We start from the raw sequence: 57,671 nt of genomic DNA on the forward strand, positions 1-57,671 counted from the left end.
CGCCAGGCGATGGCCGCGGCGCCGGTGGTGTTCGAGACCGCGCACACCGCCACCCTGCATGCCGAATGCAACGAACTGGCGTTCTACACCTGGGGCGACGCTGGCTGCTGCCTGCCGCGCGGCGCCACCGCCGCCACGCTGCGCGAGCACCCGCCGCTGGCGGTCGGCGACGTGCTGGTGTTCGTCGAAACCCGCAGCCCGACCACGCTGTCGGAGCACGATGCCGATCGCAGCCATCGCTGGGCGGTGCGGCTGACCGCGGTCGAACCCGCCAGCGATCCGTCCGGCGGCCTGTTCGAAGACCCGCCGGTCGACGAAGCGCGCGACGTCACCCGGATCGAATGGGCAGCCGCCGACGCATTGCCGTTCCCGCTGTGCCTCGGCGTCGAATCGCATCCGGACCTGGTGTTCGCGGTCGCGCGCGGCAACATCGTGCTCGCCGACCACGGCCACACCCTGCCCGACGAAGCGCTGCCCGAGGTGCCTGATGCGGTGCGTCGCTATGCACCCGGCGCATCGCACGCCGATCGCTGCGGCACGCGCGAACGGGTGCCGGTGCCGGTGCGCTACCGCCCCTGGCTGGCCTCGCAGCCGGTCACCCAGGGCTTCTCGCTGGCGGACCTACTGGCCGCGACCCAGGACGAGAGCCCCATGCCGCTGTGGCCCGCGAGCCAGCTGCTGCCGCTCGATCCGCGGCATGCGCTGCCGCGGATCGCGCTGCTGCAGGACGCGCCGCAATCGCCGCCGTGGAGCCCGCGCCACGACCTGCTCGGCAGCGATGCCGGCGCGCCCCACTTCGTGGTCGAGACCGAGCACGACGGCCGCACCCGCCTGCGCTTCGGCGACGACCGCAACGGCAAGCGCCCCAATCCCGGCACCCGCCTGCGCGCGCGCTACCGGGTGGGCAACGGCGTGGCCGGCAACATCGGCGCCGACGCGCTGGCGCACCTGGTGTTCGATCCGGCGCTGTACGCCGACGGTCCCGATCCGCCACCCGATCCGACCGCCATCGAGGCGATCGGCAACCCGATGCCCGCCGCCGGCGGCACCGCGCCCGAGGACGTGGAAGCCGCGCGCCGCGACGCGCCGCACGCATTCCGCACCCAGGAACGCGCGGTCACCGCCGACGACTATGCCGCCGTGAGCGAGCGCAGTGCCGAGGTCGGCCGCGCCGCCGCGACCTTCCGCTGGACCGGCAGCTGGTACAGCGTGTTCGTCAGCGCCGACCGGCCCGGCGGCGCACCGGTCGACGCCCCGTTCCGCACGGCCCTGCGCCGGCACCTGGAACGCTTCCGCATGGCCGGCTACGACGTCGCGGTCGACGCGCCGCGCATGGTGCCGCTGGATCTCGCCCTGCATGTCTGCGTGAAGCCCGGCTATTTCCGCAGCGACGTGCTGGCCGCGGTGGAAGGCGCGCTCAGTGCGCGCGTGCATCCCGACGGCAGCCTCGGCCTGTTCCATCCCGACCGTTTCAGCTTCGGCGATCCGGTGTACCTGAGCCGCGTGGTCGCCACCGCGCAGGCGGTCGCCGGCGTGGCCTCGGTGCGCGTCGACCGGTTCCGGCGCCTGCTCAATGGCGGCGCGTCTTCGCTGGAGGAAGGCGTGATCCGGCTCGACCGGCTCGAGATCGCCCAGCTCGCGAACAATCCCAATTTCCGTGAACGCGGAAAGCTGTCGCTGTCGGCGGGAGGCGGACAATGAGCGCACTGCGTCCCGACGCGAAGGCCGGCAGCATCGCGCCGCCGCCGGGCAGCGAAGCCTGCGGCTGCTGCGAGGGCATCGACGCCGCCACCCCGCAGGCGCACGCCAACCGCCATGGCCTCGATGCCGTGGCCTACCGGATCGGGCGCCACCCCGATTTCCGTTCGAGCCTGATCGACGGCCTGTCCGACTCGACCCTGCTGATCGATCCGGCCGAGCCGGTCGACCCGACGGAACCGGCCGAGCCGAAGCCCAGCCCGCTCGCGAATCTGCTCACCCGCGACACGGACGACTTCACCCTCGGCCTGATCGACGCCTTCGCCTGCAGCGCCGACGTGCTCGCCTTCTACCAGGAGCGCATCGCCAACGAATCCTGGCTGCGCACCGCCACCGAGCGCGTCTCGCTGCAGGAAATGGGCCGGCTGATCGGCTACCGCCTGCGCCCCGGCATTGCCGCCGAGACCTGGCTGGCCTTCACCCTGGAACCGCCACGCGCGCCGCCGCCGGGCGCGCCGAAGGAACCGGGGATGTTCGTCACCGGCATCCCCACCCAGGTGCGGCTCGACGCCGGGCTCAAGGTGCAGAGCGTGCCCGGGCCGAACGAGAAGCCGCAGACGTTCGAGACGGTGGAGGCGATCGAAGCGCGTCCGGAGTGGAGCGCGATGCGCCCCTGGCTGTCGCGCCCGCGGCTGCCGGCGATGGGGGATCGCACGCTCTGGCTGCAGGGCGTCGCCACCGGCCTCAAGCCCGGCGACGCGCTGCTGGTGGTCGGCGCCGAGTTCGATGCCAATCCCGCCAGCAACCGCTGGGATTTCCGCATCCTCAGCGAGGTGCTGGCCGAACCGGACTACGACCGCACCCGGGTCTCGTGGAAGCGCGCGCTCGGGTCGCTGTCGCCGGCGATGTCGCCTGCCGGCAACGACGTGCGCGTGTACGCGCTGCGCCAGCGCGCCTCGGTGTTCGGACACAACGCGCCGATGTGGCGGACGATGCCGCTGGAGTTCCGCAACGACTACAAGGGCGAACCGCCGGTCCTCTTCGGGTCCGTACGCCGCATCGTCACCGATGCGGAGTACGTCGAGGCGGGTGGCTTCGAGCACGCCGGCTTTTCCGCCACGCTCTCGATCGCGCACGAGGAGTGGCCCGACTTCGTGGTCTCACCTGCGGGCCCGACCGCGAACGGCGGCCATGTCGACCTCGACGCCGCCTATCCCGCTGTCGCCCCCGGCGGCTACGCCGTGCTCGCCTACGGCGCCTACGACGCCGCCAGCGATCCCGCGCCGGTCGACACCTATGTCGAGCTGTACCGCGTCGATGGCGCCTCGGAAGTCGCACGCGCGGAGTTCGCGCTGTCGGGTAAATCCACCCGCCTGCGACTTGCCGGCGACGAGTACGACCGCTTCGACAGCAAGGTGCGCACGCTGAAGGTGTTCGCGCAGTCGGAGGAACTCGTGTTGGCGGAGACGCCCGTCACCACGGCCGTCTCCGGCGACACGCTGCCCGTCGCCGTGGCCCCGGCCGGACTGGACACCGGCCGTCGCATCATCGTCCAGGGCACTGCAACCAGCGGCCAGTCCATCGTCCACCGCGCCACCCTCACCGCCGCGGCGCGCAGCGACGGCGGCGGCGCCCTGCTCGACATCGATCCACCCCTGCCCGCCGCGCTGCAGCGCGAATCGGTGACGGTGCTCGCCAACGTCGCCACCGCGCGCCATGGCGAAACCGTGGCCCAGGTGCTGGGCTCCGGCAGCGCCAGCCAGGCGCACCAGCGCTTCGAACTCAAGCAGGCGCCGCTCACCTGGCGCGCGGCCGCGAACGAACTCGGCGCCGCCGCCGAACTCACCGTGCGCGTGGGCGGCATCGAATGGAAACAGCGCGACAGCCTGTACGGCGCCGCGCCCGGCGACCACGCCTACACCCTGCGCACCGACGAGGCCGGCCGCGACTGGCTGCAGTTCGGCGACGGCGAACGCGGCGCGCGCCTGCCCAGCGGCAGCCAGAACCTGCGCGCCAGCTATCGCAAGGGCACCGGCGCCGAAGGCAACGTGCGCGCCGAGGCGCTCACCCAGCTGATGACGCGCCCGCTCGGGGTCAAGGGCGTCGCGAATCCGGGCGCCGCCGAAGGCGGCACCGATCCGGAACCGGCCGCGCATGCGCGCAGTTCGATCCCGCTCGGCACGCGCACCCTGGGCCGGGTGGTGTCGGTACTCGACTACGCCGACTTCGCACGCGCCTATGCCGGCATCGCCAAGGCGCAGGCGCAGGTGCTGCAACTCGCGCATGGCCCGGTGATCGCGATCACCGTCGCCGGCCAGGACGGCGCGCTGCTCGCAGAGACCAACCCGATCTGGGCCAATCTGCGCGACGCGCTCGCCGCGGGCGGCGACCCTCACGTGTCCGTGCGCCTGATGGGCTTCGTGGCCAGCACTTTCCGCATCGGCCTGAAGGTGAAGTGCGATCCGGCGCATGATCCCGCGACCGTGCTCGCCGCGGTCGAGGCCGCCCTGCGCGAGGCGTTCTCGTTCGACCGCCGCGAACTCGGGCAACCGGTGCAGCAGTCCGAAGTGGTGTCGGTGGCGCACGCGGTGCCGGGCGTGGTCGCGATCGACCTCGACCTGCTCTACGGCGGTACCTCGCCCTTCCTCCAGACCCTGCCCTCGCGCCAGGTGCGGCTGCTGGCCTCGCGGATGCGGGTGGCCGGCGGCCTGCCGCGGCCGGCCGAACTGCTGACCCTGCATCCGGGCCCGCTGGCAAGACTGGAGACCATGCCATGAGCCTCGATGCGCAGCGCCTGTACGAACTGCTGCCGGCCATCCACCGGATCCGCGACGATGCGCTGGGCGAGCCGCTGCGTGCGCTGATCGCGCTGTTCGCGCGCGAACTCGAGGCGCTGGAGGAAGACGTCGAGCAGCTCTACGACGACCAGTTCATCGAGACCTGCGCCGACTGGGTGGTGCCCTACATCGGCGACCTGATCGGCTACCGCCCGCTCGCCGGTATCGCCGCCGACGTGTCGTCGCCGCGCGCGGAAGTCGCCAACACGATTGCCTATCGCCGCCGCAAGGGCACCGCGCTGATGCTGGAGCAGCTGGCGCGCGACCTGCTCGGCCGGCCCGCGCATGTCGCCGAGTTCTTCGAGCAGCTCGCGACCACCCAGTACATGAAGCACCTGCGCCCGCATGCCGTGGCCAGCGCCGACCTGCGCTCGCAGCCGGCGATGCGCGCGCTCGGCGGCGCCTTCAACACCACCGCGCACACCCCCGACCTGCGCGCGCCCCAGGCCACGGCCGAACTCGGCGGCGGCCGCTACAACATCCCCAACATCGGCATCTTCGTGTGGCGGTTGCTGGCGTTGCCGCTCACCGGGATCCCGCTGGTGCCGCACCCGGGCGACGCCGGCGGCACCCGCTTCCGGCTCAATCCGCTGGGCGCCGACCTGGCGCTGTTCCGGCGCCCGCGCAGCGAGGACTCGATCGCCACCCTGAGCGCGCCGGTGCATGTCGCGGCGCCCCTGGACGTGCGCGGCATGGCCGCGGCGGTGCGCGTGGCGCAGGACGCCGCCGATCCCGCCACGGTCGCCCACGACTACGGCCTCGGCGACAGCCTGGTCCTGCTGCGCCCGGGCGCCGAGGCCGACAGCTGGGAACCGGTGCCGGTGGCGGAGATCGTGATCGCCGACCTGCGCGACCTGCCGGGCAACGACTGGAACCACCAGGACACGATCCCCGACGACCGCATCGCGATCGATCCCGAACGCGGCCGCGTGGTGCTGGGCGCGAACGTCGAAGCCCCGCTGCGCGCCAGCTTCCACCACGGTTTCGCGCGCATGCTCGGCGGCGGCGAATACGAACGTGTGCCCGAGGGCGAGACGCTCGCGCTACAGGTGGAGGCGACAGCCGGAGAAGCACTGCAACCGCACCTGGATGCGATCGCCCCCGGCGGCCGCCTGCGCATCGGCGACAGCCTCACCTACACCGCCCCCACGACGCTGCAGGTGGACGCGCCCGCCAATCCCGACGACGACGCCACCGTGGTCGTCGCCGCCCGCAACGGCGCGCGCCCGCTGCTCGCCGCCGCGGGCGACATCACCCTCGACATCGGCGCCGGCGCAAGTCTCGTGCTCGACGGCCTGGTGATCTCCGGCGGCGCGCTGGTGCTGCCCGACGCCGGCGACGATGCCACCCGCACCCTCGTGCTGCGCCACTGCACCCTGGTGCCGGGCCTGTCGCTGCTGCCCGACGGCAGCGCGGCCTCGCCCGGCGCGCCCAGCCTGGTGATCGAACACCCGTTCGCCAACGTGCGGCTCGAACACTGCATCACCGGCGGCCTGCGCGTGGCGGCCGGCGCCGAGGTCGAACTGGTCGACTGCATCGTCGACGCCGGCGCGCCCACCGCCGTGGCCTACGCCGCGCCGGACGACGCCTCCGCCGGCGGCGCCCTCACCGTGCGCGCCAGCACCCTGGTGGGCAAGCTGCACGCGCGCACGATCGAACTCGCCTCCGACACGATCTTCCATGCCGCGCTGGAAGATGGCGACGACTGGCTCGCGCCCGTGCGCGCGCAACGCACCCAGCACGGCTGCGTACGCTTCTGCTGGCTGCCGACGGATTCGATCGCGCCGCGCCGCTACCGCTGCCTGCCGGACGACACGCACCCGCGCGTGCGCCCGCACTTCAACGCGCTGCGTTACGGGCAGCCGGCCTACATGCAACTGCGCGCCAGCACGCCGGCGGCGATCCTGCGCGGCGCCAGCGACGAGGGCGAGATCGGCGTGATGCACGCCCTCGCCCAGCCGCAGCGCGAAGCCAACCTGCGCATCCGCCTCGACGAATACCTGCGCCACGGATTGCGCGCGGGCCTGTTCCACGCCACCTGATCCTGCCTTCCGATCTTCGATGGAGTCGTCCCATGGCCACTGACCTGTCCCGCATCCGCCACGATCCCCTGCTCGACTGGTCCGGCGTGCAACTCAAGCAGGGCGGCGTGCTGCTCGATGCCGATGCCAACGAGCTGGTCGCCGTGCTCGACCGGCGCCTGCGCGCGCTCGCCAGCGACGTGCTCGGCCGCTCTACCGTGTCGCAGACCACGCCCGACGCCTTCCGCATCACAGCAAGCGGCGGCGGCCTGCGGATCGGCCGCGGGCGCATGTACGTCGACGGCCTGCTCGCCGAGAACCACGGCGGCGGCGAGCCCGCGTTCGATCCGCTGCTGGCCGAACCCAACGCCGCCGGTCCGCTCGACTACACCGCGCAGCCCTACCTGCCGGACGCGCCCGACCTGCCCACCGCCGGCCGCCGCCTCGTCTACCTCGACGCGTGGAATCGCGAAGTCACCGCGCTCGAGGATCCGTCCCTGGTCGAAAGCGCGGTCGGGGTCGACGCCAGCTCGCGCCTGCAGACCGTGTGGCAGGTGCGGGTGCTGGATTCTCAACTCGACGCCGGCGCCAGCTGCGCCACGCCCGACGGCGAACTGCCCGGCTGGAGCGCCCTCACCGCGCCGAGCGAAGGCCGCCTGACCACCGGCACCTACGAGGTGCCGCCGCTCAGCGATCCCTGCGAACTCCCGCCCACCGGCGGCTACCGCGGGCTGGAGAACCAGCTCTACCGCGTCGAGATCCACGACCCCGGGCTGCCCGGCGGTGGCGCCACCTTCAAGTGGTCGCGCGAGAACGCCAGCGTCGGCGCGCGCGTGGCCGCGTACATCTCCGCGACCGAGCTGGAACTCGAGACCCTCGGCCGCGACGAAGTGCTGGGCCTGCGCGACGGCGACTGGGTGGAGATCCTCGACGACCCGCGCGAGTTCGCGCAGCTGCCCGGCGAGATCCGCCGCATCTCGATCGACGACCCCGGCAACCGCCGCATCAGCTTCGCCCCCGCGCTGCCCGCCGGCATGCTGCCGCCCGCCTTCCCCGACGACGCCCTGCCCGCGCAGCGCAACCTGCGCGTGCGCCGCTGGGACCAGGGCGGCCGGGTGTTCCGCGTCACCGCCACCGGCACCACCGCGCAGGTGCAGGACCTCGATGCACCGGGTTCCACCGGACTGATCGACGTGCCCGCCGCCGGCACCGAGCTGATCCTGGAAAACGGCGTCACCGTGTCCTTCGCCAGCGCCGGCACAAGTGGCTTCAAACGCGGCGACTGGTGGACCTTCGCCGCCCGCACCGCCGATGCCAGCGTGGAACCGCTAGCCGCCGCCCCGCCGCGCGGCACCCACCACCACTACGCGCGCCTCGGCATCTGGGACATCGCCTCGGGCAGCGTCAGCGACTGCCGCACGCCCTGGCCGCCCGGTGGCGGCGACGACTGCGGCTGCAGCCAGTGCGTCACCCCCGAATCGCATGCCAGCGGCCAGCTCACCATCCAGGCCGCCGTCGACCGCCTGCGCGACCGCGGCGGCACCGTCTGCCTCACGCCCGGCAACTACGCCCTGCAAGAGCCCGTGTTCCTGCGCGGCGCGCGCGCCATTACCATCCGCGGCCAGGGCGCGACCACCATCGTCACCGCCGCCGGCTCGGCCTTCGTGGTGGAAACCGGCATGGCGATCTGCATCGAGAAGCTCTCGGTGCTCTCGGCCGGGCTGGAATCCGCGATCCGCATCCAGACCGCGCTCGGCGTCACCCTGCGCGAGCTGATCGTATTCGCCTACGACGGCATCCGCGACCGCCGCAGCGCCGCCGTGGCGCTGTCGGGCCTGTGCGCGGGGATCACGATCCGCGACAACCTGTTCGTCGCGCCCGACGGCATCCGCACCGAGACCGCCAACGAAGGCGGCCCCGCCTTCGCCCTGCTCGGCGCGCTGGCGATCGAGCACAACATCCTCGCCTGCCAGCGCAACGGCATCGTCTTCGACGGCAGCGTCGGCCACCTGTGGGACAGCCGCATCGGCGACAACCAGTTCACCGACTGCCCCTCGCACGGCGTGCGGGTGCTCGGGCTGGCCACCGCCGGCGCCTCCCTGCGCGTGGAAGGCAACAACCTCAACCTCACCGGCCACGGCATCCTCGTAGGCACCGGCAACGCCTGGATCGAAAGCAACCGCGTGCACGGCACCGGCGACACCCCGCACGTGGACGGCAACGACGGCATCGCCCTCGTCCCCGGCCTGGACCGCGCCGGCGCCACCCAGGTGCACGTGCTGGCCAACCAGGTCAGCGGTTTCCGCAACACCGGCATCGCCATCCGCGCGCGCATCGGCGACCTGATCGCCAAGCTCAACGTGGTGCGCGACTGCGGCAACGGCATCGTGATGGCCGAGGACGCCGAGTCCGACTCGGCCAGCATCGAGAACAACCACGTGCGCGACATCACCGGCGCGCCGGGCGATGCCGATCGCGCCATCGTCGCCGGCATCTCGGTGCTGCGCACCGCCGCCGCCACCATCGCCGGCAACCAGGTGCGCGACATCGCCCGCAACGCCCAACAGCGCATCTCGCTCTCGGCCGGCATCGTCGCCACCGGCGTCAACCGCTCGCGCATCCACGGCAACGAGGTGAGCGGCATCGGCCCGGTGGGCGACTTCAACGGCGCCGGCGTGGGCCTGCTGGTGCAGGCCCCGCTCGACCGCACCGAGATCGCCCACAACCAGGTGCAGCGCGACGACCAGACCCAGGCCGGCAGCGGCGACTGGTATGCCCTGCTGGTGGGCGGCGTGGCCTCGCGCGTGGTCGACGACGCCGGTGCCGTGGCCGACCTCGACCTCACCGCCGCCGTGGCCGTGCACCACACCGTGAACGTCTCCACCGTGCGCCTCGACACGCGCCGCACCCTGGTGCTGTCCGGCGACCGCGCCTACATCGCCACCGCGGCCACCGACCTGCTCGCCGCCTCGGTGCTGGCGCGCGGTTCGGTGGCCACCGTGATCGGCAACATGCTGCTCGCGCGCGGCGGCTCGGTGGCGGTGGAAGTGCGCGCCGGCGGCGAGATCATGTTCAGCGACAACTGCTGCGAACTGTTCGACAACGCCCAGAACCCCGCCGTGCGCCTGGTCGCCCCGGTGCTGGTGCTCAACGCCAACCGCGTGCGCAGCGTCACCAAGCCCACCGTGCAGCTGGTCAGCCAGTCCGTGGCCGCCCTCGGCAACATCACCACCAATGGCATCGAGCCCCTGCCCGCGCAGTGGCAGCCGTTCAACCTCAACGCCTGACAGGAGCCCCCCATGCGATTCCTCGTGATCAAGCAGGACACCTCGCTGCAGGCGCTCACCGCCCAGCTGGTGAAGGACGGCGACCATGCCCCCGCCGCGCTCGACCGCCTGCGCGCCCTCAACCCGCACCTCGACCTGCAGCGCGTCGGCAAGGGCGCCGTGCTGCTGCTGCCCGACTCGCCCGGCTACAAGAACGAAGGCGACAAGGCCGGCGACGACGGCTTCGACCTGTTCGCCAAAGAGGTGACCGCCGCCCTGCGCGACGGCACCACCCGCGCCACCGACGCCCTGGCTGCGAACGAGGCGCAGGAAAAGGAGTTCAACAAGCTGTTCAAGAGCGCCGCGATCCGCAAGCTGTCGGACGAGGACACGGCGCTGCGCGGGCGGCTGGACACCGTGGCCACCCGCGCGAGCGCGGCGGCGAAGGTGTCGAAGGAAGTGGCGCCGCAGCTGGAGGCGTTGAAGAAGGGGGCGGCGGAGGAGTTGAAGAAGTTGCGGGGGTTGCTGGGGTGAACCCGTGGCGGGCCCTCCCGTCCGCCACCGGCCGAAGCGGAAAGACTAGTCCCCCATCGTGATGAGGCTCTTGCCGCGCGTGCGGCCCTGTTCCAGGAACTCGATGGCCTGGGGGACCTGATCCAGGGGGAAGCGGCGGTCGATGACCGGACGCACGCTGCCGCCTTCGAGCATGGTGCGCAGCACGGCCAGGTCGTCCTTGTTGGTGCTGGCGAACAGCGTCACCTGGGTCTGGCTGGCGAAGGATGCGGTCAGCCGGGTGGCCAGCATGCGGCCCAAGGGACCGATCCACGGGTTGTTCTTCGGCCCGGTCACCATGACCAGGGTGCCTTCCGGCTGCAGGGCAGCCCGCAAGGCCGCGACCGGATGGTTGCCGACGTTGTCGATCACCAGGTCGTAGCGCGGGCCGCCGCGGGTGAAGTCCTCCTGCGCGTAATCGATGGTGTGGTCGGCGCCAAGCGAGCGCACCAGTTCCGTGTTGCGCGCACTGCTGACGCCGGTCACTTCGGCGCCGAGGGCCTTGGCGATCTGCACCGCAAAGGTGCCGACGCCGCCGGAGGCGCCATTGATGAGGACCTTCTGCCCGGGCTGCAGCTGACCGGCATCGCGCAGCGCCTGCAGCGCGGTGATCGCCGCGATCGGAACGGCGGCGGCCTGTTCGAAATCGATGTTGCCGGGCATGTGCACCACGGATTTGCTTGCGTCCACCACAACGTACTCGGCGAACGCTCCGCTGGCGGCTCCGAAGACCCGGTCTCCGGGCCTGAAGTCATCCACGGCAGAACCCACCGCCTCGACCGTGCCGGCGAAATCAACGCCGGCGCGCGGATTCTCCGGCCGACCGAGGCCCGACGACAGGCGCATCACATACGGCTTTCCATGCAGGTAATGCCAGTCCAGGGGGTTCACGCCGGCTGCGCGCACGCGCACCAGCAATTCGTCCTCGGCCGGGACCGGCCGCGGCACCTGTTCGAGCCGCAGCGCCTCGGCACCCCCGTAGCAATGCACGCGGATCGCCTGCATCGAGTTGCCGGACTCCGACAGTGCGGCAGCAGGCGGACAGGCCGCATCGCGACTGAGCACCACGGCGAACACCGCGCCCGCGGCCGTCAGCACGCCAAGGAATCCCAGCAGCAGCTTGTTGCGTCGACGCATGATGAATCCCCCGGGATCGGACCCCTTGCACTCAAGGTGCGCCGCTGACCGCGCGCCCGCACGTGCCAATCGTCCACGTGCCAATCGTCATTGCGTTGGAAGGCCCAATACAGCGCCCGGTGCTGGTGTTCAACGCCGCGCCACCGCCGCCCTGGCTGCGAACGAGGCCCAGGAAAAGGAGTTCAACAACCTGTTCGAGAGCGCCGCGATCCGCAAGCTGTCCGACGAGGACACGGCGCTGCGCGGACGGCTGGACACGGTGGCCACCCGCGCAACCGCGGCGGCCAAGGTGTCGAAGGAGGTGGCGCGGCAGCTGGAGGCGTTGAAGAAGGTGGCTGCGGAGGAGTTGAAGACGTTGCGAGTGCTATTGGGGTGAATGACCAAGCCAGTGAAGGAAGTCGGCTTTGTCCCCTGTTTCGCAATCTCCTGCTCTCTGAACTGGCCTCCAAATAGTCTCTCTACTCGAAACCGGGGCGCATCGCATTCTCAGCATTTGGACATGGCCTTGAAGTGGTCTGGATAGCCTGTCTTCTCGAATACAAGGCGCAGCCCCTCCTTGAAAACCTCATAGTCGAATTCCTTCATGTCTATGATGTTCTGGCCGAGTGAGTGTGATTCTCGATTAATGTATCTGCAAAAAGCTTGGTACTTTGTGTCTTGGAGTTCAGGCATCTGAAAAACGTTGTTCAAGTCCTTTTTCCGCACGAAGTTGAAAAAGTACTCGACTATGTTTCTCATACAGTTTGCGACGAGTGCTGGCGGCTGAGTCTGGTCATTTACGACGGACCAATAAGCTTGGTAGTCGTTCTGAATTTCCTCATACTTCATCTCTTGAATCACGCTGCCCAACGATGTCTTTGACAGCCTGAACAACTTCTGCGTCTTCTCTCGGCGCTCGTGATTCGGGTCTGTCAGCTCGTAGAAGAAGTACAGACTATGGGTCAGTACGATGACCTGACTAAACCTATCCCCCTTGAAAAACACAGATCGAATGAGCTGCCCGACATTGAAGACGAATACATGTGAAAGGCTAGAGATTGGGTCATCAATTACCGCGACCCGTTGAGCCTGCGTGTCCGCAGCACTGGATTTGCCCTTACAAAGCTCGCAGAAGTAAAGGAAGCTGATCATCATCTTCTCTCCTTCGCTTAGCGAGTTAAATGCGTCTTTTGAATCACCCGCCCGCACCACGCGATAGAGACTATCCGTGTACTTCTGTAAGCTGAAGTCATCGATGCCCAGGTCTAAAAGACCCGCATTGATAGCCGTGACCGCTTGATCCACATTTACAGTTTGCTTTTGCGCCTCCTCAATCTCCCCCGTGACCTTGTTCAACTCATCACCAATGCTCCCGACTACCGCATTTAAGCCTACGATTTCTTGATCAAAGGCCTGTCGATCCGCTTCGAATCTTTCCATTGTTTGATCGAACTGCCAACGCATCAACTGCCAAAATTCGTGGCGCAACTTTTCGAGAGCGGATGCGCGGTTCTTGAGCCTGTCGTTGTATACCTTGACTTCTGCGTTGACCTGACCAACTTCCGAATTGAACGCGACAATTATGTCGCTTGTATCGGCGAGCACCACCGGGACCTTAGGACTCTTTGACTTTTCCTCAATATTTCGAACATTATTCTGAAAGGCGTCGATTAGTAACTGATACTTGTTGGAGATTGAGTCCTTGCGCTTCTGTGCGAAGGCGTGGTCTGTAAAAGAAGTTAGCGCGGGCAATGCTTTGACGGCGGTCTGGTATGTGTCTAGAAGCTGATCAAGCTCGACTAACTGCTGCTGGTAGGTCTCGTCGAAATATGACCTAACGCTTTCAATGAATTTCTCCGATATGGTTTCTTGCTGGCAAAATGGGCATTGAGTGTTGGAATCACCTGCATCCTGAGACAGGTATGACAGGCCTTGCTTTACCCAGTCCGAATTACCGAGCTTTTCGATTAGATCCGCAACCTCACTATCGGCGTTGCCAAGAATGGATACTCCAAATATCGAGTCGCTCTCGACGTCATGAGCGCCAAAATTCAAAGTTGGCAGTAGCTGCTGATATTGAGCACTATCACCCTTAAGTGCTTCGACTTCCTGACGGATCGTTTGCACACCTTTTTCAGGCGAACTGAGGGGCTTGGAGATTCCCTGCAGATGCGCAAAGAGCTTGTCTTTTTGCCCCTTCAGACCCTCAAGACAGTACTCGAGAACGCGATCACCACCAGCATAGGTCTGCTTGATGCTCCAAACCTTATCAATGGCCTGTTGCTTCTGGGCAGAGAAGGACTGTTCTGCCAGCTCGATTTCACGACGTTTTGCTTGTCGATTCTGCTCAAGCTCGCCTTGCCTCTTTGTCGCATCGGCAATTTTTTGTTCCGCCGCTTTGTTCTCTTTTGAAAGACTGAAGATACCCTTCAGGCTATCAGCAACAAAAAAATTGTCTTGTATGAATTTCTGGTTGTAAACGAGAACTGGCACCGATTCGGCGCGCATCTGTTTGCACAGCTTGAACGCTGAATGTTGAGAATCGTACAAAAAATTGGAGATTGTAGATTTGCCGGTGCCGTTTAAGCCGTAGACAAGATTGATCTTCTTGTCCGTCACCAGCGAAGTCGCGTGCCTAAAGCTAGCCACCGCGTCCATGTGGATTTGAGTAATCATCACTCGCTACCCCCGGCTCCAGAGCACATAGCGACAGAATTAAACCGCGCCACGAAGCGACATCGGCTTGGAAGATTGTTAGGCCGCGACCTCGCCTGTTGCAAGCAGGCGCTCAAACTCGGCCCTCGTCAGCAGCGTAACTCCCTGCGCTGCAGCCTTACTAAGCTTGGCGGGTCCGGCACTCTCACCAGCGCAGAGAAACGCGAGATCGTTGGTCACCGACGTTGCAACTCCAAGCCTGTGCTTTCTGGCTAACTCCGCTAGTTCCGCCTTCTCTGTCGCCGAGAAGCCTGTGAAGCAGACTTGCAGCATTTTGTCTTTACGTGTGGCGCAGTTCGCATAAACCCAGTCCCAGCCCTCGCTCTCGGACATCGCTGAGATCACGTCGGCCGAGAACGGACTCTTGGCCTTGAGAATACGGGTCAGCTTTTCACTTGGCATAGCCGCCTAACACCAGAGTTCAGCCGCGTTGTAGCGGCGATTGGCTGAGGTGGCAAGCTTTATCTGCCGCCTCANAAGCGACGATACAACGGCGGTTGCGGCGATTCGTTAGGTGGCGCATCGCTACGTCCATCCCTTCCATGCCTCTCCGGGCTCGTTGATCTCCAAGCCAATTAGCGTAGCGACTATTGTCGCTGGCAGGAGCAGACATAGCGCCTTCCAGAACAGCCCCAAGTCGAAGACCCTGTCATAGCCGGCGAAGACCAATGCGACTAAGACACATAGAGCGGCGGAAGCGAGATACGCGAGCAGTCTGATGCCTCTCGAGGCAGGCGCACCGGCTCGGAAGTAGTACGCGATGTTGGTGCCGAAGTAGACACCACCAGAGCACACGGCAACCTGGAAGTAGAAGCGAAATCCAAAGCCCACTCCGTTCCAAAATTCTCCCATCGCGTAGGGCGAAGTCAGCTTACTAGCGACCAAGAGCGCGGCTAGCAAGCCAGCCACGATAGTGATGCCTATCAGCGCTGCTTTCACGTTCGCCTCCGTACTGCTCGACCTGCCACCTAACATCAGGCAGACCCAAATCCGGGGGCCCTCTGGCCAGATACTCGCGCAAAGCGGGGTGATACGGAATACCACTTGCTTTTGCCGATATGCGAAGCACGGTAACAGACCTCCCCATGCCTCCCACCACCGTCGCCCATTCTCTGGCAAACTGACCCCGCACCCGCCGCCGGCCCTGCCGGCGCGCAGATCGTTCACGCCACAGGGAAGCGGCGGGGCGGTGCCGATGGGCTTGCAGGCACGCAGGGCGTGCCGGCCCCGGCATCCCACATGGAATGCAAAGGAGAATGCAGTGAGCCAGGATCTGATCGACCTCACCCTGTCCGAGGCCCAGTTGTCGGCGGTGGACAATGCCCTGTTGGAGCTGGAAACCCAGCTGTCGGGCCTGATCGCGATGAGCGTGCAGCAGCGGCGCAAGCTGATGCGGATGGGCGACAAGTCCGAATCGTTCTGCCGGCAGACGCTGAGCGTGCTGGCGCAGAACCCGCAGGTGGTGCCGCCGAGCCTGCCGCTGGCCGGCGCGCAGGCGGACCTCGCCACCCTCGATGCGTTGCGCCCGCGTCTGCAGCGGCTGCAGCGCCTGGCCGAACGCGCGGTGGACAGCGAGACCGCGCTGGGCAGTGACGTCATGCGCTGCGCGCTGGACGGCTATGCCCTGCTGAAGGTGGCCGGCCGCAACCAGGGACTTGAGGGGCTGCGGAAGGAGATCGGCACGCGGTTCGCCAAGGGGCCGCGGGCGTCGGAGGGGGCGGAGGACGCGGCCTGAGGGCTGGCAGTCGCTAAGGAGTCACAGGGCCGCGCTTGCGCGGCCCTTTTTGTTCGGAACGCGGGGCTTCGGGCGGCAACGGTGAGGCGTGGAGGGCTTTCCGTGGGCTGGCCGGGTGCGACGGAGCGGCTTCGAGGGCCTATCGAGAGCCTTTCGGCTACTTCGATGAGGGTCCAGGGCTGGGCGCCGGGCGGCCGGGCATCAGGCGAGACCTCGCGGGAGTCAACGGTGACGCTTTTTTTGTCATCGATGCGCCTGCGGGCTTCGACGTTGGGGCTTTCCGGTACAAGGTCGAGGGTCGGCGGGTCACGGGTGACGCTACGCCCGTCATCACTGGCATGTGAAGCGGCAGCGACGGCGTGGTGCGCGTCGGTCGCGCGGGGTCTGCTGCCGGCCAGAAAACGGGGAACGCGTGGATCGCGTCGACAACCTGTCCTGACCCCTGCCCGAGCGTGGCCGGATGAAGCGATTCCTCCCGGGCTCCCGCCCGGAGAATGACCCTGTCGTAAGCTACCCGGTCTGGACAGCACAAGGGTTGGAACGATGACGGGGCCGGTACCTGCTTCTCCGACGGAAGATGCGGATTTCGTTGACGTCGCCATCCTCGGCGGCGGCCTCGCCGGACTCACGCTTGCCCTGCAGCTGCGCCAGCGCGACCCCTCGCTGGCGGTCACGGTGCTCGAACGCCGCGCCCACCCCGTGCGCGAAGCCGCACACAAGGTGGGCGAGTCGACGGTCGAGATCGGCGCGCATTACTTCGCCGATGTGCTCGGCCTGCGCGAGCATCTGGAGACGGAGCAGGTCCGCAAGTACGGGCTTCGCTACTTCTTCACCGATCGCGAATACGACGTGCAGGACTGCAGCGAGATGGGCGTGAGCAAGCTGCTGCCCACGCCGTCGTGGCAGCTCGACCGCGGCCGCTTCGAGAACTTCCTTGGCGATCGCGCGCGGGAGATGGGCGTCGATTTCCGGGATCAGGCGGTCGTACGCACGCTGGATCTGTCGGACACCGATGCGCCGCATACCGTCGCCTTCGATCACGCCGGTGACCGCCGGGTACTGAAGGCACGCTGGGTGGTCGACGCATCGGGCCGCGCCGGCCTGATCAAGCGCAAGCTCGGCCTGGCGATGGCCAATGACCACGATTGCAATGCCGTGTGGTGGCGCATCGATGGCCAGTCGGATCTCGACCAGTGGTCCGACGATCCGCGGTGGCGCGAGCGTTTCGCGCCCGCGCGCCGGGTGAACTCGACCAACCACATGTGCGGGCCGGGCTACTGGTTCTGGCTCATTCCGCTGGCGTCGGGTTCGCATTCGCTCGGCATCGTCTGCGACGCGAAGATGCATCCCCTCGAGACCATGAACACCTTCGAGAAGGCCATGGACTGGCTGCGCACGCACCAGCCACGCGTCCACGAAGCGCTCGACAAGCCGGAATACACGCTCCAGGACTTCCTGTTCCTGCGCCACTTTTCGCACGGTTGCAAGCAGGTGTATTCCAGGCACCGCTGGGCACTGACGGGCGAGGCGGGGCTGTTCCTCGATCCGTTCTACTCGCCGGGCAGCGACTTCATCGCGATCAGCAACACCTACGTCTGCGAACTGATCGGCAAGGACCGCGCGGGCGACGCCATCGCGCCTTATGCCGAGATCTACCAGCAGCTGTATTTCTCGTTCTACGAGAACACGCTGACGCTCTACCAGGACCAGTACCCGATCTTCGGCCACCCGCAGGTCATGCCGATCAAGGTGCTGTGGGATTACGTGTACTACTGGTCGCTGCTGGCGCCGCTGTTCTTCAGCCGTCGCCAGGCCGACCTGTCGATCCTCGCCAGGCTCAAGCCCGCATTCGCCGAAGGCCGTGCCCTGAACCTGGCGATGCAGGCGTTGCTGCGCGAATGGGGCACGCGCGATGCGACGCCGGATCTGCGCCAGGCGCGTGCCTACGACCAGTACCAGGTCGAGTGGTGCCGCGAAATGAACGGCGGACTCACCGACGAGCTCGACGATGCCGCCTACCTCGCACGCACCCAGCGCTCGATTGCGGGGATGCGCCAGCTGGCGTCCGAGGTGCTGGCCCTCGCGCGCGCCGCGATTCCTGGGATCGGCGACCACGGCCTCGACACGCTGCTGGCCGAACACGACAGCCGTGCGCATGCGCCGATGTTGCCGGCGGACTGGTTCGCGCCGGCTGCCGAAGCCGCTGAGCCGTCGACCAGGCTCGGACCCCGGCTGAGCCGCGAAGCCGCTGCGGTCTGAGTGGCGCGCCCTGACGGGCCGGCAGGCCGCGCTTGCTCAGTCGCTGCGTTTACCCGAGCGACTCTGCGCGAACTCCGGGAAGGTCTCCGCGATCGGTGCCTCATCCGGCAGGATGTAGAACACCCCGCCCCGCTCGAACGTCGGTTGGATGATCCGCTCGTAGAACTCGGGCGAGACGTTGATGCAGCCGTGGGTGACGCGGTTGTCGTCCGGCGTCGGCGAGGCCAGGCGTTCGGCGCGTTTCTCGGCCGGCACGCCGGTCGCGGTCGGGTGGATGGAGACCGCGGAGTCGTAGTCCACCCACAGCACGCGCCCGGCGTCGATCGACGGACCGTAACCGCCCACGAAGCGGCCCGCCGGCGTGGTGCGATCCCGACCCGGAATCTCGCGAAGCGCGAGGCCGGCGATGCCGGGGGCCGTATGGTCGCCGCTCGCCGAGCCGAACAGCGCGGGCGCCGCGCCGCGAGGACGGCCGTCGCCATCGAATACCAGGATCTGCGCGGCGGCCTTGTCCATCACCGCGAACGGATAGCCCACGCTGTCGTTGGCGGCAACCACCCAGCCCGCGAGCTCGATCACCGTGGTGGAGACCTCCTGGTCCCGCGGAAGCTGGTCGATGGAGGCGACCGGTGGCCCGCCGCGTTCCTGGGCGCTGGCCACACCGACGCCGGTCAACGCCAGCGCCAACGCCAGCGCGCCATAGGCGGCGCGGATGGCAGGGGATGTGCAGGTACGGATGGGAAATTTCCTTGCAACGGGAACAGATGAAAAGGGCCCGGTGGCCGCATGGGTCACCGGGCCCCGGTTCAGGCCTTGGGTCGCACTTCCTGCAAACGCGCGATCAGCCGCGCGGTGCGCGGCGCGGCGCCCCTTCCAGCTGCTGGACGCGGCCTTCCAGCTGGTCGAGCCGCTGGTTGGCCTGCATCGCGGACTGATTGGCGGATTCGGCGCTCTGCGCCGCACCCTGCACCCGCGTGTCGAGCGTATCGAGGCGCGAGTTGATGCCGGCGAACTCGTCGTCGTAGGTGGCGCAGGCGGACAGGGCCAGGGCGGCAACGATCGCCACGCCGAGCATACGGGCCATCGCCAGATGTTGTCTGGTCACGAACATGCCACTCCTCCTTGGTCTGGGGAACTGGAATATAGCCCCCTTTTCGCCGGAGTCCCGAGCCGGCTTCAGCTGGGGTTGGCGTACGTGCACGGTTTGTTAAATCGTGTCCGCTGAGGGTGAGCTTGGCTCCTGATCTCTTGGCCTGCGCTGCAAGTCGCAGCAAACCATCTCCGCCCTCCCCCATTCGCACACAGCGCGGCGAAGCTCACCGGCCAAGGCGAGCGGCGCCGCCGCTATCGCAACAGTTCCTGCGGCAGCAGCACGAACGCGATGAGGACCAGCGCCAGGCACAGCCAGCGCCATGCGCCCATGCCGCGCCAGGCGGCCCTCCATGCGTCGCGCGGCGCGGTCATGCGACGGCCCCCGACTTTGCGGACCGTCGTGTCGCGGCGCGAAGCACGTCCGCCACGCGCAGGCCATAGAGGTACGCGCCGGTCAGGCTGAGCGCGGTCAGCAGCAGGCCGAACGCGAACCAGATCACCTGCGTGACGAGGCCACCAAACGTGCCGAAGTGCAGCGGATCGGCCATTTCGGAAATGCGGTGGTGCACGTCGAGCTCGCCGGCGATGCGGCGACCGGTGAGGGTGCTGCCGGTCGGGTCGAAACCGAGTGCATTGGCACGGTCACGCACCAGCCATGCCTCGGCCTGGCCTTCGATCACCAGGCCGCGCTCGGACAGCGCCAGCCTGCGCACCTCGAGGGTCGGCCACTCGTGCTGCGCCTGCGCGATGGCGCGGTCGATCGCGGCGGGCGTGATCGGAATTGGCACCGCCGCGTCCGCATCGGCCGGCTGCTTCGGCAGCACGTCCGGCTGCCCACCGGCGCCGCCGCCAAGCGATTCCACCAGGTACCAGCCGCCGGTGACGGCGATCAGGGCGATGAACCACAGGCTCCACACGCCGGCCAGCCGGTGCACGTCGCCCCAGAAGCGGCGCTGGCGTTCCGGTCGCGGCAGCGACAGGAAGCCGCGCCACCACTTCTTGTAGATCACCAGGCTGGTCACCAGCGTCACCAGCAGGGCGATGGAGAGCGCGGACACGATCGGCACGCCGAACTTCACCGGCATCATCAGGTGGCGGTGGGTGTTACGCAGGAAGCGCTGGGCGTTGAACCAGTGGGTGTCGCCGGTCACCGTGCCGCGATAGGGATCGACCCAGACGAAGCGCAACCGGCCATCGTCGGTTTCCATGCTGGCCATCGCCGCCGAGCGCGGACCCTTGGGCGCGGACAGGCCGTTGAGGGTCCAGGCGGGATAGGCGCGCTGCACCGCACTGACCATCGTGCCCCAGCTGGCGTGCTGCGGCGCGGGCGAGACGCGCATCTGCGGGTGCAGCGCCCAGTCGATCTCGTGCGAGAACACCGCCAGGGTGCCGGTGAGGCAGACGAAGGCCATCAGCACGCACAGCTTCAGCCCGACCCAGCTGTGCAGGTCGAACCACACGCGGCGCCTGCTCTTCGCGGGTATGGCGGCGACGGCTGCAGCTGGCGGGGCCGATGGCATTCGCTGGCTCGTTGGGCCCGTGGGTCAGAAGCTGTACCGGGCCTGCAGGTACAGCCGCCGCGGCTCGCCGGGGAAATGGCCGGTGCGTTCGATGAAGCCGCTCGCCGCGTAGACCTTGTCGAACAGGTTCTTGACGTTGGCCTGGAAGGTCCAGTCGCGCCACTGCGTCTGCCAGCTGGCATCGAAGATGGTGTAGGCCTTGACCGCCTGGCCCTCGAGCGAGACGCGGTCGCCGACATGGTCGACGCCGAAGGCGATCGACGAGGCAATGGCCGGCAGGTCGTAGCGGGTCCACAGGCCGAGCTTGTGCCGCGGCGCGTTGGCGAAGCGGTCGCTGTCGCCGGTGGTGTTGCCGGCGGCGGCCGGGTCGCCTTCGAGCACGCGCGCGTCGTTGTAGCCGTAGGCCAGGTTGAGCACCCAGCGTTCGGTGAGGTCGGCCAGCAGGTCGAGCTCGAAGCCGTCGCTGCGCACCAGGCCGAGCGCCGCCAGGTCGTCGACGCCGTCGTTGCCGGCATCCTCGCCGGTGCCCTGCACCACGTTGCTGCGCTCGATCCGGTAGACCGCGGCGTTGAGCGTGATGCGCCCGCCGGCGAGGCTCGACTTGGCGCCCAGTTCCCACTGGCGGCTGCGCTCGGGATCGAACGGCCCGCCGGCCAGCGGGTTCTGGCTTCCGGCCGACTGCGGCAGGAAGCCCGTCGCCATGCTGGCGTAGAGGTTGACCTCATCGGTCGCCTCGAACGTGGTGCCCACGCGCCAGGTCAGGTCGTTGCCGTCGATGGCGGTGCCGGCGACGCGGTCCCTGTCTTCGAAACGGTCCCAGCGCAGGCCGGCGAGCAGATGCCAGCGGCCCAGGTCCATCTGGTCCTGGAGGTACAGGCCGTCCTGGCGGCTGCGGGTGCGGGTGGCAGGCCGGAAGGGCAGCGTGTCGAGGCCGTAGTCGGCGCCGCCGCTCAGTCCGTACACCGGCTCGAACAGGTCCAGCCCCGGCACCGGGCCGCCGCGCTCCACGCCCGCTGCCGTGCGGCCGATGAAGTAGGCGTCGAGTTGCGAGATCTCGCCGCCGAACAGCAGGGTGTGGGCGATGCTGCCGGTGCTGAAGTCCAGGGCGGCGTGGCCGGCGGTGGCCAGTCCTTCCACGTCGCGCGCCTGGTCGCGGAACTCGCGCCACACCGTGCGCCCGTCGGCGGCGATGCCGCGCGACTCGTGGTACTGCTGGCGCTCGGCGTTCTCGAACCAGCGCACGGCGAGGCTGACATCCAGCGCGTCGGTGGGGGCAGCGGTATAGCGGGCCAGGCCGATGCGGGCGTCGAGTTCGAGGTAATCGGTGGGTTCGTTGGTGTTCCACTCGCGGTCGGTCAGGAACACGCCATCGTCGTTGGCCGGCACGCCGCGCAGCCGGTTGGCGTCCAGGTCCTGCTGCAGGTCGGTGTACTGCAGCAGCAGCTCGCCGGTGTCGCCGACATCGAAGGCGAAGCCGACATCGCCGATCAGGCTGTCCTGCGAGGTGTTGTTGCGGAAGCCTTCCTCGTGGTCGACGTGCACGCCGACGCGATAGCGCACGCGTCCCGCCGCATCCAGCGGGCCGGAGGCCTCGAGCGAGGCCGCACCGTAATCGAAATTGCCGGCCTGCAGGCGCAATTCGCGCTCGGGCAGCGCGGTCGGCTTCTTGGTGGCGTAGTTGATGACGCCGCCGGGATCGCCGGAGCCGTACGCCGCGCCGGCCGGTCCCTTGAGTACCTCGACGCGCTCGATGTTGAACAGCTGCGGCACCGAGAAGCCCGCGTACGGGTCGCCGCGCAGGCCGTCGTACAGCACGTTCTCCTGGCGGAAGCCGCGCAGCACCACGCCGGCGTAGCTGAAGAAGCTGATGCCGCTGATGTTGCGGTAGAGGTCGGTCACCTGGTGCGCGCCCTGGTCGTCGATCAGGTCGCGGTTGATCACCTGCACCGATTGCGGCACCAGCTCCAGCGGGGTATCGGTACGGGTCGCCAGGCTGGTGTCTTCGGCCTTGTAGAGGCGCTGCGCCCGTCCGACTACGCGCACGGCATCCAGGTCGGTCGCGTCGGTGCCCGCGGAAGGAACTGCCGTGGTCGGCGCGGCGTCAGGCGCCCCTGACTGCTGGGCGGACACCGCGAACGGCGCGATGGCCAGGACCGAGGCGATCGAAAGGGGAAGGTGCGAACGACGGGTCATCTTTGCGCCAGGAACCATGAAGGATGCGGATGTTAATGATAATGATTCCTAGCCGCAAGATGAATGTGGCGTGCGGCGGCGCGAAGCGGCGGTATCGGAGGGCATCGACTACCGGGACCGATATCGCATGTCGGGCCCGGCATCTCCCGCGATCACGACGAACCTTGGGCAGCGGCACAAGCGGATGCCCGTGGGGCTGCCTAAGCGCAGCGTCTTCCGGCAGACGTCGGGGTGCTGGCGCGGCAGGTGGTCGAGCACCTGGCGCAGGCCGGGCGCGTCCGGGCAGCGGCATCAATGCGCTGCGCGCCTGGATAGCCATGACGCGCGTCTGGGGGTGAGGCGCAATGCGCCCGGACGCGGCCCCACCCCCGGCGCCCTCACGCAATTGGGGAGCAGGAACGGCCTGGCGGCCCGGCGACGGACTAGCTGTCGTCGGTGCGAGGGTCGCGCCTGTCCGCGCGCGCCCGACGCAGCGCTTCGAGCTTCTCCTTGAGCTTGAGCTCCATCCCGCGCGCCACCGGCTGGTAGTACACCCGCTCGCCCATCGCATCGGGAAAGCCGGTCTGGTCCAGGGCCACGCCGCCTTCGTTGTCGTGGTCGTACTGGTAGCCCTTCGAATAGCCGAGTTCCTTCATCAGCTTCGTGGGCGCATTGCGCAGGTGCATCGGCACGTCCTGGGTGCCGTATTCGCTCACGTCGCGCTTGGCGGCACCGAAGGCGCGATACGCGGCGTTCGATTTGGCGGTGCTGGCCAGGTAGAGCACCAGTTGCGCCAGGGCGAGGTCGCCTTCGGGGCTGCCGAGCCGTTCGTAGGTGTCCCAGGCGTCGATCGCCATCTGCAGCGCGCGCGGGTCGGCCAGGCCGATGTCTTCCACCGCCATGCGCGTCATCCGGCGCGCGAGGTAGATCGGGTCGCAGCCGCCGTCGAGCATGCGCGCGAACCAGTACAGCGCGGCGTCCGGGTTGGAGCTGCGCACCGACTTGTGCAGCGCCGAGATCTGGTCGTAGAACTGCTCGCCGCCCTTGTCGAAGCGGCGGGTGCGGTCGGCCAGCACCTGCTCGAGCACCGCATCGGTGACGGTGCCGCCCTCGCCCGCCAGTTCGGCGGCGATTTCCAGCAGGGTCAGGCCGCGGCGCACGTCGCCATCTGCGGCGACGGCGATCAGGTGCAGCTGGTCCTGCTCGATCCGCAGGCCGCGCCCGCCGAGGCCGCGCTCCTCGTCGTCGAGCGCCTGCTGCAGGGCGACTTCGATGTCGTCGGCCGACACCGCTTCCAGCACGTGCACGCGACAGCGCGAGAGCAGCGCAGAGTTCAGTTCGAACGACGGGTTCTCGGTGGTGGCGCCGACAAAGACAATCGTGCCGCGTTCGATGTGCGGCAGGAACGCATCCTGCTGCGCCTTGTTGAAGCGGTGCACCTCGTCGACGAACAGCACGGTGCGGCGCCCTTCGGCGAACCGGTGGCCGGCCTCGGCCAGCACCTGGCGCACCTCGGGCAGGCCGGACAGCACCGCCGAGACCGAGCGGAAATCCGCATCCGCATAGTGCGCCAGCAGCAGCGCCAGCGTGGTCTTGCCGCAGCCGGGCGGGCCCCATAGCACCATCGAATGCACGCTGCCGGCTTCGATCGACTTGCGCAGCGCCGATTCGGGCGAGACCAGCCGGCGCTGGCCCACCATCTCTTCCAGCGTGCGCGGACGCATGCGCTCGGCCAGCGGCCGCAGCGCGGTGCGGTCGGCGGTCAGCAGGTCGCCGCGGTCGTCGGGCGGGGAGGCTTTGGCGCGTGGCACAGGGCATCGGCCGGGAAACGGGCCGCCACGATACCAAGGCGGGGGCGCAGGCCGTGAGAAGAAGGCCGGCGATTCAACGGAATGGCGCGGGACCGGCGCCTTCCACGCAGGACGATCAGCGGGCCGCGACGCCCAGTTCGTAGTTCACCCGCTGCCAGGCGTTGGCGACCTGGTCGTACAGGGCTTCGATCCGCACCGGCGTGTTGCCGTTGCGGCCGAAATCGGCGATGCCGTTGGCGCTGATACGCAGCAGGCGCGCACCGCCCTGGACGGTGCTGATGTCATCGAGCTGCAGGCGCGAGGAGTCGGCGCCGAACTGGCGGTCGAGTTCCACGGCGACGCGGTCTTCGAGCTGCTGCACGAGGCCGGCATCGTTGGGGACTTCGCGCTCGCTGGCGGCCACGCCGCCGATGGTCAGGCGCGGATAGCCGGCGCTGCCGAAGCTGGTGTCGTACGGCACGCTGTAGCGGAAGCCGATCCACTCGGCGTCGTCACCCACGCGCAGGCGGCCGGTGCCGCTGACGGTGCGATCGCGCACGCTGGCGATCGCGACGTCGAACGAATCGATGTTGACCGCGATCGTCGCGGTGCTGAGCTGTTCCGACAGCGCCGCTACGACCACGGCCGCCACGGCGTTGTCCATCGTCTCGTCGCCGGTGGTGGCGGCACGCTGGCGCGGCTCGCTGGTGGCGGGCGTGCCTGGCGGCGTGGCCACCGGAGCGGACTGCGCCAGCACCGGCACGGCCCCCAGGCACGCGGCCAGCAGCAGCGCGCGTGCGCGGCCGGCAGTCCGGGGCGAGGTCGTGAGCGTGGACGCGTGCATGACGGTGGTTCCTTCTAGGGGCCGCGGGGTGTCGATGGGTCAGCCTTCGCCGACCACGTCGACGCCGGCCGGCGGCGTAAATGTGAACGTGTTGCGGGAGAAGTCCGGATTACGCTTCCACTCGGTGAAGCGGATCTCGGTGCGCTGGCCGAGCGCATCGACGATTTCCATCCGCGCCAGGCCGGCCTCGGACAGGCCCAGGCGGGCGGACTGGAACGCGGCGTCGTCGCCCCCCTGCTTGGGCTTGAGCACCAGCCACTGCAGGCCATCGGCGGCGCCGGCATCCTCGACCAGGAAGTCGCGGTCGAGCTTGCCCGGATCGATCAGCGCAGCCAGCGGGCTGTCCTGCTCGGCGCCGCCCTGCGCGCGGCGGCTGACCTGGTCCAGGTCGGGATCGTGCACCCAGACGGTCTTGCCGTCGGCCACGATCAGCTGCGGATAGGGCTTTTCGTACTCCCAGCGGAACAGGCGCGGCGCGGACAGCGCCACGCGGCCGCTGGACGACTCGCGGACGCGGCCGTTCTCGTCGAACACCTGCTGGGTGAAACGCCCGTCCAGACCCTTCAGGCCACGGGTGAAACCATCGAGCTGGTCGCGGGCACCGGCCTGGGCCAGGCCGGCGACGACCAGGGCGGCAAGGGCGAACAACCAGCGGAAGTTGCGGATCATCGGAAATCGGTCCTTGGCGGATGGGGCGGCCAGTCTGCAAAGGCCTGGCTGAACACGTGCCTTGCCATCCCTGCCCTGTTGAACGGCAAGCGGGGCGCGAGGCGGACGGCAATGAAGGTGTGGGGCGTCGTTTCGGTGCGAGAGACCGCTTCCGTTCACGCTGGCAGGCCGCGGAGGCAGGACACCGCACGCTCACGCGCCTGCGGCGCGCCCTCATCCGCCTCCGGCACCTTCTCCCCATGAAGGGGACCGGGGTCCCGTGCAACTGAAGAAGGAACAGCCCGTGAAGCGGGGAATAGGGATAGCCGGCGACGCGGGAGAAGGAACAGCCCGCGAAGCGGAGAAGGCAGGGCAGCGCCAGTGAGGGCGGAACCTACTTCGGCGGCGGTGGCGCCAGGACGCTGCGGTCGCCATTGTGTTCGGGCGCGGAGACCACGCCGGCGGCCTCCATCGCCTCGACCAGGCGCGCGGCGCGGTTGTAGCCGATCTTGAGCCGGCGCTGGACGCCGGAGATCGAGGCGCGACGGGTCTCGGTGACGATCTTCACCGCCTCGTCGTACAGCGGGTCGGATTCGTCGCCGGCGCCGCCACCGGCCTCGGGCAGGCCGGTCGCGCCGACCGCGCTGCCGTCGTACATGGTCTGCGATTCGTCCAGCACGCCCTCGATGTAGTCCGGCCCGCCGCCGCTCTGCTTGAGGTGTTCGACCACGCGGTGGACCTCGTCGTCGGACACGAAGGCGCCGTGCACGCGTTCGGGCAGCGCCGTGCCCGGTGGCAGGTAGAGCATGTCGCCGTGGCCGAGCAGGGTTTCCGCGCCGGACTGGTCGAGGATCGTGCGCGAGTCGATCTTGCTCGACACCTGGAACGCGATGCGGGTCGGGATGTTGGCCTTGATCAGGCCGGTGATCACGTCCACCGACGGTCGCTGCGTGGCCAGGATCAGGTGGATGCCGGCGGCGCGCGCCTTCTGCGCCAAGCGGGCGATGAGCTCCTCCACCTTCTTGCCGACGATCATCATCATGTCGGCGAATTCGTCGATGAAGATGACGATGAACGGCAGCGTCTCCAGCGGTTCGGCGACCTCGCTGGATTCCGGGTTCGGGCGGAACAGCGGGTCGAGCAGCGGCTGCCCGGCCTCCTGCGCGTCGCGCACCTTCTTGTTGAAGCCGGCCAGGTTGCGCACGCCGACCGCGCTCATCAGCTTGTAGCGTCGCTCCATCTCGGCCACGCACCAGCGCAGGCCGTTGCCGGCCTCCTTCATGTCGGTGACCACGGGCGCGAGCAGGTGCGGGATGCCCTGGTAGACGCTGAGCTCGAGCATCTTCGGGTCGATCATCAGCATCCGCAGGTCCTTCGCGGAGGCCTTGTAGAGCAGGCTGAGCACCATGGCGTTCACCGCCACCGACTTGCCCGAGCCGGTGGTGCCGGCCACCAGCAGGTGCGGCATGCGCGCCAGATCCGCCACGGTCGGGCGGCCGGCGATGTCCTTGCCCAGCGCCAGCGTGAGCGGGCTGGTGGACTTGTCGTATTCCTTCGAGCGCAGCAGCTCGCTGAGGTAGATCATCTCGCGGTGCGTGTTCGGCGTTTCCAGGCCGATCACCGACTTGCCCGGGATCACGTCGACCACGCGCACGGACTTCACCGACAGGCCGCGCGCGATGTCCTTGTCCAGCGTGCTGATCTGGCTGACCTTGATGCCCGGCGCCGGCTCGATCTCGAAGCGGGTGATCACCGGCCCGGGATAGGCGCCCACCACCTGGGCTTCGATGCGGAAGTCCTTGAGCTTGAACTCGATCTGGCGCGACAGCGTCTCGAGCGTGCCCTCGTCGTAGCCCTTGGGCTGCGGCTTGGGATCGTCGAGCAGGGCCAGCGGCGGCACGCCGCTGCCGTCGGCGACGTGGAACAGCGGAATCTGCTGCTCGCGCTTGGCGCGTTCGCTCTTCTCGACCACCGGCGCGGGCGGCGGTTCGATCTTCACCTTCTCGCGTTTGGCGCGCAGTTCGGTCTCGATCTTGCGCGTCTCTTCGCGCTCCACCCGGCGCTCGCGCGCCTCGAAATGGTCGGCCGCCTGCTTGCGGCTGCGGCGCAGCAGCGTCGGCAGCAGCAGCACCCAGCCGCCGATGCGGTCGGCCACGGCCAGCCACGACAGGCCGGTGGCCAGGGTCACCGAGACCAGCAGCAGTGCAAGCAGGAACAGATTGCCGCCGAGCGCGCCGAAGCCGCGGTCGAGCGAGTTGCCCACCAGCCGCCCCAGCACGCCTCCGCCACCGGCGGGCAGGTTCTCCACCGCGGCCATGCGCAGGTAGAGCAGGCCGGTGGCCGAGACCAGGAAACCGACGATGCCGACCAGCCGCAGCGCCGGGCCGAAATCCACCCGGCCGTCGCCGTCCGAATCCATGCCGAACAGGGCGATCCACGCGACCGCGCCCAGCACCAGCGGCAGCAGGTAGGCGACGAAGCCGGTCAGGTAGAGCAGCACGTCGGCGAGCCAGGCCCCGACCGGTCCGCCGGCGTTGTTGAGTTCGGTGGTGATGCCGCCGGAGGCGGTCGACCAGCCCGGATCGTCCGGCGAATAGGTCGCCAGGCACACCAGCAGGTACAGCAGCAGCGGCGCGATCAGGATCATCGCGATATCGCGCAGCAGGCGCTGTCGGCGCGGATCCGGCGGCGCGGCCTCCCGGGCCGTCGCGCGTTGCCGCTTGCCGCGTTCAGGAACCGCCCGAGCCACCGTCATCCACTGCCTTAGGAAATCGACCCAATGCCTTGATCTTAATTCAAAGGTTCATCGATTGCAGGGCCGGATGCACCAGCGCCCCGCCTTCCACGTTGATCCCGCGCACCAGCGGCGCATGACCGCGCCAGTCGCCCGAGGCCAGCCGGTCCACCCAGGGCAGGATCGCCGCGCAGATCGCCTGCGAGGAGGTCTGCGGCACCGCCCCGGGCATGTTGGTCACGCAGAAGTGGATCACGCCCTCCTCGACGTAGGTCGGCTCCTTCCAGGTGGTCGGCCGGGAGGTCTCGAAGCAGCCGCCCTGGTCGATCGAGATGTCGACCAGCACGCTGCCGTCCTCCATCGACTCCATCATCGCCCGCGTCACCACGTGCGGCGCCACCGCGCCGGTCACCAGCACCGCGCCCACCACCAGGTCGGCCGAGGCGACCTCGCGCGCGACCACGTCGTCGTACGGGTAGAGCGCGGTGACGTTGTGGCCCAGCCGCATCATCTCGTCCATCCGGTCGATGCGCTTTTCGAACACCACCACGCGCGAGCCGCCGGCCGCGGCCAGGGCCGCCGCCGCGCCACCGGCCTGGCCGGCACCGAACACCACCACCTTGCCGCGCGTGGTGGACGGCAGGCCGCCGAGCAGCTTGCCCTTGCCGCCCAGCGGCTGGTGCAGGTAGTGGGTGCCCACCTGGACCGCGATCTTGCCGGCGATCACCGACATCGGCGCCAGCAGCGGCAGCTCGCCGTCGTCGAGTTCGACGGTCTCGAACGCGATCCCGGTCAGGCCGATGTCCAGCAGCCGGCGCGTGAGCGCGGGCTCCGGCGCCAGATGCAGGTAGCAGAACAGCAGGTGGTCCTCGCGCAGCAGCGCCAGGTCGCCCTCGATCGGCTCCTTGACCTTGACGATCAGTTCGCCGCGCGCGTACAGCGCCGCGGCGTCGGCGGCGATGCGTACGCCGAGACGTTCGTAGTCGCCATCGGCGAAGCCCGAGCGCACCCCGGCGCCCTGCTCCACCCAGACCTCGTGGCCGCGCCGGACCAGGTCGCCGGCCGCGGCCGGCACGAGCGCGACGCGCCCTTCCAGGGTCTTGGTTTCCTTGGGTACGCCGATGCGCATGCGGGGATCCTCGCGGGTCAGGTGCGGTGCCGGCGGTGCATGAAAAAACCCGTGCAGCGCCTGCACGGGTTGGACCGGAACCGCAGGCCCGACGTCGCGGGCCATGGATGCTGCGTTCCGCGGCGATGGGCCGCGCGCGCCTTGTGTTGCCGCCTTCGCGCCGCCAAGCTATGGGCTTCGATACGCCGCAACTTCATGACCGACGAGTATACATGACGCCTTCTGCGCCCCGGCACATCCGCCTGATCATCCTCGGCTCCGGCCCCGCCGGCTGGACCGCCGCCGTGTACGCCGCGCGCGCCAACCTCAAGCCGGTCGTCATCACCGGCATGCAGATGGGCGGCCAGCTGATGACCACCACCGAGGTCGACAACTGGCCGGGCGACGCGCACGGGCTGCTGGGCCCTGACCTGATGGCGCGGATGCAGGCGCACGCCGAGCGCTTCGAGACCGAGGTGGTGTTCGACCACATCCACACCGCCGACCTGTCGCAGCGCCCGTTCCGGCTCACCGGCGACAGCGGCAGCTACACCTGCGACGCGCTGGTGATCGCCACCGGCGCGACCGCCAAGTACCTCGGGCTGCCGTCGGAAGAGGCGTTCAAGGGCCGCGGCGTTTCCGCGTGCGCCACGTGCGACGGCTTCTTCTACAAGGACCAGGACGTGGCGGTGGTCGGCGGCGGCAACACCGCGGTCGAGGAGGCGCTGTACCTGTCCAACATCGCGCGCAAGGTCTACCTGGTGCACCGCCGCGACACCCTGCGCGCGGAGAAGATCATGCAGGACAAGCTGTTCGCGAAGATCGCGGCCGGCAAGATCGAACCGGTGTGGCACCACGTGGTGGACGAGGTCCTGGGCAACGAGGCGGGCGTGACCGGCATGCGGCTGAAGTCGGTGCAGGACGCGTCGACGCGCGAGATCGCCGTGCACGGGTTCTTCGTCGCCATCGGCCACACGCCCAACACCACGCTGTTCGAAGGCCAGCTGGCGATGAACAACGGCTACCTGGAGATGCGCTCGGGCCTGGGCGGCAACGCCACCGAGACCTCGGTACCGGGCGTGTTCGCCGCGGGCGACGTCGCCGACCAGCACTATCGCCAGGCGATCACCTCGGCCGGCTTCGGCTGCATGGCCGCGCTGGACGCGGAACGCTTCCTCGACAAGGGCCAGTAGCGGCGCTGACGGACCGCCATCGGCAGTCCGTGCGGCTGCTGGCGCCCGACCATGGATCGCCGCGCCGGACGTCCCGGAGCCGGTCCGCTCGCGCCATGGACAACGCCGGCCTCGCGTCCAGGTTCGCCCCCGACCCTGCGTAAGACCCATCTGCCCTCGCCGCGCTCGTCAACGGTTCGTCGAAATCTGCGGAGGACAACCCGATCGACCTCCGCGTACACCCTGGACTCTCCGACATCCCGGCGCAATCCTGGGACGCGCTGCACGACGAGCATCCGTTCGTGTCGCACGCGTTCCTGCACGGCCTGGAAGCGCACGCCTGCCTGCGCCCGGACTGGGGCTGGACGCCGCACCACCTGGGGCTGTGGGACGGCGACCGGCTGCTCGCCGCGGCGCCTGCCTACCTGAAGACCAACTCCCACGGCGAATTCGTGTTCGACCACGCCTGGGCGCATGCGTACGCGCGCCATGGACTCGACTACTTCCCCAAGCTGCTGTGCGCGGTGCCGTACTCGCCCGTCACCGGACCGCGCCTGCTCGCACCCACCGCGGAGTTGCGGCGTGCGCTGGCCGAGGCGCTGGTCGCCGAGGCCGCGCGCACGGGGCTGTCGTCGGCGCACGTGAACTTCCACGAGGCGGAGGTGGACGCGGCGTTCGACGCGCGCTGGCTGCAGCGGATCGACCTGCAGTACCACTGGCGCAACGACGCCGGCTGGGCCACGTTCGAGGACTACCTCGCGGCGATGGACCACAAGCACCGCAAGAACATCCGCCAGGAGCGGGCGAAGCTGGCGCGCGCGGGCGTGCGCTTCCGCGTCGTCCACGGCGACGAGGCCAGCGACCTCGACCTGGCGACGATGCACCGCTTCTACCTGCAGACCTTCGCCGAGTACGGCAATTCCCCGGCGCTGACGCTTCCGTTCCTGGCGCACCTGGCCCGCGAGCTGCCGCGCGCACTGGTGCTGATCCTGGCCGAGCACGATGGCGAGCCGGTCGCGGGCGCCCTGTGCCTGCGCGGCCCCGACACGCTGTACGGCCGCTACTGGGGGGCATCGGTCGCCCTGCCCGGCCTGCACTTCGAGACCTGCTACTACCAGGGCATCGACTACTGCCTGCGCGAGGGCCTGCGCGTGTTCGAGCCCGGCGCGCAGGGCGAGCACAAGATCGCGCGGGGCTTCCTGCCGCGCGTGGTGCGCAGCCACCACCACGTGGTCGACGCGCGCTTCGCCGACGCCCTGGCGCCGTGGTGCGAGGAGGAACGGCGCGTGGTGCGCGGGAATCTCGCCTGGCTGCGGCAGCGCTCGCCGTTCCGCGACGACGCGCCGCAGCCGTGAGCCTGCAGGTGCACCGCCTGGACGACGATCCGGAGGCGCCCTTTCCGCCGCCGGACAGCGCGCTGCGCTTTCCCGACGGACTGGTGGCACTCGGCGGCGACCTCTCGCCCCCGCGGCTGCTCAATGCTTATCGGCACGGCATCTTCCCCTGGTATTCGCAGGGCCAGCCGATCCTGTGGTGGTCGCCGGATCCGCGGATGGTGTTCCGCACCGATGGCGTGCGCCTGTCCTCGCGCTTCCGCCGCGCTCTGCGCGCCTCGCCCTGGGTCGCGCGCGCCGACACCGCCTTCGTGGACGTGGTCGAACGCTGCGCCCGGGCGCCACGCCCCGGCCAGCGCGGCACCTGGATCACGCCGGCGATGCAGGCGGCGTATGCGCGGATGCATGCGCTCGGCCACGCGCACAGCGTCGAGATCTTCGCCGGGCCGGAAGACGATGCGCCGCTGGTCGGCGGCATCTACGGGATCGCGGTGGGACGGATGTTCTTCGGCGAGAGCATGTTCAGCGATGCCTCCGGCGGCTCGAAGGCGGCGCTCGCCGCGCTGGCCGCCTGGCTGCACGCGCGCGGCTGCCCGTGGATCGACGCGCAGGTGGAGAATCCGCACCTGGTCTCGCTCGGCGCCGCCAGCCTTCCGCGCGCCGACTTCATGGCCATGCTGCAACCGCTGGTGCGGGCCGCGTCCGCCGCCGGTCCCTGGACTGACGAGTTCGGCACGCGACCGGTCCGCGCACTGGCCGGATGAACGCCCTGACCGTCCGGTCTTTTTGCATCGACCGCGTCCGCGTGCCAGAATGGTGTGCTTTTTCGCGGCACAGGTGCCGCACCCGCAACCACTGGCAACAGGACGAATGGCGAAAGACGACGTCATCGAATTCGAAGGCACGATCTCCGAGACCCTCCCGAACACCATGTTCCGGGTGAAGCTGGAGAACGGCCACGAAATCATTGCGCACATCTCCGGACGGATGCGCAAGAACTACATCCGCATCCTGACCGGCGACCGGGTCAAGGTGGAGATGACCCCCTACGACCTCACCAAGGGTCGCATCACCTACCGCATGAAGTAGCGCGGCGCCGCGGCGCGCCCCGCCCTGCCGGCCCAACGGCCCCGGCGCATGTGCTGATCCGCACATGCACGACCCCCGCGACGGACCTATGCTTCGGACACCACCTTGTCCGGAGTTGACCCGATGCGCCTGCCCGTTGCCGCCCGCACGCTCGCCCTGTCCATCGCGCTCGCCCTGTCCGGCGGCGCGGTGTCCGCCCAGGACGCGCCCGCCACTGCCCCCGCCACCGCGCCTGCCGACGACGCCGATGCCCAGGCCCGCCGCCTCGATGCCTGGTTCGCGGAGAAGTACCAGGAGCAGCTGCGCTTCAGCCCGATCTCGCTGACCTTCCTCGGCCGCAAGGAGCTGTACGACCAGCTCGACGACATGTCCTACGAGGCCGGCGACCGCCAACTGGCCTGGCAGAAGGCCACGGTGGAGGAGCTGGAGCGCGAGTTCGACCGCGAGACGCTCGATCCCGAAGCGCAGCTGTCCTACGACCTGTGGAAGCTGCAGTACGAGAACGCGCGCGACGCCATGCGGTTTCGCGACAACGTGTACGTGTTCAACCAGATGCAGGGCGCGCAGTCGTTCCTGCCGACGTTCCTGATCAACTTCCACAAGGTCGAGGACGAATCCGACTACCTCGCCTACCTCGCGCGCATCGAGGAGATTCCGCGCGCCTTCGGGCAGATGCTGGATCGTGCGAAGCGCAACGCCGAGGCCGGCTACCGCATGCCGCGCTTCGCCTACGACGGGGTGCTGACCGAGGCCCGCAAGGTGGTCAGCGGCGCGCCCTTCGGCGAAGGCGAGGATTCGGCGCTCTGGGCGGACCTGCAGGGTAAGGCCGATGCGCTGGTGAAGGCCGGCAAGATCGATGCCGCGCGCGCCGACGAGCTCAAGTCGCAGGCCCGGGCCGCGCTGGTGGCGCACGTACAGCCGCCCTACGCCGAGCTGATCGCGTGGGCCGAAGCCGACCGCGTCAACGCGGCCGAGAATCCCAGCGGCGTCGGCAGCACCCAGCCCAATGGCGCCGAGTACTACCGCCACCAGCTGCGCATGCACACCACCACCGACCTGACCGCCGACCAGGTGCACCAGATCGGCCTGGACGAGGTGAAGCGCATCCACGGCGAGATGGTGGCGCTGAAGGACAAGGTCGGCTTCGACGGCGACCTGCAGGCATTCTTCGAGTACATCGGCAGCGACGCGAAGTTCAAGTTCCCGGACACCGATGCCGGCCGCCAGGCCTACATCGACGAGGCCACGGCCGCGATCGCCAACATCAAGCGGGTGCTGCCGCAGTACTTCGGCCTGCTGCCGAAGGCGGACCTGGTGGTCAAGCGGGTCGAACCGTTCCGCGAGCAGCCGGGCGCCGCGCAGCACTATTTCCCCGGCACGCCGGATGGTTCGCGCCCGGGCGTGTACTACGCGCACCTGTCGGATATGAACGCCATGCCGAAGCCGGAACTGGAGGTCATCGCCTACCACGAAGGCCTGCCGGGCCATCACATGCAGATCTCGATCGCCCAGGAACTCACCGGTGTCCCGGAGTTCCGCACCCAGGCACGTTCGACTGCGTACTCCGAGGGCTGGGGCCTGTATTCGGAATGGCTGGCCAAGGAGATGCCGGGGACCTACCAGGATCCCTACTCCGAGTACGGCCGGCTGAGCTCCGAGCTGTGGCGCGCGGTGCGCCTGGTGGTCGACACCGGCCTGCATGCCAAGGGCTGGACCGAGCAGCAGGCGGTGGACTATTTCAAGGCCAACACCGCGATCCCCGACGCGTCGGTGCGCTCGGAAGTGCAGCGCTACATCACCTGGCCCGGCCAGGCGACGGCCTACAAGATCGGCATGATCCGGATCCAGGAACTGCGCCGGAAGGCGGAGTCGGAACTGGGCGAGCGCTTCGACATCCGCGGCTTCCATGACGCGGTGCTCGGTGGTGGCGCACTGCCGATGAGCCTGCTCGAGCGGCGCGTCGACCAGTGGATCGAGACACGCAAGCGGGCCTGATGCTCCACGACGCCTCGAGTTTCGCCCGGGGCGTCCGTAGGGTTCGGCGAGCGGTTGCCACGCACTCGGCCGGCCGGGCTTCGGAAGGACGCCGCCTTCCGCCGGCGGCAGGCCGCTCTCCCCTCGGTCAGGGCTTCCTGCCCTGACTCGGGCGCGCGCCATCCATGGCGCGCTGGTCGCAGCCCACCGCCGCCGAAAGGCGGCTCGATGACGGTTGGCAGCGACGCCTCTCTCCAAAAGCAAGTGACCGCGAATCTTTTGGGCCGACGTTTCCTGCACGGACCCGTCTATGGCGATCCGGATTCGGACATCGCCGCATCCCACGGCGGAACGACCTCTCTGGCGCCCGCGGTGACGCGGCCGGGAAATACGCAAGCGGACAGGAGCGTGCCGTGGCCGCGAGTGAGGGCAGGACGCCTGCCTGAGCGGTGCGCGATCCCCGGCCGGACGCTGCGGTATTCAAGCCTCCGTACATTCCGCTTCGGACACCTGAGCGCGATGCTCCCTGGGATGCACCACGCGAGTTCGCAGCCAGCTCGTCGCCTGCCGTAAGTGCGCGCTGCCGTTTTCCGAAACGGTGGGAGCGGGTCGACCTGCAGCCTCGTTCCGGTGGCAGGGGGCCGCGACGAGCGCGCCATGGATGGCGCGCGCCCGAGTCAGGGCAGGAGCCCTGACCGAGNGGGAAAAGCGGCTCCCTGCCGCCGGAACGAGGCGTCGCGCCGAAGCCGCAGGAGTGGATTCGAGCGGACCGGAGGCGTGATCGGAGGCGTGGCGACATGACATGCCCGACCAGCAAAAAGGGCGGCCATGGGCCGCCCTTTGTACGTCAAACCCGATGGCGGATTACTCGACCGTGGCCGGCAGCAGCTTTTCCGGTTCCGCCGAGGCCTCGACCACCAGCTCATCGTCGCGCACGTCGATGCTCACGCGGCCTCCGTTGACCAGCTTGCCGAACAGCAGTTCGTCGGCGAGCGGACGCTTCACCTTGTCCTGGATCACACGCGCCATCGGCCGCGCACCCATCAGCGGGTCGAAACCGTGCGAAGCGAGCCAGTCGCGCGCCGCCGTCGTGGCGGCCAGGCTGACGTTCTTCTCGTGCAGCTGCGCCTCCAGCTCGATCAGGAACTTGTCCACCACGCGCAGGATGTGGTCCATCCCCAGCGCCTGGAACTGCACGATCGCGTCGAGGCGGTTGCGGAACTCCGGGGTGAACCCCTTGCGGATCACTTCCATCGCATCGGTGCTGTGGTCCTGGCGGGTGAAGCCGATCGACCGCCGTGACGCCTGCGCAGCGCCCGCGTTGGTGGTCATCACCAGGATCACGTTGCGGAAGTTCGCCTCGCGACCGTTGGTGTCGGTCAGCACACCACGGTCCATCACCTGCAGCAGGATGTTGAAGATGTCCGGGTGCGCCTTCTCCACCTCGTCCAGCAGCAGCACGCAATGCGGCGTCTTGACGATCTTCTCGGTCAGCAGGCCGCCCTGGTCGAAACCGACGTAGCCCGGGGGCGCACCGATCAGGCGCGAGACCGAATGCGGCTCCATGTACTCGGACATGTCGAAGCGCACCAGCTCGATCCCGAGCTGCAGCGCGAGCTGCTTGGTGACCTCGGTCTTGCCCACGCCCGTGGGGCCGGCGAACAGGAAGTTGCCGATCGGCTTGTCCGGATTGGCCAGCCCGGAGCGGGCGAGCTTGATCGCGGAAGTGAGCGTCTCGATCGCCGGATCCTGGCCGAAGATCACCATCTTCAGGTTGCGCTCCAGGTGCTCGAGCACGTCCTTGTCGGAGGCACTGACCTGCTTGGTCGGGATGCGCGCCATCTTGGCCACGATCGCCTCGACCTCCTCGACGTCGATCAGCGTCTTGCGCACGTCGTCCGGCAGCAGGCGCTGGCGCGCGCCGGCCTCGTCGATCACGTCGATCGCCTTGTCCGGAAGCAGACGGTCGCCGATGTGCTTGACCGACAGGTCGACGGCGGCGCGCAGGGCGTCGTCCTCGTAGAGCACGTCGTGGTGCTCCTCGTACCTGCCCTTGAGGCCGCGCAGGATCTCGTAAGTCTCGCCCACGGTCGGCTCGACGATGTCGATCTTCTGGAAGCGCCGCGCCAGTGCGCGGTCCTTCTCGAAGATGCCGCGGTATTCCTGGAACGTGGTCGATCCGATGCAGCGCAGTTCGCCCGAGGCGAGCGCCGGCTTGATCAGGTTCGAGGCGTCCATGGTGCCGCCCGAAGCCGAGCCCGCGCCGATGATGGTGTGGATCTCGTCGATGAACAGGATCGCGCCCGGATGCTTCTTGATGGCGCTGAGCACCGCCTTGAGCCGCTTCTCGAAATCGCCGCGGTACTTGGTGCCGGCCACCAGCGCGCCCAGGTCGAGCGAGTAGATCGTCGCGTCGGCCAGCACCTCGGGCACCTGGCCGTCGACGATGCGGCGCGCCAGTCCTTCGGCGATCGCGGTCTTGCCGACCCCGGCTTCGCCGACGTACAGCGGGTTGTTCTTGCGCCGGCGGCAGAGCACCTGGATGGTGCGCTCGATCTCCTCGGCGCGGCCGACCAGCGGATCGATCCGGCCTTCGACCGCCATCGCGTTGAGGTCGGTGGCGAATTCGGCCAGGGCATCGCCCTTGCCCTCGCCCGCCTCGCCGCCCTCGGCGCGCGCGGCGGCGTCCTCGGCGGCGTGGGCCGCATCCTCTCCGCCGGTCTTGGCGATGCCGTGCGACATGTAGTTCACGACATCCAGCCGGGTGACGTCCTGCTGGTTGAGGAAGTACACGGCGTGCGAGTCCTTCTCGCCGAAGATCGCCACCAGCACGTTGGCGCCGGTGACCTCCTTCTTGCCCGAGGACTGGACGTGGTACACGGCCCGCTGCAGCACGCGCTGGAACCCGAGCGTGGGCTGGGTATCGCGGCCGTCGTCGTCGGGCAGCTTGGAGACCGAGGTCAGGATGGCCTGCTCGAGGTCGCTGCGCAGGCGGTGGAAGTCGGCGCCGGTGGCCTTGAGCACGGCCTCGGCGGAGGGGTTGTCGAGCAGTGCAAGCAGCAGGTGTTCGACCGTCATGTACTCGTCGCGCGCTTCGCGGGCGCGCTTGTAGCACTGGCCGATGCTGTACTCGAGATCCTTGCTGAACATGGGGCGGGAGCCTCCGGGGAACTGCTGCCTGTATGGGGCCGCGAACCCGGCATTTCCATGCCCCGGCCTTGGCCCCTTTTAGGCCTTTTCCATGGTGCAGAGCAAGGGGTGCTGGTTGAGCCGGGCGTATTCGTTCACCTGTGCGACCTTGGACTCGGCCACCTCGCGGCTGTACACCCCGCAGACCCCGCGGCCACGGGTGTGGACGTGGAGCATGACCTGGGTGGCCTTCTCCAGGTCCAGGGCGAAGAAGCGGACCAGCACGTCGACCACGAAGTCCATGGGCGTGTAGTCGTCGTTCAGCAGCAGGACGGAGTACAGCGGCGGGCGCGCCAGTTCTGGCTTGCCGGTCTCCACCACGGTGCCGTGCTCGTGGTCGGGCGCATGCTTTCGGGTCATCGGCCCATTATACGAAGCCACGGTGCATCCCTGGTCCACGTCCACGTGGACGGCCCGGCTCCCGGCGCGAGACAATCGCGGTTCCACATATCTCGAGGGTGATCCGATGCCGTTCCACGCCCGCCTGGCCCTGTGCGCCGCGCTGTTGCTGCCCACCCTGCCGGCGGCGAACGCGCTGGCCGAGGACGCGGCGGTGGCCTCCCGGCTGGACGCGCGCGGGATCAAGTACGAGGTCGACGAGGACGGCGACTACCGGGTGACCTACAACTATGCCGAGGAAGGGCGGACCCAGCTGGTGTTCGTCTCCGGCCGCACCGAGTCGATCGGCGGCTTCCGCGTGCGCGAGGTGTTCGCGCCGGCGGCGTGGGTGGACAAGGACGAGATCGACGGCGCGCGGGCGCTGGCGCTGCTGGAGGACAGCCGGCGGCAGAAGCTCGGCGCCTGGGAGATCGGCGGCGGCGCCGTGTACTTCGTGATCAAGGTGCCTGACAGTGTCGACGCCGCCCAGCTCGAGGCGGCGATGGACATCGCCGCCGAGGTCGCGGACAACAAGGAAATCGAATTCAGCGGCGAGCGCGACGAGCTGTGACCCGGATCCTCCCCCGATGAGCTACCGCGAAGGCCGGTTCTGGCAGCCCGACGTCACCGTGGCCACGGTGGTGGTCGACGGCGGTCGCCTGCTGTGCGTGGAGGAACGGGTCCAGGGCCGCCTGGTGCTGAACCAGCCGGCCGGCCATCTGGAGCCCGACGAGACCCTGCTCGATGCGGCGCTGCGCGAGACCCGCGAGGAAACCGGCTGGGACGTGCGCCTGACCGCCTTCGTGGGCGCCTACCAGTGGAAGGCGCCGGAGACCGGCCGCCACTACCTTCGGTTCGCCTTCGCCGCCGAGCCGCTGGCCCACGATCCCGGGCGGCCGCTCGACGAGGGCATCGTGCGTGCGCTGTGGATGACCCCCTCGGAACTGCGCGCGGCGGCCGACCGCCACCGCAGCCCGCTGGTCTGGCAGGCGGTGGCCGACCACCTCGCCGGGCGCCGGCACCCGCTCTCGCTGGTCTCACAGCTGGGATGAGCGCGCCGCGGACCGTGGTGGGCATGTCGGGCGGAGTCGACTCCTCGGTCGCGGCAATGCGGCTGCGCGACGCCGGCGAGTCGATCGCCGGCCTGTTCATGCAGAACTGGAACGAGGACGGCGACGGCGAATGCCGGGCCGAGGACGATCGTCGCGACGCGGTCGCGGTCTGCGGACGGCTGGGGATCCCGATCCACTTCCGCGACTTCTCGCACGAGTACTGGAGCGGCGTGTTCGAACACTTCATCGCCGAGTACGCCGCCGGCCGCACCCCCAATCCGGACGTGCTGTGCAACCGCGAGATCAAGTTCAGGCATTTCCTCGACGCCGCGCACGGCCTGGGTGCCGAACGCATCGCCACGGGCCATTACGCCCGCGTGGCCCGGGCCGGCAGCCGCTGGCAGCTGCTGCGCGCGGTCGACCGCAGCAAGGACCAGAGCTACTTCCTGCACCAGCTCGGCCAGGCGCAGCTGGCGGCCACCGTGTTTCCGCTCGGCGACCTGCCCAAGACCCGCGTGCGTGAACTCGCGCGCGAGGCCGGCCTGCCCACCGCGGCGAAAAAGGATTCGACCGGCATCTGCTTCATCGGCGAGCGCGATTTCCGCGGTTTCCTGTCGCGCTACCTGCCCGCGCGCGAGGGCGAGATGCACACCCCCGACGGCCGCGTCGTCGGCCGCCACCCCGGCGTGTTCTATTTCACCCTGGGACAGCGCGAAGGCCTGCAGATCGGCGGCGTGCGCGGCTTCGGTGCGGCGCCCTGGTACGTGGTGGGCAAGGACGTCGCGCGCAACGTGCTGGTGGTTGACCAGGGGGCGGACAGCCCCTATCTCCGTTCGTCACGGCTGTGGAGCGAACCTGCGCACTGGATCGGCGGTACGCCGCCGGCCGCACGCTTCGACTGCAGCGCCCAGACCCGATACCGGCAACAGGAGGAACCCTGCCAGGTGAGCATCGATGAATCCAGCGGACGCCTCGAGATCGCGTTCCGCCAGCCGCAACGGGCGGTGACGCCCGGCCAGTCCGTGGTCCTGTACGACGGCGAGGTGTGCCTCGGCGGTGCGGTCATCGCCGCCACCGATGCGCCGCTGGAACAGCAACTGCGCGGGGCTGCGGCATGAGCGACGACCGCGTCCTCGCGCTGGCCGGCCTGGTGCAGGCGCTGAAACAGGTGCGCCGCATCGCCGAGACCGGCCAGGCCGATGCCGCCGTGCTGGGCACCTGCCTCGACAGCGTATTCCGCATCGACGCCGCGTCGCCCGAGGACGTCTACGGCGGCGCGCACAACCTGCGCCCGGGACTGTTGCTGCTGCGCGACTACCTGGCCAGCCAGGGCGATGATCCGCAGTTGCCGAAGCTGGCGCTGGCCGTGACCCAGCTCGAGCGCCGGTTCGTCTCCAACGACGCGGTGGGCGAGCGCGTGCACGAGGGCATCGTGGCGCTGAAACCGAAGGCCGATGCCCTGGGCAGCAGCCACCCGGACGTGCTGGCGGCGCTGGGGAGCCTGTATGCCGACACCGTGAGCCACCTGCGCCCGAAGGTCATGGTGCAGGGCAATCCCCATTACCTGGGGCAGGCGGGCGTGGTGGCGGAGATCCGCGCGATCCTGCTCGCTTCGCTGCGCTCGGCGGTGCTCTGGCGCCAGCTCGGCGGCAGCGTCTGGGACCTGTTCCTGCGCAAGCGCGCGCTGCAGCAGTCGATCGAGAGCTGGCTCGACTGAAACGTTCCCCGTGGGGTGAACGGCGTCAGCGGGCCGACAGCAGCCCGCGGCGACGGAACCAGACTTCGACCGGGAGCGTCGCCAGCGGGGGCACCGCGGCGACCAGCGCCACCAGCAGCGCCCACAGCGGCCAGCGCAGGCGCACGCCCGCGCCCACCGCGACCACCACGTAGAGCAGGAACGCCGCGCCGTGCAGGCGTCCGAACAGCCACACGCCGAGATCGGTGGTGCCGGTGCCGTACTTGAGCAGCATCCCGAGCAGCAGGCCGGCCCAGGTGGCGGCCTCGACGAAGGCGACGATGGCGAATACCCGGCCGGCGGGGGCGAGTCTGGCGGAATCGGTCATGTGGGTCAGGGTTCCGGGCGCCGCCGCGGTAACACGGGGCGCGCAGTCGTCACTCGAGAGGACGGGCAACGGTGCAGCCGGCTGACGCGCCCGTCTTCAGGCGCGTCTACCGTCAGGCTCAGGCGGCGACGCCGGCGGCCGTGTCGCGGTATTCCTCGATCTGGTCGAAGTTCATGTAGCGGTAGATCTCGGCGCCCTGATCGTTGATCACGCCGATGTCCGCCATGTACTCCTCCTTCGTGGGAATGCGGCCCAGGCGCGAGCAGATCGCCGCCAGTTCCGCAGACCCCAGGAACACGTTGGAATTGCGCCCCAGGCGGTTGGGGAAGTTGCGGGTGCTGGTGGAGAACACGGTCGCGCCCTCTCGCACCTGCGCCTGGTTGCCCATGCACAGCGAGCAGCCCGGCATCTCCATGCGCGCGCCGGCGGTGCCGAACGTGCCGTACACGCCTTCCTTGGTCAGTTCGGAGGCGTCCATCTTGGTCGGCGGCGCCACCCACAGGCGCGTGGGGATGTCGCGCTTACCTTCCAGCAGCTTCGCCGCGGCGCGGAAGTGGCCGATGTTGGTCATGCACGACCCGATGAACACCTCGTCGATCGCCGTGCCGGCCACGTCCGACAGCGACTTCACGTCGTCCGGATCGTTCGGACAGGCCAGCAGCGGCTCGTGCACGTCGGCCAGGTCGATCTCGATCACCGCCGCGTACTCGGCGTCGGCATCGGGCTCGAGCAGCTGCGGGTCGGCCAGCCACTCCTCCATCTTCGCGATGCGGCGCGCCAGCGAACGCGGGTCCGCATACCCTTCCGCGATCATCCACTTCAGCAGCGTGATGTTGCTGGTGAGGTATTCGATGATCGGCGCCTTGTCGAGCCGCACGGTGCAGCCGGCCGCCGAACGCTCGGCCGACGCATCCGACAGCTCGAACGCCTGCTCCACCTTCAGGTCCGGCAGGCCCTCGATCTCGAGGATGCGGCCGGAGAAGATGTTCTTCTTGCCCTGCTTGGCCACGGTCAGCAGGCCGGCCTTGAGCGCGTAGTACGGGATGGCGTTGACCAGGTCGCGCAGGGTCACGCCGGGCTGCAGTTCGCCCTTGAAGCGCACCAGCACGGATTCGGGCATGTCCAGCGGCATCACGCCGGTGGCGGCGGCGAACGCGACCAGGCCCGAACCGGCGGGGAACGAGATGCCAACCGGGAAGCGCGTGTGCGAATCACCGCCCGTGCCGACGGTGTCGGGCAGCAGCATGCGGTTGAGCCAGCTGTGGATCACGCCGTCGCCGGGTCGCAGCGCGATGCCGCCGCGGGTGGAGATGAACTCCGGCAGGGTGTGGTGGGTCTTCACGTCCACCGGCTTCGGATAGGCCGCGGTGTGGCAGAACGACTGCATAACGAGATCGGCCGAGAAGCCCAGGCAGGCCAGGTCCTTGAGCTCGTCGCGGGTCATCGGGCCGGTGGTGTCCTGCGAACCCACCGACGTCATCTTCGGCTCGCAATAGGTGCCCGGGCGCACGCCCTGCCCTTCCGGCAGGCCGCAGGCACGGCCGACCATCTTCTGCGCCAGCGAGTAGCCCTTGCCGCTGTCGGCCGGCTGCTGCGGCAGGCGGAACAGGTCGGTCACCGGCAGGCCCAGGGACTCGCGCGCACGCGCGGTCAGGCCACGGCCGATGATCAGCGGAATGCGGCCGCCGGCACGCACCTCGTCGAACAGCACCTCGGACTTGACCTGGAATTCCGCGATGACCTGGCCGTCCTTCAGCGCCCTGCCCTCGTACGGGCGCAGCTCGACCACGTCGCCGTGATCCATCTGCGACACGTCCAGTTCGATCGGCAGCGCCCCGGCGTCTTCCATGGTGTTGTAGAAGATCGGCGCGATCTTGCTGCCCAGGCACACGCCGCCGGCACGCTTGTTGGGGATGAACGGGATGTCGTCGCCGGTCCACCACAGCACCGAGTTGGTGGCGGACTTGCGGCTGGACCCGGTGCCGACCACGTCGCCGACGTAGGCGACCAGGTGGCCCTTGTCCTTGAGCGAGAGGATCTCCCGGATCGGCCCGCGCCTGCCGTCCTCTTCCGGCACGAAGGGCGCGTCGGGGCGCCGGTTCTTCAGCATCGCCAGCGCATGCAACGGAATGTCGGGGCGGGTAGTCGCATCGGGCGCCGGCGACAGGTCGTCGGTATTCGTCTCGCCCGGCACCTTGAACACGGTGACGGTCAGCGACTGCGGCACTTCGGGCCTGCCGGTGAACCATTCGGCATCGGCCCAGCTCCGCAGCACGGCGCGGGCGTTCGCGTTGCCGGCCTTCGCCTTCTCCTCCACGTCATGGAAGGCGTCGAACACCAGCAGGGTCTTCTTCAGTCCGTCCGCCGCGATCGTGCCGACCGCGGGATCGTCGAGCAGGTCGACCAGCGGCGCGACGTTGTAGCCGCCGAGCATGGTGCCCAGCAGTTCGGTGGCGCGCTCGCGGCCGATCAGCGGGGTCGACTCGGTGCCGAAGGCCAGCGCAGCCAGGTAGGACGCCTTGACCTTGGCGGCGTCGTCGACGCCTGCCGGCACACGATGGGTCAGCAGGTCGACGAGGACGCCTTCCTCGCCCGCCGGCGGATTCTTGATCAGTTCGATCACGTCCGCCGTCTGCTGCGCGCTCAGCGGCAGCGGCGGCACGCCGAGGGCGGCGCGCTCGGCGACATGGTGGCGATAGGCGTCCAGCATCGGAATCTCCGGGAATCGGGTGGAAAGGGGTCAGGCCTTCGGCACGATGAGCTTCAGGCCCTTGAAATAGTCGCGATGGAACGTGGCATCGAACGTCACCAGGCCGTCGCACTGCAGCAGGGCGTGCGCACCGACCAGGAAATCGGCGATCGGGCGCGGCTCGCCACTGCGCTGGCGATGGCGCCGCAGCATCTCGCCCGCGCGCAGCGCGGACTTGGATTCCAGCGCGCTGAAGTGCACACCCATCTCCTCGATCGCCGCCAGCGCCTCGGCGCCGTTGCGCAGCGCCGCGCTCACCTGCGCCAGGGCGGCGTCGCACACCACCACCCGTCCCCCGCCCAGGCACTGGCGCAGGCTGGTCTCGACGGCGTCCGCGCGCGGCCCGTCGGCCAGCAGCTCGACCAGGACCGGGGCGTCGACCGCGATCATCCCTTCGCCTTGCCCGGCTCGGCGCCCGCATCGAGCGCGAACTTGCCGCGCACGCGCGAGATCGCGTCGTCGACGTGCTTGCTCAGGATGATCCGGCTGCCCTCGAGCTCGACCTTGAGCACGCTGCCCTTGGTCAGCCCGAGCGCGTCGCGCACCGCCTTGGGCAGGGTGATCTGGCCGCGTTCGGCGACGGTGGCTTCCATCACGGGCTCCCTGGATGCAACGGTATGGACGAATTATACATACTTCATGGTCCATACTGGTGGTCCCATACTGGCCTCGGCCCCGCGTTTCCGTCGCCGGTCCGCCACACGGACCGGCGTAGACTCGGGGCCAGCCTGAAGCCCGCAGCCACAGGAGCCCCCCGTCATGGCCGATTCCTTCTCCACCCGCCGCACGCTCGAGGTCGGCGGCCAGTCCTACGCCTACGCGAGCCTGCCCACGCTCGGCGAACGCTTCGACATCGCCCGCCTGCCCTACTCGCTGAAGATCCTGCTGGAGAACCTGCTGCGGCACGAGGACGGCGTGACCGTGCTGCCGCAGCACATCGAGGCGCTTGCGCGCTGGAACCCGGAGGCGGCGCCCGACACCGAGATCGCCTTCATGCCCGCGCGCGTGGTGCTGCAGGATTTCACCGGCGTGCCCTGCGTGGTGGACCTCGCGGCGATGCGCGACGCGGTGGTCAAGCTGGGCGGCCGGCCCGAGCAGATCAATCCGCTGATCCCCTCGGAACTGGTGATCGACCACTCGGTACAGGTGGACGTGTACGGGCGGGCGGATGCGCTCGACCTCAACGGCAAGATCGAGTTCCAGCGCAACCGCGAACGCTACGGCTTCCTGCGCTGGGGCCAGAAGGCATTCCGCAACTTCAAGGTGGTGCCGCCCAATACCGGCATCGTCCACCAGGTGAACCTGGAGCACCTGGCGCGCGTGGTGATGACCGGCGAGCACGACGGCCAGGCGTGGGCGTATCCCGACACCGTGTTCGGCACCGACTCGCACACCACGATGATCAACGGCATCGGCGTGCTCGGCTGGGGCGTGGGCGGGATCGAGGCCGAGGCGGCGATGCTCGGCCAGCCCTCCTCGATGCTCATCCCGCAGGTCGTCGGCTTCAAGCTGACCGGCCGCCTGCCCGAGGGCGCGACCGCGACCGACCTGGTGCTCACGGTCACCGAGATGCTGCGCAAGCACGGCGTGGTCGGCAAGTTCGTCGAGTTCTTCGGCGCCGGCCTCCAGCACCTGCCACTGGCCGACCGCGCGACCATCGGCAACATGGCGCCCGAATACGGCGCGACCTGCGGCATCTTCCCGGTCGACGGCGAGTCGCTGAACTACCTGCGCCTGTCGGGCCGGGACGAGTCGCAGATCGCGCTGGTCGAGGCCTACGCCCGGGCGCAGGGGCTGTGGCACGAGCCCGGCGCGGCCGAGGCGCGCTACAGCAGCGTCCTGGAGCTGGACATGGACAGCGTGCGGCCCTCGCTGGCGGGTCCGAAGCGGCCGCAGGATCGGGTCCTGCTCGAGGACGTCAAGCGCAACTTCCACGAACACCTCGGCCCGCTGGTGGCCCGCCGCAACGGCGCGCCCAATGGCGGGGTCGAGCGGCAGGTGGAGCGGTTCGAGAAGGAAGGCGGGGGACAGCCGCAGGCCGAACGGCTCGCCGCCCGGCCGGTCTCGACGATCACCATCGACGATGCCGAACACGAGCTCACCGACGGCGCGGTGGTGATCGCGGCGATCACCTCGTGCACCAACACCTCCAACCCTGCGGTGATGCTGGGCGCCGGCCTGCTCGCGCGCAACGCCGTGGCCAGGGGCCTGAAGGCCGCGCCCTGGGTCAAGACCTCGCTCGGACCGGGCTCCCTGGTGGTCACCGACTACCTGAAGAAGGCGGGCGTGCTCGACGACCTCGAGAAGCTCGGCTTCTTCGTGGTCGGCTACGGCTGCACCACGTGCATCGGCAATTCCGGCCCGCTGCCGGAAGCGGTGTCGAAGGGCATCGCCCAGAACGATCTGGCCGTTGCCTCGGTGCTGTCGGGCAACCGCAACTTCGAGGGTCGCATCCACGCCGAGGTGAAGATGAATTATCTCGCCTCGCCGCCGCTGGTGGTCGCGTACGCGATCGCCGGCACGGTGGACATCGACCTGTCCAGCGAGCCACTGGGCACCGGCAGCGACGGACGGCCGGTCTACCTGCGGGACATCTGGCCCACCAACAAGGAAATCGGCGATTTCATCGCCCGCACCATCGGCCCGGAGATGTTCCACAAGAACTACGCCGACGTGTTCAAGGGCGACAGCCGCTGGAACACGATCGATTCGCCCGACGGCGACCTGTACGCGTGGGACGGGGATTCGACCTACATCAAGAACCCGCCTTACTTCGAAGGCATGACGATGGACGTCGGCCGCATCGACGACATCCACGGCGCACGGGTGATGGGGATGTTCGGCGACTCGATCACCACCGACCACATTTCCCCGGCCGGCAACATCAAGCAGGACTCCCCGGCCGGTCGCTTCCTGCAGTCGCGTGGCGTGCAGCCGGCCGACTTCAACAGCTACGGCTCGCGCCGCGGCAACGACGACGTGATGGTGCGCGGCACGTTCGCCAACATCCGCATCAAGAACCTGTTCTTCGGCGGCGAGGAAGGCGGCAACACGCTGTACTTCGGGACGCCGGGCAGCGACGCCACGCCGGAGAAGATGCCGATCTACGACGCGGCGATGAAGTACATCGACGCCGGCGTGCCGACGGTGGTGTTCGCCGGCAAGGAGTACGGCACCGGCTCATCCCGCGACTGGGCGGCCAAGGGCACCAACCTGCTGGGCATCCGCGCGGTCGTGGCGCAGAGCTTCGAACGCATCCACCGCGCCAACCTGGTCGGCATGGGCGTGCTGCCGCTGCAGTTCCGCGATGGCGAGAGCGCCGCCGGCCACGGCCTGGACGGAACCGAGGTGATCGAGATCACCGGACTGGACGACGGCAAGGCGAAGACCGCGACCGTGGTCGCCACCCGTGCCGATGGCACCGAGGTGCGCTTCGAGGTCCACGTGCTGCTGCTGACGCCCAAGGAGGTGGAGTACTTCCGCCATGGCGGCCTGCTGCACTACGTGCTCCGCCAGCTGGCGGCGCGCAACTGACGATTCCGCGCATCGCTGGAGCAAGCCCCGCCCGGCGCAGCGCGCCGGGCGTTCGGGCGCGCCGCGCGGCTGTGCCGGGCCAACGGCATGCCCTCACCCACCATGGCGGCCTGCTGCACTACGTGCTTGCCCAACTCGAACGGAAGTCGAGCACTAGAGGGTCGGCGTCCAGCGGGCGCTGGTGAGCCGCCAGTCGCCCTGCTGAAGACGCCAGCCCGTTTCGACCTCGTAGACGCGCGCACTCTCGGGCAACAGGCGCCCGGAACCTCCCCGGAGCACTGCGGTGAAACGCACGACCGCATGCGTCCCGTCGATGTCCACCTGCAGCGGGCCGGCATCGATGGCGAGGTCGCGATAGCGGAGCAACATCGCGCCCGCGAGTCGTCGGGCGCCGTCGCGGTCGAGGCCGTCGTTGCCGATGAAATCCTCCGCCAGGTGCTGCTGCATTGCAGCAGGATCGCGCTCCTCGATCGCCGACTGCAGCTGCGCCACGGTCTCGCGCAATGCCTGCTCGGGATCCGTGCGCGCGCAGCCCGATGCCAGCAGCGCCAGCAACAGCGCGCACGCCATCGACACTCCGCACCCCGGCCTGTGCCGCCCCACTCCGTCTGTGCCCTGCGCAGCACGCATTCCAGCAAATCCGAGCGTCATGTCGTCCCCTCTGCGGCCCATGCAATGTAAGGCAACGCGCCGGCCAGCCGCACCACATCCACGGCCCGCATGCATTCCCGAGGCGCCTTGCCAGCCTCTGGAGCCTATGCTCCAATCCATACTCAACGGTATCGCACGAAATGCCGGCCTAGCAGTTCCGTGGAGGGGATGGAATGACGATCGAACGTCCGTGGCTCGCGCAATACCCCGCCGGTGTTCCTGCGGATATCGACGTCGACGAATTCCCATCCATTCCGGCCGTGCTGGAACAGTCGATCCGCCAGTTCGGCGACCGTCCGGCGTTCTCCAGCATGGGCAAGGTGCTCACCTACGCCGAGGTGGATGCGCTGAGCCGCCGCTTCGCCGCCTACCTGCTGGGCGAACTCAAGCTCAAGAAGGGCGATCGCGTCGCGATCATGATGCCCAACTGCCTGCAGTACCCGATCGCGACCTTCGGCATCCTGCGCGCCGGGCTCACGGTGGTGAACGTCAACCCGATGTACACCCCGCGCGAACTTCGCCACCAGATGGTCGATTCCGGCGCGAGCGTAATCCTGGTGCTGGACAACTTCGCCAAGACCGTCCAGGACGTGCTCGCCGACGCGCAGATCCGCCAGGTCATCACCACCGGGCTGGGCGACATGCTCGGGTTTCCCAAGGGCGCGATCGTCAACTTCGTGCTGCGCAACGTGAAGAAGATGGTGCCCGACTTCGACATCCCGTCGGCCGTCCGCTTCCGCGCCGCGCTCGACGCAGGCGAGCGCCACGCGCTGCCCGAGGTCGCGATCACCCACGACGACATCGCCTTCCTGCAGTACACCGGCGGCACGACGGGCGTGGCCAAGGGCGCGATGCTGACCCACCGCAACCTGGTGGCGAACATGCAGCAGGCCTCGGCCTGGATCGGGACCAACGTCAGGCTCGGCGAGGAGGTCATCGTCACCGCGCTGCCGCTGTACCACATCTTCGCGCTGACGGCGAACGGCCTGGTCTTCATGAAGTACGGCGCGAAGAACATCCTGATCACCAACCCGCGCGACATGCCGGGATTCGTGAAGGAGCTCAAGCGCGAGCCGTTCACGGCGATCACGGGCGTCAACACCCTGTTCAACGGGCTGCTCAACACGCCCGGCTTCGACACGATCGATTTCTCGAAGCTGCACCTCACGCTAGGCGGCGGGATGGCCGTGCAGCGTGCGGTCGCCGAGCGCTGGAAGAAGGTCACCGGGGTCACCCTGGTCGAGGCCTACGGCCTGACCGAAACCTCGCCCGCTGCGTGCATCAATCCGATGAACCTGGCCGACTACAACGGCGCGATCGGGCTGCCGGTGCCCTCCACCGATGTCTGCGTGAAGGACGAGGACGGGCGCCAACTGCCCGCCGGCGAGGTGGGCGAGCTGTGCGTCAAGGGTCCGCAGGTGATGAAGGGCTACTGGAACCGGCCTGAGGAGACGGCCGCCGCCATCGACGGCGACGGCTGGCTGCACACCGGCGACATGGCGAAGATGGACGACCAGGGCTTCTTCTACATCGTCGACCGCAAGAAGGACATGATCCTGGTCTCGGGCTTCAACGTGTATCCCAACGAGATCGAGGACGTGATCGCGATGATGCCCGGGGTGCTTGAGGTGGCGGCGGTGGGCGTCCCCGACGAGCGCTCCGGCGAGGCGGTCAAGCTGGTGATCGTGCGCAAGGATCCCTCGCTCACGGCGGAACAGGTCAAGGCCCATGCCCGCGAGAACCTGACCGGCTACAAGCAGCCGCGGATCGTCGAATTCCGCGACGAGCTACCCAAAACCAACGTGGGCAAGATCCTGAGGCGGGCCCTGCGCGACGAAACCGCGTGAAAGCGGGGTGAGGCCGCGGGCCCGCGCGGCAGATTCTGACCCTGCGCGGCAAATAGCGCTTGCATACGGCGTGGATTGGGCGCATAGAATCGGCCGGTCGGACGAAGTTCACATTTCCGGCCGCCACCCACCCACGGTCCGACGTGACCCCTGGCGGCCCCTCAGGGGACCCTCATGACCAACGTCGAGCTGCTGCACCGCGACCATTCCTTCAACACCATCCGGGTCGAGCACGACCCGTCCAACGACAGCCTCTGGTGCTTCATGCATGCCCAGCAGGCGTTCGCTGACCCCGCCTACAGGGCCTGTTTCTCGCCGAAGATGCTGCGCGAGTTGCGCCTGTTCGCCCGCCACGCGATCGACACCATCGATCAGGCCGCGAAGGAATCGCCCACGCACCTCGCCCACGTCGTCCTGGGTTCCGACACCCACGTCTTCAATCTCGGTGGTGACCTGGCGCTGTTCCTGAAGCTGATCCAGGCGCGCGATGCCGACGGCCTGCTGCACTACGCCAGCGAGTGCGTGGACAGCATCCACCTGCTGCACAGCCGCATCCATCCCAACGCGCACACCATCGGCCTGGTCGAGGGCGACGCCCTGGGCGGCGGCCTGGAGCTGGCCCTCGCCTGCCAGACCATCGTCGCCGAGAAAGGCGTGCAGATGGGCTTCCCGGAAGTCCTGTTCGGGCTGTTCCCGGGCATGGGGGCGTACTCGCTGCTCACCCAGCGCCTCAGCCCGAAGGTCGCCGAGGACATGATGCTGTCCGGCACCATGTACAGTAGCGACGAGCTGCACCGCATGGGTCTGGTCGACATCCTGGTGCCGAAGGGCGAAGGCGTGCGCGCGGTCCACGAGCTGATCCGCCAGAACCGGCGTTCGGCCGGTGCCCGGCTGGCCCTGCACCGGGTCCGCGAAGGTGCGCATCCGGTCAGCCACGAGGAACTGATGCGCGTCACCCGCATCTGGGTCGACACCGCGCTCCAGCTCGGCGACCGCCAGCTGCGGACGATGGAACGCCTGGTGCGCGCCCAGCTCAAGCGTCCTTCGGATTCCGAAGCCGGGACCGGCAGCGACGCGGCGGGCGGCAACCGGGTGCGCTGACGCCCGGCTCGTCCCGGCCGGCGGCCCGCCTCAGGCGTCGGCGTCGGCCTCGGCGGCCACCAGATCGCCCTGCTCCCGCAGGGCGGCCAGCGCGTGCTGAAGCTGCTGGCGCAGGCGATTGCTCAGACCCGCCCAGTCGCGGGTCAGCTGTTCCACCGGCATGCGCATGCCGGCCGACGCGGTCTCGCTCAGGCGCATCGCGCCCATGTTGGCCGCCGTACCCTTGAGCGCGTGGCAGACATCGCGGAATTCCTCCCAGCGGCCGACGCTGCCGGCGGCTTCGATGTCGGCGATGCACTTGCGTGCGTCGCGCGCGCATTCGCCGAGAAAGCGCTGCACGAATTCCTCGCCCAGGCCCATCTCGCGCAGTTCGTCGAGGATGTGCTTCGAGACCACGTTGTCCTGCGCCGCTTCCGTCGCGGCGGTCGTCGCGGTGGCGGCGGACGGCTGCGCGCTGTCGGCCTGGCCTTCGGCGATCTCGGCCAGCTTCTGCAGCAGGCGGTCGACGGCGATCGGCTTGGTCAGGTAGGCGTACGCGCCTGCCCGCTCGCACTCGACCTGGGCCTCGCTGGTCGCATCCGCGCTCAATACGATGAACGGTGTGCGCCGGCGTCCGGCTTCCATGAAGCGCGCCTGCTTGATCACCTCCAGCCCGCTGATGCCCGGCATGTGCAGGTCGGTGATCACGGCATCGAACTGCTGGTTCTCGATCGCGTCGAGGATGTCCTCGCCGGCGTTGACGATGTAGGCCCGGTGCCCGGCCTTCTCCAGCAGCTTGCGCATCACCATCAGGTTCGCGGGCTGGTCGTCGCCGACCAGGATGCGCAGGGAGCGTACCCGCGCGCGATGGCGCACGAACGGATCGGAGAACGCGATGACGTTGTCGTGCGGTCGGCCCTCGGGAGCCGCCTGCACATCCGCCAGGCGAAGCGGAAGCTCGACATGGAAGTGCGAGCCCGCGCCGACCATGCTCTCGGCGGTGATGGTGCCACCGAGCAGTTCGGTCAGCGCCTTGGCGATGGTGGTGCCCAGACCGGTGCCGCCGTAGCGGCGGCCACGCCCGGACTCGACCTGTTCGAACGCGTCGAAGATCCGCTCCAGGGCCGGCGCGGGAATCCCGATTCCGGTGTCGTGGACCGAGAACCGCAGCAGGGAATGCCTGGCGTCCACCTCCCCGGCCAGCGACACATCCAGCGTGACCTGGCCTTCCTCGGTGAACTTGATCGCGTTCGACAGCAGGTTCACCAGGATCTGGCGCAGGTGGTTCGCGTCGCTGTGCAGCAGGTCGGGCACGTCGGCCCCGATGTTCAGCTCCAGCGCCAGGCCCTTGGACTGCGCGCCCGGCAGCAGCATCAGATGGATCGACTTGAGCTGTTCGCGCAGCGAGAAGTCGGTATCGACCCGGTTGAAGCGGCCGGCCTCGATCGCGGACAGGTTCAGCACGTCGTCGACCAGCAGCTGCAGCGAGCGCGCCGAGGTCTGGATGACCTGGGCGCTGTCGCGCTGGTCGGCGTCCATCCTGGACGACATCAGCAGCTCGGACATGCCGACGATGCCGTTGAGCGGGGTGCGGAACTCGTGGCTCATGTTGGCCAGGAACCGGCTCTTCGCCTCGCTGGCCGCCTTGGCCGCATTGGTCGCCTCGATCAGCGCGCGCAGCAGCGAGATCAGGTACAGCGGGACCGCGACCAGGCCGAGCACCAGGCCCCAGCCCAGCCAGGCGTTCGCCTGCCAATAAGGCGTGTACAGCACCACGGTCGAGAACGTGACCGCCGCGAACCCGATCGCGCCGTACAGGTACCGTGGACCGAAGCGCAGGCCGTTGCCGATCGTCACCCACAGCAGGATCACGTACATCGGCGCCAGCTTCTCACCGAGCAGGTACATGCCCGTGCCCATCAGCACGTTGTCGATCACCATGCCGAGCACGCGGCGCGGATGAGAAACCCCAGGGCGCGCGACGATCCAGGCCAGGATCCCGAAGGCGATGACGAAGTCGACCGTCAGGATCGTGCGCGAGGCCTGCAGCGGCCCGGCGAGCGCCGGATCGCCCTCGAAGGCGAAATACAGATACAGGTAAACGACCGCAAGCATCACCACCCGCACGATCGCCTGGCCGTGCTCGCTGTCGGGGCGGTTGGACAACCGTCCGCGCACGAGATCGAACAGCGGCGCGCCCACGCGGTTCAACGCCCGGCACCCTCGGCAGCCGGATAGCGGCGGCAGATGTCGTCGATGCGGTCGCGGCGCCCGAGCAGGGCCGCGGCGCAGGTCGGATCGAACAGCTTGCCCGACTGTTCCTCGATGTAGGCCAGCGCCTCGTCGACGGTCCAGGCACGCTTGTACGGACGCTGCGAGACCAGCGCATCGAACACGTCGGCCACGGCCACGATGCGCGCCTCGAGCGGGATCTGGTCGCCGGCCAGGCCATCGGGATAACCGCTGCCGTCGAAGCGTTCCTGGTGGCGCAGCGCGATCGTCGCGCCCATCTGGATGAAGCGGCTCTGGCTACCCGTGAGCAGCTCATGGCCGATGCGCGGATGCTCGCGCATCACCGCGGTTTCGGCATCGTCCAGCGGGCCGGGCTTGAGCAGCACCGAGTCGGGGATCGCGATCTTGCCGATGTCGTGCAGCGGCGCGGCCAGCTCGATCATCCGCACCTCGTCCTCGAACATCCCGAGCTGCTCGGCGATCAGGCCCGCGATCGCCGCCAGCCGCGCGAGGTTGGCACTGGTGCCGGCATCGCGGTACTCGATCGCACGGGCGAGCCGGTGCAGGGTCTCGCGCTCGCGCTCCTCCACCTCGTGCATGCTCGACAGCAGGCGCTGTTCCAGCGACAGCGCGCGCTGCTTGACGGATTCTGATTGCTGGCGCAGCTGCAGCAGGTTGCGGCAGCGCGCGCGCAGCTCGCGCGGACGCACCGGCTTGACCAGGAAGTCGATGACCCCGGCATCCAGGGCCGCCTGCCGGATCGGCTCGTCGCCGACCACGGTCACCAGGACGATCGGCACGTCCCGGTGCAGCAGCGGCTTGCGGAAACGACGGGCGAACTCCAGCCCGTCGATCACCGGCATGCGGTAGTCGAGCAGCAGCAGGTCCGGCCGGTTCTCCTCGCACCAGCGCAGCGCCTGCTGCGGGTCGCCGAAGTCGAGCACTTCCAGCTCGGGACTGATGTCCTCGAGGATATGCCGCAGCATGGTGCGGGCTGACGTCTGGTCGTCGACGATGACGATGTTCATGTGCGCGGCGGATCCCCGGGGCGACGGGTCGGTTCGTCCGGATTCGGACCGCCGCCTGACATAATCGTAAGCAAGTCCTGTGCCCATGCCGGATCCCTCCATTCCGAGACCTGGTTCACGAAAAGAACGGGAGTCCGCCCGTCCGCAGGTCAGAAGCTGACCGAATCATGCCCTAAATTCACACCCCGTGCGCCGCATTCCGGGACCGGCCTGGCCCCGGCCGAGCGGCCCGGAATGCCGGCCAACGGCGTCCCACCCGCCTAGTGGCCCGCCTCCGGGCGCATGTAGGGGAACAGCAGCACGTCCCGGATCGATGACGAATCCGTGAACAGCATCACGAGGCGGTCGATGCCGACCCCGAGCCCCCCGGTCGGCGGAAGACCGACCTCGAGCGCCCGGATGTAGTCGGCGTCGTAATGCATGGCCTCGTCGTCACCACCGGCCTTGGCCTCGACCTGGGCCCGGAAGCGGGCGGCCTGGTCCTCCGGGTCGTTCAACTCACTGAACCCGTTGGCGATTTCCTTGCCGCCCACGAACAGTTCGAAACGGTCGGTGATCCCGGGCTCGGTGTCCGATTCGCGCGCGAGCGGCGAAACCTCGACCGGATAGTGGGTGATGAAGGTGGGCTGCACCAGGCCGGCCTCGACCGTCTTCTCGAAGATCTCCAGCAGCAGCTTGCCCCAGCCGTACGACGGCCTGACCGGAATCTTCAGCGCGGCGCAATGGCGCGCGAGCGCGTCGCGATCGCGGCAGTCGGCCTGGCTGATGGCCGGATTGAGTTCGCGCACCGCCTCCTCCAGCTTCCAGCGCCGGAAGGCGGGGCCGACATCGATCGCATTGCCTTCCCAGGTCAGCGCCGTGGTGCCGAGCGTGTCGCGCGCCACGTCGCGGATCAGTGATTCGGTCAGGTCCATCACCTCGCCGTAGGCGACGTAGGCCTCGTACAGCTCCAGCATCGTGAACTCGGGGTTGTGCCGGGTGCTGACGCCTTCATTGCGGAAGTTGCGGTTGATCTCGTAGACGCGCTCGAAGCCGCCCACCACCAGCCGCTTGAGGTAGAGCTCAGGCGCCACGCGCAGGTAGAGCTCCAGGTCCAGCGCATTGTGGTGGGTCACGAACGGACGCGCCGCGGCGCCGCCGGCGATGTAGTGCATCATCGGCGTCTCGACCTCGAGAAACCGGCGCGCATCCAGCCAGCGCCGGATCGCGGCGATGATGCGCGAGCGCTTGACGAACACCTCGCGCGCCTCGGGCGTCACCACCAGGTCGACATAGCGCTGGCGGTAGCGCTGCTCGACGTCGGCCAGGCCATGCCACTTGTCCGGCAGCGGGCGCAGCGCCTTGGTCAGCAGCCGCAGGGTCTCGGCCTTGACCGACAGCTCGCCGGTCCTGGTGCGCATCAGGGTGCCTTCCACGGCCACGATGTCGCCCACGTCCCAGGTCTTGAACGCGTCGTAGGTCGCGCCCAGCGCGGTCGACTGCAGGAACAGCTGGATGCGCCCGCCCACGTCCTGGATCAGCGCGAACGCCGCCTTGCCCATCACCCGCTTGGCGAGCATGCGCCCGGCCAGCGACACGCGCCGGCCCTCGGCTTCGAGCGCCTCGCCGGTCCACCGCTCGGCATCGGCGTACCGGGCCTGCAGGTCGCCGGCCTCGTCCGCGCGCCGGAAGTCGTTCGGGAACGCGACGCCCTGCCCGCGCAGCGCGGTCAGTTTCGCGCGGCGCTCGGCGATCAGGGCATTGTCGTCGGCGGGCGCGGGCTGGGGATGCACGGGGTCGGTCATGGCGAGATCGGAATCCGGGGCGGCGGGAATCGGGCGGGAGTACGCGGCGTCACGAAGCAGTTGCGCGTACCAGGGTGCATTGCAGGGAAGGAACGGCAAGGCGACGGAACAGGCGCGGAACGCGGGAGCCGGGACTCCCGACACAAGCTCACGTCCCGGACCCCGCCGCGCTCGTCGGATCAGACCGCATCGACACGCTTGGAGCCGGCCTCCAGCCCCGCCTTCAGGCTGCCCTCGACGAACTCGTCCAGGTCGCCGTCGAGCACCTTCTGCGTGTCGCTGCGTTCGATGCCGGTGCGCAGGTCCTTGATCCGGCTCTGGTCGAGCACGTAGTTGCGGATCTGGCTGCCCCAGCCGATGTCGGACTTGGTGGCCTCGACCGCGTCGCGCTCGGCGTTGCGCTTCTGG

The 57,671-nt window shown here is 68.7% G+C and carries 44 protein-coding genes (2 of these 44 cut by a window edge); 20 read left to right on the forward strand and 24 right to left on the reverse strand.

All coding sequences use genetic code 11. The annotated features are described in order from the left end of the window. The 5 genes in view from QFW81_RS07105 to QFW81_RS07125 are tightly spaced (at most 32 nt apart) and all read left to right on the forward strand, a layout consistent with a single transcriptional unit that may run on beyond the window. Positions 1-1,701, forward strand: partial view of a putative baseplate assembly protein gene (locus QFW81_RS07105; protein WP_280577983.1) — the 3' portion only. 885 nt of this gene lie to the left of the window's left edge; only the last 1,701 of its 2,586 coding nucleotides appear in the window; its start codon lies beyond the left edge, outside the window; its stop codon occupies positions 1,699-1,701. Beyond that, positions 1,698-4,475, forward strand: coding sequence for a putative baseplate assembly protein (locus QFW81_RS07110; protein WP_280577985.1), 2,778 nt, complete (start codon positions 1,698-1,700; stop codon positions 4,473-4,475). Before QFW81_RS07105 ends, QFW81_RS07110 begins: the two co-directional genes overlap by 4 nt. Further along, the gene (locus QFW81_RS07115) at positions 4,472-6,577 is read left to right on the forward strand and encodes a hypothetical protein (protein ID WP_280577987.1); all 2,106 of its coding nucleotides are present in this window, start codon (positions 4,472-4,474) and stop codon (positions 6,575-6,577) included. Before QFW81_RS07110 ends, QFW81_RS07115 begins: the two co-directional genes overlap by 4 nt. 32 nt (positions 6,578-6,609) lie before the next feature. Beyond that, positions 6,610-9,843: a DUF6519 domain-containing protein gene (locus QFW81_RS07120; RefSeq protein ID WP_280577990.1), complete on the forward strand. Its 3,234-nt coding sequence runs from the start codon at positions 6,610-6,612 to the stop codon at positions 9,841-9,843. A 12-nt stretch (positions 9,844-9,855) separates the two neighbouring features. After that, complete coding sequence (locus tag QFW81_RS07125; protein WP_280577991.1) at positions 9,856-10,356, forward strand: hypothetical protein; 501 nt, start codon at positions 9,856-9,858, stop codon at positions 10,354-10,356. A 45-nt stretch (positions 10,357-10,401) separates the two neighbouring features. Here QFW81_RS07125 and QFW81_RS07130 read toward each other — a convergent pair whose 3' ends face one another. Beyond that, positions 10,402-11,472 carry an NAD(P)-dependent alcohol dehydrogenase gene (locus tag QFW81_RS07130; protein ID WP_280577993.1) on the reverse strand — a complete coding sequence of 357 codons (1,071 nt, stop codon included), beginning with the start codon at positions 11,470-11,472 and terminating at the stop codon, positions 10,402-10,404. 37 nt (positions 11,473-11,509) lie between these two features. Here QFW81_RS07130 and QFW81_RS07135 point away from each other — a divergent pair, with 37 nt between their 5' ends. Further along, complete coding sequence (locus QFW81_RS07135; protein ID WP_280577995.1) at positions 11,510-11,887, forward strand: hypothetical protein; 378 nt, start codon at positions 11,510-11,512, stop codon at positions 11,885-11,887. A gap of 110 nt (positions 11,888-11,997) precedes the next feature. Here the strand turns inward: QFW81_RS07135 and QFW81_RS07140 are convergent, their stop codons facing one another. The 3 genes from QFW81_RS07140 to QFW81_RS07150 form a co-directional block, all read right to left on the reverse strand. Continuing rightward, positions 11,998-14,166: an AAA family ATPase gene (locus tag QFW81_RS07140; protein WP_280577997.1), complete on the reverse strand. Its 2,169-nt coding sequence runs from the start codon at positions 14,164-14,166 to the stop codon at positions 11,998-12,000. Positions 14,167-14,244: 78 nt separating this feature from the next. After that, on the reverse strand, positions 14,245-14,607 hold the full coding sequence (locus QFW81_RS07145) for a BRCT domain-containing protein (RefSeq protein WP_280577999.1): 363 nt from the start codon (positions 14,605-14,607) through the stop codon (positions 14,245-14,247). A gap of 123 nt (positions 14,608-14,730) precedes the next feature. Next, positions 14,731-15,144, reverse strand: a complete 414-nt coding sequence (locus QFW81_RS07150) for a hypothetical protein (protein ID WP_280578001.1) — start codon at positions 15,142-15,144, stop codon at positions 14,731-14,733. 322 nt (positions 15,145-15,466) lie between these two features. On the opposite strand from QFW81_RS07150, the gene QFW81_RS07155 reads away from it, so the two are divergent. Continuing rightward, entirely contained in the window at positions 15,467-15,940 is a 474-nt protein-coding gene (locus tag QFW81_RS07155; RefSeq protein WP_280578003.1) for a hypothetical protein, read from the forward strand. Positions 15,941-16,483: 543 nt separating this feature from the next. Then, entirely contained in the window at positions 16,484-18,199 is a 1,716-nt protein-coding gene (locus QFW81_RS07160; RefSeq protein ID WP_280578005.1) for an NAD(P)/FAD-dependent oxidoreductase, read from the forward strand. A 36-nt stretch (positions 18,200-18,235) separates the two neighbouring features. Here QFW81_RS07160 and QFW81_RS07165 read toward each other — a convergent pair whose 3' ends face one another. The 9 genes from QFW81_RS07165 to QFW81_RS07205 all read right to left on the reverse strand — a co-directional run bounded on the left by QFW81_RS07165 (position 18,236) and on the right by QFW81_RS07205 (position 30,128). Continuing rightward, positions 18,236-18,892, reverse strand: a complete 657-nt coding sequence (locus QFW81_RS07165) for a L,D-transpeptidase (RefSeq protein WP_280578345.1) — start codon at positions 18,890-18,892, stop codon at positions 18,236-18,238. A gap of 148 nt (positions 18,893-19,040) precedes the next feature. Then, positions 19,041-19,310, reverse strand: a complete 270-nt coding sequence (locus QFW81_RS07170) for a hypothetical protein (protein ID WP_280578006.1) — start codon at positions 19,308-19,310, stop codon at positions 19,041-19,043. Positions 19,311-19,659: 349 nt separating this feature from the next. Then, positions 19,660-20,751, reverse strand: coding sequence for a PepSY-associated TM helix domain-containing protein (locus QFW81_RS07175; protein ID WP_280578007.1), 1,092 nt, complete (start codon positions 20,749-20,751; stop codon positions 19,660-19,662). Between the two features lie 84 nt (positions 20,752-20,835). Then, the gene (locus QFW81_RS07180; RefSeq protein WP_425603994.1) at positions 20,836-22,974 is read right to left on the reverse strand and encodes a TonB-dependent siderophore receptor; all 2,139 of its coding nucleotides are present in this window, start codon (positions 22,972-22,974) and stop codon (positions 20,836-20,838) included. 452 nt (positions 22,975-23,426) lie between these two features. After that, positions 23,427-24,794, reverse strand: a complete 1,368-nt coding sequence (locus QFW81_RS07185; protein ID WP_331488048.1) for a replication-associated recombination protein A — start codon at positions 24,792-24,794, stop codon at positions 23,427-23,429. 115 nt (positions 24,795-24,909) lie between these two features. Further along, positions 24,910-25,617: a hypothetical protein gene (locus tag QFW81_RS07190; protein ID WP_280578009.1), complete on the reverse strand. Its 708-nt coding sequence runs from the start codon at positions 25,615-25,617 to the stop codon at positions 24,910-24,912. Between the two features lie 39 nt (positions 25,618-25,656). After that, a complete protein-coding gene (lolA, locus tag QFW81_RS07195; RefSeq protein WP_280578010.1) occupies positions 25,657-26,286 on the reverse strand; it encodes an outer membrane lipoprotein periplasmic chaperone LolA in 630 nt (209 codons plus the stop codon). Positions 26,287-26,659: 373 nt separating this feature from the next. Continuing rightward, positions 26,660-29,014, reverse strand: coding sequence for a DNA translocase FtsK (locus QFW81_RS07200; protein ID WP_280578347.1), 2,355 nt, complete (start codon positions 29,012-29,014; stop codon positions 26,660-26,662). Between the two features lie 46 nt (positions 29,015-29,060). Beyond that, positions 29,061-30,128, reverse strand: a complete 1,068-nt coding sequence (locus QFW81_RS07205; protein WP_280578011.1) for an alanine dehydrogenase — start codon at positions 30,126-30,128, stop codon at positions 29,061-29,063. Positions 30,129-30,340: 212 nt separating this feature from the next. Here QFW81_RS07205 and trxB point away from each other — a divergent pair, with 212 nt between their 5' ends. The 5 genes from trxB to QFW81_RS07230 all read left to right on the forward strand — a co-directional run bounded on the left by trxB (position 30,341) and on the right by QFW81_RS07230 (position 35,697). Beyond that, entirely contained in the window at positions 30,341-31,300 is a 960-nt protein-coding gene (gene trxB, locus QFW81_RS07210) for a thioredoxin-disulfide reductase (protein WP_280578012.1), read from the forward strand. Positions 31,301-31,503: 203 nt separating this feature from the next. Then, entirely contained in the window at positions 31,504-32,634 is a 1,131-nt protein-coding gene (locus QFW81_RS07215) for a GNAT family N-acetyltransferase (protein ID WP_280578348.1), read from the forward strand. Then, complete coding sequence (gene aat, locus QFW81_RS07220; protein ID WP_425603986.1) at positions 32,631-33,377, forward strand: leucyl/phenylalanyl-tRNA--protein transferase; 747 nt, start codon at positions 32,631-32,633, stop codon at positions 33,375-33,377. Before QFW81_RS07215 ends, aat begins: the two co-directional genes overlap by 4 nt. A 106-nt stretch (positions 33,378-33,483) precedes the next feature. After that, positions 33,484-33,702: a translation initiation factor IF-1 gene (gene infA / locus QFW81_RS07225; RefSeq protein ID WP_133322078.1), complete on the forward strand. Its 219-nt coding sequence runs from the start codon at positions 33,484-33,486 to the stop codon at positions 33,700-33,702. A 123-nt stretch (positions 33,703-33,825) separates the two neighbouring features. Further along, a complete protein-coding gene (locus QFW81_RS07230) occupies positions 33,826-35,697 on the forward strand; it encodes a DUF885 domain-containing protein (protein ID WP_280578013.1) in 1,872 nt (623 codons plus the stop codon). 843 nt (positions 35,698-36,540) lie between these two features. Here QFW81_RS07230 and clpA read toward each other — a convergent pair. Further along, on the reverse strand, positions 36,541-38,826 hold the full coding sequence (gene clpA, locus QFW81_RS07235) for an ATP-dependent Clp protease ATP-binding subunit ClpA (protein ID WP_280578014.1): 2,286 nt from the start codon (positions 38,824-38,826) through the stop codon (positions 36,541-36,543). A gap of 78 nt (positions 38,827-38,904) precedes the next feature. Continuing rightward, a complete protein-coding gene (gene clpS, locus QFW81_RS07240; protein WP_280578015.1) occupies positions 38,905-39,225 on the reverse strand; it encodes an ATP-dependent Clp protease adapter ClpS in 321 nt (106 codons plus the stop codon). Between the two features lie 106 nt (positions 39,226-39,331). On the opposite strand from clpS, the gene QFW81_RS07245 reads away from it, so the two are divergent. Genes QFW81_RS07245 through hflD form a run of 4 tightly spaced genes read left to right on the forward strand, consistent with a single transcriptional unit; the run spans position 39,332 to position 42,012 of the window. After that, complete coding sequence (locus QFW81_RS07245; protein WP_280578017.1) at positions 39,332-39,814, forward strand: hypothetical protein; 483 nt, start codon at positions 39,332-39,334, stop codon at positions 39,812-39,814. 16 nt (positions 39,815-39,830) lie between these two features. Next, on the forward strand, positions 39,831-40,295 hold the full coding sequence (locus tag QFW81_RS07250) for an NUDIX hydrolase (RefSeq protein WP_280578018.1): 465 nt from the start codon (positions 39,831-39,833) through the stop codon (positions 40,293-40,295). Beyond that, complete coding sequence (gene mnmA / locus QFW81_RS07255; RefSeq protein WP_280578019.1) at positions 40,292-41,413, forward strand: tRNA 2-thiouridine(34) synthase MnmA; 1,122 nt, start codon at positions 40,292-40,294, stop codon at positions 41,411-41,413. Before QFW81_RS07250 ends, mnmA begins: the two co-directional genes overlap by 4 nt. After that, on the forward strand, positions 41,410-42,012 hold the full coding sequence (gene hflD / locus QFW81_RS07260) for a high frequency lysogenization protein HflD (protein WP_280578020.1): 603 nt from the start codon (positions 41,410-41,412) through the stop codon (positions 42,010-42,012). The genes mnmA and hflD overlap by 4 nt, the downstream gene beginning before the upstream one ends. Before the next feature lie 25 nt (positions 42,013-42,037). Here the strand turns inward: hflD and QFW81_RS07265 are convergent, their stop codons facing one another. The 4 genes from QFW81_RS07265 to QFW81_RS07280 form a co-directional block, all read right to left on the reverse strand. Then, on the reverse strand, positions 42,038-42,358 hold the full coding sequence (locus QFW81_RS07265) for a DUF3817 domain-containing protein (protein ID WP_280578021.1): 321 nt from the start codon (positions 42,356-42,358) through the stop codon (positions 42,038-42,040). A gap of 118 nt (positions 42,359-42,476) precedes the next feature. After that, the gene (gene acnB / locus QFW81_RS07270; protein WP_280578023.1) at positions 42,477-45,068 is read right to left on the reverse strand and encodes a bifunctional aconitate hydratase 2/2-methylisocitrate dehydratase; all 2,592 of its coding nucleotides are present in this window, start codon (positions 45,066-45,068) and stop codon (positions 42,477-42,479) included. 30 nt (positions 45,069-45,098) lie between these two features. Beyond that, positions 45,099-45,497 (reverse strand): type II toxin-antitoxin system VapC family toxin, encoded by a 399-nt coding sequence (locus tag QFW81_RS07275; protein ID WP_280578024.1) that lies wholly within the window; start codon positions 45,495-45,497, stop codon positions 45,099-45,101. Next, a complete protein-coding gene (locus QFW81_RS07280; protein WP_280578025.1) occupies positions 45,494-45,700 on the reverse strand; it encodes an AbrB/MazE/SpoVT family DNA-binding domain-containing protein in 207 nt (68 codons plus the stop codon). Before QFW81_RS07280 ends, QFW81_RS07275 begins: the two co-directional genes overlap by 4 nt. A gap of 166 nt (positions 45,701-45,866) precedes the next feature. Here QFW81_RS07280 and acnA point away from each other — a divergent pair, with 166 nt between their 5' ends. Next, positions 45,867-48,641 (forward strand): aconitate hydratase AcnA, encoded by a 2,775-nt coding sequence (gene acnA / locus QFW81_RS07285; RefSeq protein ID WP_280578026.1) that lies wholly within the window; start codon positions 45,867-45,869, stop codon positions 48,639-48,641. Between the two features lie 153 nt (positions 48,642-48,794). Here the strand turns inward: acnA and QFW81_RS07290 are convergent, their stop codons facing one another. Next, entirely contained in the window at positions 48,795-49,196 is a 402-nt protein-coding gene (locus tag QFW81_RS07290) for a nuclear transport factor 2 family protein (protein ID WP_280578027.1), read from the reverse strand. A 269-nt stretch (positions 49,197-49,465) separates the two neighbouring features. Here QFW81_RS07290 and QFW81_RS07295 point away from each other — a divergent pair, with 269 nt between their 5' ends. Both QFW81_RS07295 and QFW81_RS07300 read left to right on the forward strand, forming a co-directional pair. Further along, positions 49,466-51,139: a long-chain fatty acid--CoA ligase gene (locus QFW81_RS07295; RefSeq protein ID WP_280578028.1), complete on the forward strand. Its 1,674-nt coding sequence runs from the start codon at positions 49,466-49,468 to the stop codon at positions 51,137-51,139. A gap of 174 nt (positions 51,140-51,313) precedes the next feature. Then, on the forward strand, positions 51,314-52,240 hold the full coding sequence (locus tag QFW81_RS07300; RefSeq protein WP_280578029.1) for a crotonase/enoyl-CoA hydratase family protein: 927 nt from the start codon (positions 51,314-51,316) through the stop codon (positions 52,238-52,240). A 30-nt stretch (positions 52,241-52,270) separates the two neighbouring features. Here the strand turns inward: QFW81_RS07300 and QFW81_RS07305 are convergent, their stop codons facing one another. The 4 genes from QFW81_RS07305 to prfB form a co-directional block, all read right to left on the reverse strand. Continuing rightward, positions 52,271-54,421 (reverse strand): ATP-binding protein, encoded by a 2,151-nt coding sequence (locus QFW81_RS07305; RefSeq protein ID WP_280578350.1) that lies wholly within the window; start codon positions 54,419-54,421, stop codon positions 52,271-52,273. Positions 54,422-54,426: 5 nt separating this feature from the next. Further along, positions 54,427-55,479, reverse strand: coding sequence for a two-component system response regulator (locus QFW81_RS07310; RefSeq protein WP_280578030.1), 1,053 nt, complete (start codon positions 55,477-55,479; stop codon positions 54,427-54,429). 260 nt (positions 55,480-55,739) lie between these two features. Continuing rightward, positions 55,740-57,263, reverse strand: a complete 1,524-nt coding sequence (gene lysS / locus QFW81_RS07315; protein ID WP_280578031.1) for a lysine--tRNA ligase — start codon at positions 57,261-57,263, stop codon at positions 55,740-55,742. A gap of 179 nt (positions 57,264-57,442) precedes the next feature. Further along, the gene (prfB, locus tag QFW81_RS07320) for a peptide chain release factor 2 (RefSeq protein WP_280578033.1) occupies positions 57,443-57,671 on the reverse strand; it runs 900 nt beyond the window's last position. Within the gene, positions 57,443-57,671 belong to an annotated coding region that runs on past the window's edge; the region does not span the whole gene.

Source organism: Luteimonas kalidii (genome assembly GCF_029887935.1).
Taxonomy (GTDB): Bacteria; Pseudomonadota; Gammaproteobacteria; order Xanthomonadales; family Xanthomonadaceae; genus Luteimonas; species Luteimonas kalidii.

Bases quoted from the DNA above. Each gene is read 5' to 3' on its own strand.
- QFW81_RS07110 (WP_280577985.1), top strand. From the start codon at position 1,698: ATGAGCGCACTGCGTCCCGACGCGAAGGCCGGCAGCATCGCGCCGCCG.
- QFW81_RS07115 (WP_280577987.1), top strand. From the start codon at position 4,472: ATGAGCCTCGATGCGCAGCGCCTGTACGAACTGCTGCCGGCCATCCAC.
- QFW81_RS07120 (WP_280577990.1), top strand. From the start codon at position 6,610: ATGGCCACTGACCTGTCCCGCATCCGCCACGATCCCCTGCTCGACTGG.
- QFW81_RS07125 (WP_280577991.1), top strand. From the start codon at position 9,856: ATGCGATTCCTCGTGATCAAGCAGGACACCTCGCTGCAGGCGCTCACC.
- QFW81_RS07135 (WP_280577995.1), top strand. From the start codon at position 11,510: ATGATGAATCCCCCGGGATCGGACCCCTTGCACTCAAGGTGCGCCGCT.
- QFW81_RS07140 (WP_280577997.1), bottom strand. From the start codon at position 14,166: ATGATTACTCAAATCCACATGGACGCGGTGGCTAGCTTTAGGCACGCG.
- QFW81_RS07145 (WP_280577999.1), bottom strand. From the start codon at position 14,607: ATGCCAAGTGAAAAGCTGACCCGTATTCTCAAGGCCAAGAGTCCGTTC.
- QFW81_RS07160 (WP_280578005.1), top strand. From the start codon at position 16,484: ATGACGGGGCCGGTACCTGCTTCTCCGACGGAAGATGCGGATTTCGTT.
- QFW81_RS07170 (WP_280578006.1), bottom strand. From the start codon at position 19,310: ATGTTCGTGACCAGACAACATCTGGCGATGGCCCGTATGCTCGGCGTG.
- QFW81_RS07190 (WP_280578009.1), bottom strand. From the start codon at position 25,617: ATGCACGCGTCCACGCTCACGACCTCGCCCCGGACTGCCGGCCGCGCA.
- lolA (WP_280578010.1), bottom strand. From the start codon at position 26,286: ATGATCCGCAACTTCCGCTGGTTGTTCGCCCTTGCCGCCCTGGTCGTC.
- QFW81_RS07205 (WP_280578011.1), bottom strand. From the start codon at position 30,128: ATGCGCATCGGCGTACCCAAGGAAACCAAGACCCTGGAAGGGCGCGTC.
- trxB (WP_280578012.1), top strand. From the start codon at position 30,341: ATGACGCCTTCTGCGCCCCGGCACATCCGCCTGATCATCCTCGGCTCC.
- infA (WP_133322078.1), top strand. From the start codon at position 33,484: ATGGCGAAAGACGACGTCATCGAATTCGAAGGCACGATCTCCGAGACC.
- QFW81_RS07230 (WP_280578013.1), top strand. From the start codon at position 33,826: ATGCGCCTGCCCGTTGCCGCCCGCACGCTCGCCCTGTCCATCGCGCTC.
- clpA (WP_280578014.1), bottom strand. From the start codon at position 38,826: ATGTTCAGCAAGGATCTCGAGTACAGCATCGGCCAGTGCTACAAGCGC.
- clpS (WP_280578015.1), bottom strand. From the start codon at position 39,225: ATGACCCGAAAGCATGCGCCCGACCACGAGCACGGCACCGTGGTGGAG.
- QFW81_RS07245 (WP_280578017.1), top strand. From the start codon at position 39,332: ATGCCGTTCCACGCCCGCCTGGCCCTGTGCGCCGCGCTGTTGCTGCCC.
- QFW81_RS07250 (WP_280578018.1), top strand. From the start codon at position 39,831: ATGAGCTACCGCGAAGGCCGGTTCTGGCAGCCCGACGTCACCGTGGCC.
- mnmA (WP_280578019.1), top strand. From the start codon at position 40,292: ATGAGCGCGCCGCGGACCGTGGTGGGCATGTCGGGCGGAGTCGACTCC.
- hflD (WP_280578020.1), top strand. From the start codon at position 41,410: ATGAGCGACGACCGCGTCCTCGCGCTGGCCGGCCTGGTGCAGGCGCTG.
- QFW81_RS07265 (WP_280578021.1), bottom strand. From the start codon at position 42,358: ATGACCGATTCCGCCAGACTCGCCCCCGCCGGCCGGGTATTCGCCATC.
- acnB (WP_280578023.1), bottom strand. From the start codon at position 45,068: ATGCTGGACGCCTATCGCCACCATGTCGCCGAGCGCGCCGCCCTCGGC.
- QFW81_RS07275 (WP_280578024.1), bottom strand. From the start codon at position 45,497: ATGATCGCGGTCGACGCCCCGGTCCTGGTCGAGCTGCTGGCCGACGGG.
- QFW81_RS07280 (WP_280578025.1), bottom strand. From the start codon at position 45,700: ATGGAAGCCACCGTCGCCGAACGCGGCCAGATCACCCTGCCCAAGGCG.
- acnA (WP_280578026.1), top strand. From the start codon at position 45,867: ATGGCCGATTCCTTCTCCACCCGCCGCACGCTCGAGGTCGGCGGCCAG.
- QFW81_RS07295 (WP_280578028.1), top strand. From the start codon at position 49,466: ATGACGATCGAACGTCCGTGGCTCGCGCAATACCCCGCCGGTGTTCCT.
- QFW81_RS07300 (WP_280578029.1), top strand. From the start codon at position 51,314: ATGACCAACGTCGAGCTGCTGCACCGCGACCATTCCTTCAACACCATC.
- QFW81_RS07310 (WP_280578030.1), bottom strand. From the start codon at position 55,479: ATGAACATCGTCATCGTCGACGACCAGACGTCAGCCCGCACCATGCTG.
- lysS (WP_280578031.1), bottom strand. From the start codon at position 57,263: ATGACCGACCCCGTGCATCCCCAGCCCGCGCCCGCCGACGACAATGCC.